General features: G+C 69.7%; 55 protein-coding genes and 1 pseudogene (1 of these 56 cut by a window edge). 30 read left to right on the top strand and 26 right to left on the bottom strand.

Annotated features, from left to right (window positions below; all coding sequences use genetic code 11):
• Window positions 1–663, top strand: partial view of an immunity 49 family protein gene (locus NOO62_RS01815; RefSeq protein ID WP_268769110.1) — the final stretch only. 1128 nt of this gene lie to the left of the window's left edge; the window shows 663 of its 1791 coding nt (coding positions 1129–1791); its start codon lies beyond the left edge, outside the window; its stop codon occupies window positions 661–663.
• Between the two features lie 81 nt (window positions 664–744).
• On the top strand, window positions 745–4023 hold the full coding sequence (locus NOO62_RS01810; RefSeq protein WP_268769109.1) for an amidohydrolase family protein: 3279 nt from the start codon (window positions 745–747) through the stop codon (window positions 4021–4023).
• A 52-nt stretch (window positions 4024–4075) separates the two neighbouring features.
• Here NOO62_RS01810 and NOO62_RS01805 read toward each other — a convergent pair whose 3' ends face one another.
• Window positions 4076–4696: an L-threonylcarbamoyladenylate synthase gene (locus NOO62_RS01805; protein WP_268769108.1), complete on the bottom strand. Its 621-nt coding sequence runs from the start codon at window positions 4694–4696 to the stop codon at window positions 4076–4078.
• 153 nt (window positions 4697–4849) lie between these two features.
• Here NOO62_RS01805 and NOO62_RS01800 point away from each other — a divergent pair, with 153 nt between their 5' ends.
• The gene (locus tag NOO62_RS01800) at window positions 4850–5677 is read left to right on the top strand and encodes a DJ-1/PfpI family protein (protein WP_268769107.1); all 828 of its coding nucleotides are present in this window, start codon (window positions 4850–4852) and stop codon (window positions 5675–5677) included.
• Between the two features lie 58 nt (window positions 5678–5735).
• Here NOO62_RS01800 and NOO62_RS01795 read toward each other — a convergent pair whose 3' ends face one another.
• From NOO62_RS01795 to NOO62_RS01780, 4 genes are all read right to left on the bottom strand, one after another.
• Window positions 5736–6932 (bottom strand): alanine--tRNA ligase-related protein, encoded by a 1197-nt coding sequence (locus NOO62_RS01795; protein ID WP_268769106.1) that lies wholly within the window; start codon window positions 6930–6932, stop codon window positions 5736–5738.
• A gap of 285 nt (window positions 6933–7217) precedes the next feature.
• Window positions 7218–7778, bottom strand: coding sequence for an HPP family protein (locus tag NOO62_RS01790; RefSeq protein ID WP_268769105.1), 561 nt, complete (start codon window positions 7776–7778; stop codon window positions 7218–7220).
• A gap of 175 nt (window positions 7779–7953) precedes the next feature.
• Window positions 7954–8448: an HIT family protein gene (locus NOO62_RS01785; protein WP_268769104.1), complete on the bottom strand. Its 495-nt coding sequence runs from the start codon at window positions 8446–8448 to the stop codon at window positions 7954–7956.
• Between the two features lie 9 nt (window positions 8449–8457).
• A complete protein-coding gene (locus tag NOO62_RS01780; RefSeq protein ID WP_268769103.1) occupies window positions 8458–9513 on the bottom strand; it encodes an alpha/beta hydrolase family protein in 1056 nt (351 codons plus the stop codon).
• Between the two features lie 177 nt (window positions 9514–9690).
• On the opposite strand from NOO62_RS01780, the gene NOO62_RS01775 reads away from it, so the two are divergent.
• A complete protein-coding gene (locus NOO62_RS01775; protein WP_268775432.1) occupies window positions 9691–10311 on the top strand; it encodes a GNAT family N-acetyltransferase in 621 nt (206 codons plus the stop codon).
• A 44-nt stretch (window positions 10312–10355) separates the two neighbouring features.
• Window positions 10356–11201, top strand: a complete 846-nt coding sequence (locus tag NOO62_RS01770) for a PaaX family transcriptional regulator C-terminal domain-containing protein (protein ID WP_268775431.1) — start codon at window positions 10356–10358, stop codon at window positions 11199–11201.
• A gap of 266 nt (window positions 11202–11467) precedes the next feature.
• Here the strand turns inward: NOO62_RS01770 and NOO62_RS01765 are convergent, their stop codons facing one another.
• Together NOO62_RS01765 and NOO62_RS01760 are read right to left on the bottom strand one after the other, a co-directional pair.
• The gene (locus NOO62_RS01765; RefSeq protein WP_268769102.1) at window positions 11468–12574 is read right to left on the bottom strand and encodes a hypothetical protein; all 1107 of its coding nucleotides are present in this window, start codon (window positions 12572–12574) and stop codon (window positions 11468–11470) included.
• Window positions 12575–12694: 120 nt separating this feature from the next.
• A complete protein-coding gene (locus NOO62_RS01760) occupies window positions 12695–13204 on the bottom strand; it encodes a hypothetical protein (RefSeq protein ID WP_268769101.1) in 510 nt (169 codons plus the stop codon).
• Between the two features lie 205 nt (window positions 13205–13409).
• Here NOO62_RS01760 and NOO62_RS01755 point away from each other — a divergent pair, with 205 nt between their 5' ends.
• Window positions 13410–13820: a hypothetical protein gene (locus NOO62_RS01755; protein ID WP_268769100.1), complete on the top strand. Its 411-nt coding sequence runs from the start codon at window positions 13410–13412 to the stop codon at window positions 13818–13820.
• Window positions 13821–13834: 14 nt separating this feature from the next.
• Here NOO62_RS01755 and NOO62_RS01750 read toward each other — a convergent pair whose 3' ends face one another.
• Complete coding sequence (locus tag NOO62_RS01750; protein WP_268769099.1) at window positions 13835–14065, bottom strand: DUF6207 family protein; 231 nt, start codon at window positions 14063–14065, stop codon at window positions 13835–13837.
• A gap of 500 nt (window positions 14066–14565) precedes the next feature.
• Between NOO62_RS01750 and NOO62_RS01745 the strand changes: the two genes are divergently transcribed.
• Entirely contained in the window at window positions 14566–15381 is an 816-nt protein-coding gene (locus tag NOO62_RS01745; protein ID WP_268769098.1) for an acyl carrier protein, read from the top strand.
• A 131-nt stretch (window positions 15382–15512) separates the two neighbouring features.
• Window positions 15513–16244, top strand: coding sequence for a hypothetical protein (locus NOO62_RS01740; RefSeq protein ID WP_268769097.1), 732 nt, complete (start codon window positions 15513–15515; stop codon window positions 16242–16244).
• Window positions 16245–16269: 25 nt separating this feature from the next.
• Here NOO62_RS01740 and NOO62_RS01735 read toward each other — a convergent pair whose 3' ends face one another.
• Window positions 16270–17250, bottom strand: coding sequence for a threonine/serine dehydratase (locus tag NOO62_RS01735; RefSeq protein ID WP_268769096.1), 981 nt, complete (start codon window positions 17248–17250; stop codon window positions 16270–16272).
• 130 nt (window positions 17251–17380) lie between these two features.
• Between NOO62_RS01735 and NOO62_RS01730 the strand changes: the two genes are divergently transcribed.
• The 5 genes from NOO62_RS01730 to NOO62_RS01710 all read left to right on the top strand — a co-directional run bounded on the left by NOO62_RS01730 (window position 17381) and on the right by NOO62_RS01710 (window position 21370).
• On the top strand, window positions 17381–17938 hold the full coding sequence (locus NOO62_RS01730; RefSeq protein WP_268775430.1) for a hypothetical protein: 558 nt from the start codon (window positions 17381–17383) through the stop codon (window positions 17936–17938).
• Between the two features lie 326 nt (window positions 17939–18264).
• On the top strand, window positions 18265–19224 hold the full coding sequence (locus tag NOO62_RS01725; protein ID WP_268769095.1) for a fatty acid desaturase: 960 nt from the start codon (window positions 18265–18267) through the stop codon (window positions 19222–19224).
• Between the two features lie 16 nt (window positions 19225–19240).
• Window positions 19241–19858: a LysE/ArgO family amino acid transporter gene (locus NOO62_RS01720; protein ID WP_268769094.1), complete on the top strand. Its 618-nt coding sequence runs from the start codon at window positions 19241–19243 to the stop codon at window positions 19856–19858.
• A gap of 439 nt (window positions 19859–20297) precedes the next feature.
• Entirely contained in the window at window positions 20298–20621 is a 324-nt protein-coding gene (locus tag NOO62_RS01715; protein WP_268769093.1) for a hypothetical protein, read from the top strand.
• A 182-nt stretch (window positions 20622–20803) separates the two neighbouring features.
• Entirely contained in the window at window positions 20804–21370 is a 567-nt protein-coding gene (locus tag NOO62_RS01710) for a GNAT family N-acetyltransferase (protein ID WP_268769092.1), read from the top strand.
• A 292-nt stretch (window positions 21371–21662) separates the two neighbouring features.
• On the opposite strand, the gene NOO62_RS01705 is transcribed toward NOO62_RS01710, so the two are convergent.
• Both NOO62_RS01705 and NOO62_RS39210 read right to left on the bottom strand, forming a co-directional pair.
• Entirely contained in the window at window positions 21663–22637 is a 975-nt protein-coding gene (locus NOO62_RS01705) for a TIGR01777 family oxidoreductase (RefSeq protein WP_268769091.1), read from the bottom strand.
• Window positions 22638–22686: 49 nt separating this feature from the next.
• The gene (locus tag NOO62_RS39210) at window positions 22687–23001 is read right to left on the bottom strand and encodes a DUF6233 domain-containing protein (protein WP_414930752.1); all 315 of its coding nucleotides are present in this window, start codon (window positions 22999–23001) and stop codon (window positions 22687–22689) included.
• 60 nt (window positions 23002–23061) lie between these two features.
• Between NOO62_RS39210 and NOO62_RS39085 the strand changes: the two genes are divergently transcribed.
• Window positions 23062–23301, top strand: a complete 240-nt coding sequence (locus tag NOO62_RS39085) for a hypothetical protein (RefSeq protein ID WP_321170547.1) — start codon at window positions 23062–23064, stop codon at window positions 23299–23301.
• A gap of 529 nt (window positions 23302–23830) precedes the next feature.
• On the opposite strand, the gene NOO62_RS01695 is transcribed toward NOO62_RS39085, so the two are convergent.
• Entirely contained in the window at window positions 23831–24952 is a 1122-nt protein-coding gene (locus NOO62_RS01695; protein ID WP_268769090.1) for a Gfo/Idh/MocA family protein, read from the bottom strand.
• 62 nt (window positions 24953–25014) lie between these two features.
• On the opposite strand from NOO62_RS01695, the gene NOO62_RS01690 reads away from it, so the two are divergent.
• Entirely contained in the window at window positions 25015–25401 is a 387-nt protein-coding gene (locus tag NOO62_RS01690; RefSeq protein WP_268769089.1) for a winged helix-turn-helix transcriptional regulator, read from the top strand.
• A gap of 69 nt (window positions 25402–25470) precedes the next feature.
• Here the strand turns inward: NOO62_RS01690 and NOO62_RS01685 are convergent, their stop codons facing one another.
• The 6 genes from NOO62_RS01685 to NOO62_RS01660 all read right to left on the bottom strand — a co-directional run bounded on the left by NOO62_RS01685 (window position 25471) and on the right by NOO62_RS01660 (window position 32028).
• A complete protein-coding gene (locus NOO62_RS01685) occupies window positions 25471–26271 on the bottom strand; it encodes a GNAT family N-acetyltransferase (protein ID WP_268769088.1) in 801 nt (266 codons plus the stop codon).
• A gap of 64 nt (window positions 26272–26335) precedes the next feature.
• On the bottom strand, window positions 26336–27847 hold the full coding sequence (locus NOO62_RS01680) for an amino acid permease (RefSeq protein ID WP_268775429.1): 1512 nt from the start codon (window positions 27845–27847) through the stop codon (window positions 26336–26338).
• A gap of 195 nt (window positions 27848–28042) precedes the next feature.
• Complete coding sequence (locus tag NOO62_RS01675; protein ID WP_268769087.1) at window positions 28043–29104, bottom strand: hypothetical protein; 1062 nt, start codon at window positions 29102–29104, stop codon at window positions 28043–28045.
• Window positions 29105–30047: 943 nt separating this feature from the next.
• Complete coding sequence (locus NOO62_RS01670) at window positions 30048–31094, bottom strand: LLM class flavin-dependent oxidoreductase (RefSeq protein ID WP_268769086.1); 1047 nt, start codon at window positions 31092–31094, stop codon at window positions 30048–30050.
• A gap of 119 nt (window positions 31095–31213) precedes the next feature.
• The gene (locus NOO62_RS01665) at window positions 31214–31339 is read right to left on the bottom strand and encodes a hypothetical protein (RefSeq protein WP_268769085.1); all 126 of its coding nucleotides are present in this window, start codon (window positions 31337–31339) and stop codon (window positions 31214–31216) included.
• Window positions 31340–31356: 17 nt separating this feature from the next.
• Entirely contained in the window at window positions 31357–32028 is a 672-nt protein-coding gene (locus tag NOO62_RS01660; RefSeq protein ID WP_268769084.1) for a helix-turn-helix domain-containing protein, read from the bottom strand.
• Window positions 32029–32112: 84 nt separating this feature from the next.
• Here NOO62_RS01660 and NOO62_RS01655 point away from each other — a divergent pair, with 84 nt between their 5' ends.
• Together NOO62_RS01655 and NOO62_RS01650 are read left to right on the top strand one after the other, a co-directional pair.
• Entirely contained in the window at window positions 32113–32484 is a 372-nt protein-coding gene (locus NOO62_RS01655) for a MauE/DoxX family redox-associated membrane protein (protein WP_268769083.1), read from the top strand.
• A gap of 120 nt (window positions 32485–32604) precedes the next feature.
• Window positions 32605–33129, top strand: coding sequence for a hypothetical protein (locus NOO62_RS01650; RefSeq protein WP_268769082.1), 525 nt, complete (start codon window positions 32605–32607; stop codon window positions 33127–33129).
• 64 nt (window positions 33130–33193) lie between these two features.
• On the opposite strand, the gene NOO62_RS01645 is transcribed toward NOO62_RS01650, so the two are convergent.
• Window positions 33194–33895 (bottom strand): 2-phosphosulfolactate phosphatase, encoded by a 702-nt coding sequence (locus NOO62_RS01645; protein ID WP_268769081.1) that lies wholly within the window; start codon window positions 33893–33895, stop codon window positions 33194–33196.
• A gap of 76 nt (window positions 33896–33971) precedes the next feature.
• Complete coding sequence (locus NOO62_RS01640; RefSeq protein ID WP_268769080.1) at window positions 33972–34973, bottom strand: GlxA family transcriptional regulator; 1002 nt, start codon at window positions 34971–34973, stop codon at window positions 33972–33974.
• A 180-nt stretch (window positions 34974–35153) separates the two neighbouring features.
• On the opposite strand from NOO62_RS01640, the gene NOO62_RS01635 reads away from it, so the two are divergent.
• The 6 genes from NOO62_RS01635 to xdhC all read left to right on the top strand — a co-directional run bounded on the left by NOO62_RS01635 (window position 35154) and on the right by xdhC (window position 42261).
• On the top strand, window positions 35154–35738 hold the full coding sequence (locus NOO62_RS01635; protein ID WP_268769079.1) for a cysteine hydrolase family protein: 585 nt from the start codon (window positions 35154–35156) through the stop codon (window positions 35736–35738).
• Window positions 35738–36484, top strand: a complete 747-nt coding sequence (locus NOO62_RS01630; RefSeq protein ID WP_321170546.1) for an isochorismatase family protein — start codon at window positions 35738–35740, stop codon at window positions 36482–36484. The genes NOO62_RS01635 and NOO62_RS01630 overlap by 1 nt, the downstream gene beginning before the upstream one ends.
• Window positions 36485–36614: 130 nt before the next feature.
• Entirely contained in the window at window positions 36615–36860 is a 246-nt protein-coding gene (locus NOO62_RS01625) for a DUF5133 domain-containing protein (protein ID WP_268769078.1), read from the top strand.
• A 523-nt stretch (window positions 36861–37383) separates the two neighbouring features.
• Window positions 37384–38961, top strand: coding sequence for a xanthine dehydrogenase small subunit (locus NOO62_RS01620; protein ID WP_268769077.1), 1578 nt, complete (start codon window positions 37384–37386; stop codon window positions 38959–38961).
• Window positions 38958–41420: a xanthine dehydrogenase molybdopterin binding subunit gene (gene xdhB / locus NOO62_RS01615; protein WP_268769076.1), complete on the top strand. Its 2463-nt coding sequence runs from the start codon at window positions 38958–38960 to the stop codon at window positions 41418–41420. The genes NOO62_RS01620 and xdhB overlap by 4 nt, the downstream gene beginning before the upstream one ends.
• 1 nt (window position 41421) lies before the next feature.
• Entirely contained in the window at window positions 41422–42261 is an 840-nt protein-coding gene (xdhC, locus tag NOO62_RS01610; RefSeq protein ID WP_268769075.1) for a xanthine dehydrogenase accessory protein XdhC, read from the top strand.
• Window positions 42262–42304: 43 nt separating this feature from the next.
• On the opposite strand, the gene NOO62_RS01605 is transcribed toward xdhC, so the two are convergent.
• Window positions 42305–43081 carry a formylglycine-generating enzyme family protein gene (locus tag NOO62_RS01605; RefSeq protein ID WP_268775427.1) on the bottom strand — a complete coding sequence of 259 codons (777 nt, stop codon included), beginning with the start codon at window positions 43079–43081 and terminating at the stop codon, window positions 42305–42307.
• Window positions 43082–43230: 149 nt separating this feature from the next.
• Between NOO62_RS01605 and NOO62_RS01600 the strand changes: the two genes are divergently transcribed.
• Window positions 43231–43734, top strand: a complete 504-nt coding sequence (locus tag NOO62_RS01600; protein WP_268769074.1) for a metallophosphoesterase family protein — start codon at window positions 43231–43233, stop codon at window positions 43732–43734.
• 36 nt (window positions 43735–43770) lie between these two features.
• Here NOO62_RS01600 and NOO62_RS01595 read toward each other — a convergent pair whose 3' ends face one another.
• Window positions 43771–44337 (bottom strand): O-methyltransferase, encoded by a 567-nt coding sequence (locus tag NOO62_RS01595; RefSeq protein ID WP_414930751.1) that lies wholly within the window; start codon window positions 44335–44337, stop codon window positions 43771–43773.
• A 339-nt stretch (window positions 44338–44676) separates the two neighbouring features.
• Between NOO62_RS01595 and NOO62_RS01590 the strand changes: the two genes are divergently transcribed.
• A complete protein-coding gene (locus tag NOO62_RS01590) occupies window positions 44677–45597 on the top strand; it encodes an endo-beta-N-acetylglucosaminidase H (protein WP_414930750.1) in 921 nt (306 codons plus the stop codon).
• Window positions 45598–45717: 120 nt separating this feature from the next.
• Here the strand turns inward: NOO62_RS01590 and NOO62_RS01585 are convergent, their stop codons facing one another.
• Window positions 45718–47736, bottom strand: a complete 2019-nt coding sequence (locus NOO62_RS01585) for an acyl-CoA dehydrogenase (RefSeq protein ID WP_268769071.1) — start codon at window positions 47734–47736, stop codon at window positions 45718–45720.
• 287 nt (window positions 47737–48023) lie between these two features.
• On the opposite strand from NOO62_RS01585, the gene NOO62_RS01580 reads away from it, so the two are divergent.
• Entirely contained in the window at window positions 48024–48704 is a 681-nt protein-coding gene (locus NOO62_RS01580; RefSeq protein ID WP_268769070.1) for a hypothetical protein, read from the top strand.
• A 227-nt stretch (window positions 48705–48931) separates the two neighbouring features.
• Entirely contained in the window at window positions 48932–50299 is a 1368-nt protein-coding gene (locus NOO62_RS01575; RefSeq protein ID WP_268769069.1) for an FG-GAP and VCBS repeat-containing protein, read from the top strand.
• 412 nt (window positions 50300–50711) lie between these two features.
• On the opposite strand, the pseudogene NOO62_RS01570 reads toward NOO62_RS01575, so the two are convergent.
• Window positions 50712–50918: pseudogene (locus NOO62_RS01570) on the bottom strand (NAD-dependent dehydratase); the annotation flags it as partial.
• Between the two features lie 39 nt (window positions 50919–50957).
• The gene (locus tag NOO62_RS01565; RefSeq protein ID WP_268775426.1) at window positions 50958–52238 is read right to left on the bottom strand and encodes a PAS domain-containing protein; all 1281 of its coding nucleotides are present in this window, start codon (window positions 52236–52238) and stop codon (window positions 50958–50960) included.
• Between the two features lie 261 nt (window positions 52239–52499).
• Between NOO62_RS01565 and NOO62_RS01560 the strand changes: the two genes are divergently transcribed.
• From NOO62_RS01560 to NOO62_RS01550, 3 genes are read left to right on the top strand one after another with little or no spacing between them, the layout of a single operon-like run.
• Entirely contained in the window at window positions 52500–53474 is a 975-nt protein-coding gene (locus tag NOO62_RS01560; protein WP_268769068.1) for an ABC transporter ATP-binding protein, read from the top strand.
• On the top strand, window positions 53471–54265 hold the full coding sequence (locus tag NOO62_RS01555; protein ID WP_268769067.1) for an ABC transporter permease: 795 nt from the start codon (window positions 53471–53473) through the stop codon (window positions 54263–54265). The genes NOO62_RS01560 and NOO62_RS01555 overlap by 4 nt, the downstream gene beginning before the upstream one ends.
• Before the next feature lie 12 nt (window positions 54266–54277).
• Window positions 54278–55156, top strand: coding sequence for a MerR family transcriptional regulator (locus tag NOO62_RS01550; protein ID WP_268769066.1), 879 nt, complete (start codon window positions 54278–54280; stop codon window positions 55154–55156).
• On the opposite strand, the gene NOO62_RS01545 is transcribed toward NOO62_RS01550, so the two are convergent.
• Window positions 55146–55475, bottom strand: a complete 330-nt coding sequence (locus NOO62_RS01545) for a hypothetical protein (protein WP_268769065.1) — start codon at window positions 55473–55475, stop codon at window positions 55146–55148. The two genes, NOO62_RS01550 and NOO62_RS01545, sit on opposite strands and share 11 nt — an antisense overlap.
• Window positions 55476–55587: the final 112 nt, after the last annotated feature.

The raw sequence follows: 55587 nt of genomic DNA, 5'->3' as shown, positions 1-55587 counted from the left end.
GCGTGGGTGTGGGCGATGCAGACCGGCTCGGCCCTGTTCCGCACGACCGCCTCCACCGGAGGCACGGTCGAGTGCCGCATCGCCGACCGCACCCTGCACCTGCCCGCCACCGGACCCGTACCGGGCGCGGACGCCCGCGCCTGGCTCGACGCCTTCTACCTGGCAGCCGTCTGCAGGGAACAGGACAGGCTGACCCTCCTCTGCAACGTGCCGCTGGACGACCTGCGCCGGGCGGCCCCCGTCGACGAGTACGTCTTCCACTGGATCGAGACACTGCGGGCGTTCTGGCTCAGGCAGCCCATGGACGACGTCGTCCAGCACCTCATCGCCACCATGGAGACCTCCCACCCCCACATCGCGACCCGCACCGCCGGTGACTTCCTCAACCTGATCGACTACCAGCCGGCCGCCCTCATGCACCGCCTGATCGCGGGCGACCGTGCCGCCTTCGCCGAGGCCCTCACCGAAGCGCTCGCCCACCACGAGCGGTACTGGAAGGACCGGGCAGGGGTCGGGGCCACCGCGCTGTACAGCCGCATCGCCCTCGGCCCGCTCGCGCTGGCATGCCTGGCGTACGACTCGGACTTCCCCGTCGACGACACGTCGCCGTACCTGCCGAAGCACCTCCTCAAGCGCGACTGGCTCGGCGAGTTCGACACGTAGGCGACAGCGAGCCGACGCATCGGCGTGTTGGCGTCGATGGGTGGTGTACACGACGGTGCCGATGCGCGAGTGTTCTGTGTCATGGACCGTGACCGGCACAACACCGTGTTGCCTCTCTCCCGACGTCAACTGTTCCTCGTCACGGGCGCGTCCGGGGCCGTCGCCGCCCTCGGCACCGCGACCCCGGCGCCGGCCAGGCCGCGCACCGCGGTCCCCCTCTCGTTCACCCGCGTGACGAACGGCGCGGCGACGCTCGCACCGGCCGCCGACCGGCTGATCGTCGAGGCGCAGGCCACCCTGTGGTCCCTGCCCCGCACCGGCGGCGACGCGGTGCCGCTGACACCGGCGGGCCTGGAACCGAACCGTCCCGTGTACGCGCCGGACGGGACGTCGGTCGCGTTCTGCGCGTACCAGGACGGCGGCTTCCACATCTGGACGATGCGCGCCGACGGGTCGGGCCTGCGGCAGCGCACCGAGGGGCCCTGGGACGACCGGGGCCCCGCCTGGTCGCCCGACGGCTCGCGCATCGCCTTCGCGTCGGAGCGGGGCGGCGATCCGGTGCGCGGCGGCTCGTACCGCATCCACGTCCTGGACCTCGCGAGCGGCGACATCGTCCGCGTGACCGGCCGCCCCGGCCAGGACGGCCCCTGGCAGGACGGGCCGTGGGAGGACTTCGACCCCACGTGGTCACCGGACGGCGGACGGCTCCTCTTCGTCCGCGGCAGACCCGTCGCGACGCAGACGGGCAGCACGCTCGAGGCCCGCACCATCGCGTCCGTCCCCGCGAGCGGGGCGGGCCAGGTCACGGTCACCCACACCGAGACCGCGACGGCCCAGGTCATGACGCCCGCCCTGTCCCCGGACGGAGAACGCCTCGCCTACCTGCGGACCACGGCCGCGCCGCACGGGTCCTGCACGCTGGTCGTCGACGGCAGGCCCGTAGCCCTCGCCGGTGTCGGCGATCTGGCGCCCGTGCCGCCGCGCTGGACGGAGGAGGGGAGGCTGCTGCTCACGGTGGACGGCCGCTTCACGCTCGTACGTCCCGAGAGCCCCCGCGGCTCCGAGAAGTCTGGTCGGCGTCTGTCTGCGGGCGACCCCGAAGTGATCCCCTTCGAGGCCACCCTGCCGGTGGAACGCCCGCACTACCGGGTCAAGGAGTACGACCTGGGCCTCGGGCGAGCCCGCCCCACGCGCGGCATCCACCTGCCCGCGCTCTCGCCGGACGGCCGCCGGATCGCCTTCGCCGCGCTCAACTCGCTCTGGCTTGCGCACACGTCGGGCGGTAAACCACCCCGGCGCCTGCACCGCGCCCCGGCCACCGGCTACCTGCTCGGCCCGACCTGGGCGCCGGACGGCAAGTCCCTGGTCTACGCCGACGACCGCGACGGACTGCTCGGCGCCTACCGCCACGACCTCGCCACCGGAACCGAGACCGCACTGGCGCCCGGAGGCCGGGTCCACCCCGTCCTCTCGCCCGACGGCGAACGCCTCGCCTGCCTCGACCTGACCGGCCGCCTCGTCGTACGCGACCTCGCCTCCGGCGCCGAACGCACACTGGTCACGCCGCTCGGCGGAGGAGGCCTCCCGGGGCGGCCCAGCTGGTCGCCCGACGGCCGGTACGTCGCGCTCTGCGACCGCAACCGCATCAACCACCGCTTCCGCGAGGGCTACAACCTGATCCGCGTCGTCGACGCGAGCACCGGCGCGGACCGTCTGCACGCGGTGGCCCCGCACGCCTCGCTCTCCGACCGGTACGACTCGGGACCCGTCTGGTCACCGGACGGCCGCTGGCTCGCCGTGATCGTGGAATCGGCACTGTGCCTGCTGCCCGTGCGGCCCGACGGCACACCGCGCGGCGCACTACGGGTCCTCACCGACGAACCGGCCGACCACCCGTCGTGGGCGGGGGACTCCAAGTCACTCCTCTACCTGTCGAGCGGCAAACTGCGACTCATCGACATCGGCGCCGGTATCGGTGTCGGCGCGAACGGCGAGCGCCCGCGCACGGTGAGGGTACCCATGGACCAGCGCAGGCCCACGCCCGCAGACGTCGTCGTGCACGCGGGCCGCCTGTGGGACGGCACCGGGGACGAGGTGCGGGACGACGTCGACATCGTGGTCCGCGCAGGCCGCATCGCCTCCGTACGCCCCCACCGCCCCGCAGGCCCCGCCCGCCCCGCGGACCGCCGCGTCGACGCCTCGCGCCACACGGTCGTCCCCGGCCTGTGGGACACGCACACGCACCCCTGGCAGACGACCTACGGCGGACGTCAGACAGCGGGCCAGCTGACGTACGGCATCACCACGGCCGTCTCACTCGGCGGCTTCGCCTACGAACAGGCCCGCATCCGCGAGGCGGTGTACGCGGGCGAACTGGCGGGCCCCCGTCTGCTCACGTCCGGCGAACTGCTGGACGGCGCCCGCGTCGCGTACAGCATGGGACGCGCCCACCGCAGCCGCGCGGCGCTGCGGCGCTCGCTGCGACGCGGGGCGGCACTCGACTGGGACTTCGTCAAAACCTATGTGCGGGCGCCGGGGTGGGTGATGGAGGAGGCGGCGCACTTCGCGCACGAGAGGCTCGGAGTGCGCACGGGCGGCCACCTCCTCTCGCCCGGCATCCAACTCGGCCAGGACCTGACGTCCCATCTGCAGGCCACGCAGCGCGCGGAGTTCGGGCACGCCATCACGGCGACGGGCCGCGCGTGGGACGACGTCATCGAGATCTACAGCGCGCGGGGCGCGGCCTTCTCCCTCATCGCCACACCGTTCACCTCGGGGCCCCTGCTCGGCGCGGACCCGGCGCTCGCGGACGACCCACGCGTGACCGCGGTGATGCCGCCGTGGGACGCGGCGGCGGTGCGGGCGGGGGCGGGCGTACCGCCGAGCGAGGCCCAGCTGGCCACGCTTCGCAGGGAGACCGACATCTACCGCCGCATTCTGTCCGCGGGAGGCGAGGTGGCCCTCGGCACGGACCAGCCCATCGTCCCGGTGGGCCTCGCCCTCCACCTGGGCCTGCGCGCCCTCCACCTGGGCGGCCTGACCCCGGCGGAGGCACTGCGCACCGCGACCGTACGACCGGCCAGGGTGTTCGGCCTCGACCGTGAACTGGGCACGGTCGAAGAGGACAAACTAGCCGACCTGACCGTGGTGGACGGCGACCCGTTCACGGATTTCGACACGATGGTGCGGACGGTGTCGGTGCTCCGGGGCGGCACCCTCTACAGGACCGCGGACCTGACCGCGGCGTTCGAGCGGCGGCGGGACGAGGGGCTGGACGAGGGGCTGGACAAGGGGGAGGCGTACTGGTTGGAGGTGGGTCACGCGATGCGGAAGGACGGGTGCTGCACGCCGACGGGCTGAGCGCAGCCCCCCCCCCCCGAAGTCCCGCGCCCCTGGGCGGGCTCCGCCGGGGTTACTCGAAGCGGGAGGTGTCGCCCGCGCCGCGCCGCACGATCTCCGCCTCGCCGTCGGAGAAGTCGATGACGGTGGTCGGCTCGGTACCGCAGTCGCCGGAGTCGATGACCGAGTCCACGAGGTGGTCGAGGCGCTCCTTGATGTCCCAGCCCTGGGTCAGCGGCTCCTCCTGGTCGGGCAGGAGCAGCGTGCTGGACAGCAGCGGCTCGCCGAGCTCGGCGAGGAGGGCCTGGGTGACCGTGTGGTCGGGGATGCGCACGCCGACCGTCTTCTTCTTCGGGTGCATCATCTGGCGCGGCACCTCTTTGGTGGCGGGCAGGATGAAGGTGTAGCTGCCGGGCGTGGCGGCCTTGATGGCGCGGAACACGTCGTTGTCGAGATGAACGAACTGCCCCATCTGCGCGAAGCTCTCGCACATCAGGGTGAAGTGGTGCCGGTCGTCGAGCTGCCGGATCGACCGGATGCGGTCCATGCCGTCACGGCTGCCGAGCTGACACCCCAGCGCGTAACAGGAATCCGTCGGATACGCGACGAGCGCGCCGGAGCGGATCCCGTCGACCACGCTGCTGATGCTGCGCCGCTGGGGGTTGTCGGGGTGCACGTCGAAGTACTTGGCCATTGGTCGAGTCTAAGTGACCGGGAGTGACCGGAGTGTGCAGGGCGGGCATGCCGTGTCCGGCCAAGGAGTACTCAGTGAGAGGAACTCGGCGACCGCGGCGTACGACTACTGGGGTGTACGAGGTATCAACTTCCCCGATTGAGGCGGTCATTGGTGATCACGGGCAGCGGTGGCGTAGATGACGGACTCGGCGCGGACGCCAGGAACGGTGACCGGCGGGTGCGGCCGAGCAGGCGAGGAGTGCTGAAGGGCGCGGTGTCAGGGGCGGTGGGAGCGGGAGCCGCGGCAGCGGTCGGAGTGAGCGGCGGCCCGGCCCGGGCGGCGTCCCGGGGCGGCCGGCTGGAGGTCGCGGTGCTCCTCTACGACGGCTTCACGGCGCTGGACGCGGTGGGGCCGTACGAGGTGCTCTGCCGGGTGCCGGGCGTGCGGGTGACGATGGTCGCCCGCGAGGTGGGCCCGGTCCGCACGGACACGGGTGAGCTGAGCCTGGTGGCGGAGCGTGCCATGCGGGACGTGCACGGCGCCGATGTCCTGGTGGTCCCCGGGGGAGGGGACCGAGGGGTGACGGCGATGATGGACGACGCGAAGGCCCACGAGTGGATCCGCCGCGTCCACCGCCGCTCGGTGTGGACGACGTCCGTGTGTACGGGTTCGCTGATCCTGGGGTCGGCGGGCCTGCTCCGCGGCCTCCCCGCGACGACGTACTGGGCGTCACGGTTCTACCTGGAGAAGGTCGGCGCGACGTACAAGCCCGGACGCTTCGTCGAAGCGGGGAAGATCATCACGGCGGCGGGCGTCTCCGCGGGCATCGACATGGGCCTCTACCTCGCCGCCCGCCTCTCGAGCACCAAGGTGGCGCAGGCGATGCAGCTCGCCGTCGAGTACGACCCGGACCCGCCGTACGACACCGGGAGCCCGGAGAAGGCGGACGCCGAAACGGAGGCCCTGGCGCTCAAGCTGATCGCGGACGCGGCAGTCTGAGATCACGCCTGCCCGCGCGCGCCGTGTAGATCGCGCCTGCCCGCGCGCGCCGTGTCGATCACTCGGGCCGCAGGCTGAGCACGAGGTCGCGCGGCAGACCGTGCGTGTCATGGAGGTACCGCAAGCGCTCCTCGTCCAGCGGTCCTCGGAACCGCGGCTGGGCCAGGACCCGCTGTCCTCGCTCCAGCAGCCGACGGAACCGCTGCTCCTCGTCTAGCAGGATCACGCGTACGTCGACGGGGTCCATGTCCTGACGGAAGTGGTCCAAGGTGTGCCGCAGCAGAATCTCCGGCAGATCTCCGAGACTGGGACCGTGCGTTCCGGGCTGCTCACGCCAGAGGACGGTGAGCAGCCGCCGCACCAGCCGACGCAGCACGTACCCGCGACCGGTGTTGCCCGGCCGCACCCCGTCGCCGATGACCACGACAGCGGACCGCAGATGGTCGCAGACGAGCCGCAGCGACGTCTCGTCCAGCGGCCACAGTCCCGGCACGAGCAGCCGCCAGGGCTCGAAGACGTCGCTCTCGAACACCGACGACTTGCCCTGCAGAGTGGAGACCAGCCGCTCCAGGCCGAGTCCGGTGTCGACGTTGCGCTGGGGGAGCGGAACGAGCGAGCCGTCGTCGAGTTTCCGGTAGCGCATGGTGACGTGGTTCCACATCTCCACCCACCGGTCGTCCTGGCTCGGCGTCGACGACCGCGGCGGAACGCCCTCGCCCCCGGTCCCGCCGCCGGTCCAAAGAAAGATCTCCGAGTCGGGACCGCACGGCCCGGTCGGTCCGTTGGACCACCAGTTGTCCTCCACGGTCAACTCCACGGGAACGCCGAGCTCGTCCCACACCTCCAGGGAAGCGGTGTCGGGGCCGGTACGGTCGTCGCCGCCGAAGACGGTGGCATGCATCATGCGCGGATCTACCCCGAATCCCTCGGTGAGGAGCTCGTACCCCCACCGCAGACTCTGCGGCCCTTCGTAGTCACCCAGCGACCAGGTGCCGAGCATCTCGAAGACGGTGAGGTGCGTGGGGTCACCCACTTCGTCGAGGTCGGTCGTCCGCAGACAGCGCTGCGCGTTGACGAGCCGGTCGCCGAGCGGGTGCGGGCGCCCCTCCAGATACGGGGTGAGGGGGTGCATGCCGGAGGTGGTGAACAGTACGGGGTCGCCGGGCGGGGGCAACAGCGTCGACCCGGTGATCCGGCGGTGCCCGCGCTCCCGGAAGTAGTCGACGAACGTGCGGACGACGTGGTCGGTGTTCATGAGGTGGCTCCTTCGCGTACGAAGCGGGGAGGCACCGGACAACGGGTCCGCACGGTGATGGATCAACGAAGGATCCAGCGACGGTCATCGGTGGTTCGGGTACGAGCCACGGGGTCGCCATCGGCGGGCCGTTTCCGGTCGCCGATGGAGAGAGGGAAAGACGTCAGGCGGCGGCAACCGGCGAGCTGGTCGCTCGCGCGGTCGCGTTGGTGTGTGGGCCGGTGACGTTCATGCGTCCGAGGATAACGAGCCCGATGACCGAGGGCACGTGAATATCCGCCGGGCTCACCACCAGTAGGCGGGGTAGCGCGGTGCCCTGGGACGGGCGTACGAGGCGGCCCAGCCCGCGAGGACGAGCAGCCCGGCGGAGCCCACGAGCAGAGGTACGAAGGTGGCGGGGCCCGGTGCGTTCAGGACGATGACGACGGCGGTCGCGCACGCGGGGGAGTGCGGGGTACGGGCCATGGTCATCACGGCGAGACCGACCCCGGCGGCGAGGGCCGCCGCCCACGGCGAACTGCCCGCCGCGGCGACGACCGCGTAACCGATGGCGGCGCACAGCAGATGCCCGACGATCACACTGCGGGGCTGGGCGAGCGGCAGCCCCGGCGCACAGTGAATGATCGCCGCGGACGCGGCGAGCGGGGGTATCAGCACGGGCTCGTGGATGACGGAACCTATGGCCACCAGAACCAGCAGCACGGCGGTCGCGGCGCTGATGTTGTGCAGCGCCGCGCCGGGCGAGGGAGGGGCGGGCGCACGACCGGCGAGACGGGCGCGGAAACGGGAGCGCCCGGAGACGGGCTGCGAGACGGGCTGGGCGTCAACGATTTCGTCGGTGCTCAAGACAGTGCGGTTCCGGGGCAGGGCCGACGGGAAACCCGGACGGCGATGGCAGAAGGGCAGGAGTCGGCCCGTCTTCCCTCACGGTCGGCAGGGACGGGGGCACCGGCGGCGGTCCGGGTTGGGATATCCGCGTACTCACCGGAGATTCTACGCGGCCCACTCACGTAGCCGCAGGTCAGGGTCCTGAGCCACGCATCCGGTCGAGCTCGGCGCCGATACTTGCCCGTATCGCGTCGTGCTGCGGCCCGAGCGCGAACCGGTCGTCACTCCACCGTTCGCGGGGATAGAGCCAGACCGGCACGCCTACGACGTCCGAGGGCTCCCACTCGTAGCGCGGCCATACGTGGGCGTGCAGGAAGGCATCCGTATTGCCGAGGATCTCCAGATTCACGCGCCGAAAAGCCGGATCCACCCGCCGACAGGCCCGCTCGACCGCTTCCCCCAGCTGGTCCATGTCGGACAGAAACTGAAGCCGCCGCTCCTTGGACAGGTCCGACAGGCGCTGCACACCGGGATCGTCGACGAGGAGCACGCAGTACCCCGGCAGAAACTGCACGTCCCCGATGACCGCGAACCCCGTCGTCATCCTCCGCAGCACGGAGGGGTTCTCCCCGCGCAACGCGCTCCCGATCCGGTCGGACTTCCAGGCCATGCTGGTGTCGGAACTCATGCGACGAACCTACGTGGCTTCCTCGACGAACTGGCGTTGGTCGTCCAGGAATCCGGCCGCGAAGAGCGAGCGGGGGGAGAAGAGGGCCGTGAAGGTGAGCCTGAGGTCCGACTGCTCGATGGACTGCTTGAGAAGTGAATGGGTCGCGTCCGGGTAACGCCCGACCGTCAGGACGCCGCCCGCGTCCAACACCCTGCGGTAGACGCGCTCCGTGTCCGCGATGTCCACGTTGATGTCATGGTCCGCGAGGGTCAGCAGCACCGGTATGCCGCGCAGGGCGCGGAGGTCCCGCGTGGCGTCCGCGGTGTAGTTCTTGGAGATGAAGCCCCACCGCTCGGCGGTCATGCCGTCCGCATCGCCGCCCATCGCCCCGACGTACTCCTCGAAAGTCGCGTGGCGCCGCAGCAGCCGACGGATGGTGTCGCTCCTGGCGATCTCCGCCTCGGTGCGCTCCGCCGATGCGCCGTCGGCGCGCAGCTCGGCCAGGAGGTTGTAGCGGCCCTGCTGGAGCCAGTTGATCGCGGGCGAGACGGCGATGACGAAGCTCACGGGCGTCTTCGCGGCGACCTTCGGCATGACCCAGCCCGCCTGGCTCGCGCCCCAGAGCCCGATCCGCTCCCCGTCGATGTCCCGACGGGCGCGTGCCCAGGCGATCGCGGCGGCCGCCTCGTCGGCCCGGTCGTCCATCGACTGGTCGAGCCAGTCGCCGGGCGCACCTGCGACCCCCGGCTTGTCCCAGGACAGAGAGGCGTACCCGGCCTGGGCGTTCGCCTCCCACATGGGCTTGTAGCCGTCGTCGTGGGTGGCGTCGACGGGGCCGTCGCCGTGGACGTACACGACCAGCCCGTGTTGCTTGCGGCCGTCCCTGGGGGTGGTGAGTACGCCGTTGAGGGTGTGGCCACCGTGGCGGATCGAGACCCGCTGCTCGTCCATGTCGTAGGAGTTCTGCCACAGCACCACGCCGGTGAGGCCGGCGGCCACGACCAGGGCGGTGACGAGTGACCAGACGGCGATGCGGACTCCGCGCCGTCGGAGTCGGAGTCGGAGAGGGGGCGTCGGACACATGGGAGGGCTGCCTCCGGTCGGGTTCGGTTCGAGTGACTGCTTCGAGCGATTGGTGAAACTATCGTTGTACAAACGATCGTGCCGAACCTGATAGATTTGTATCTGAGCCTGCGGGCCCACGAAATTCATCGAACGAAGCCGGGGAGAAGGAGGGGGCGCATCATGACGGGGCGCATCATGAGAGGGCACAGCGGACCGGTGACAGTGCAGCGAGGCCTTCCGGCCGGAGCCGCGCGACGGGCGGCCGAGCTGTACTGGGAGGCCTTCGGCCGCAAGCTCGGCCCTGCCCTGAACCCGCCGGACAAGGCGGTGTCCTTCATCGCCGCGCACCTCAACGCCGACCGCGCGGTCTGCGCACTCCTCGACGGGCAGGTCGTCGGACTCGCCGGGTACCAGCATGGCGGGCGGGCCCTCACCGGGGGATCGGCTCGCGCGGTGCTGCGCGCGTACGGACACCTGCGGGGCCTGCACAGGCTCCTGCTTCTCGCCCTCTTCGAACGTCGTCCGGGCCCCGGACAGCTCGTCATGGACGGCATCGCCGTGGACCCGGACATGCGCGGCCGGGGCGTCGGAAGCCTGCTCATCGCGGAAGTGGCCGCCATCGCGGCGGAGCAGGGCTGCCAGGAGATCAGACTGGACGTGATCGACACCAACCCGCGCGCGAGGGCTCTGTACGAGAGGCTCGGTTTCACGGCCGTACGGATCGAGCGCACGCCCTACCTGCGCCGTCTGCTCGGATTCGGCGCGGTGACCACCATGCACCGCCCGGTCGCGACAGGAGAAGTGAGAGAACCGTGAGCACCGAGACCGACCACACCGACCACGTCGAGGTCCCCACCCGTATGCTCGTCCACGCGCTGATCCGCGAGAACGGCACCGTCGCCGCGGATGAGCTGTACACCGTCGCCAACACCCTGGGCATGAGCGACCAACAGGTACGGCTGTGCGTCAAACGCCTGGTGGCCGAAGGCCGCTTCACCCACGAGGGCCGAGGTCGCAAGGCGGAACTGCACGCCACCACGGACACCACACGCGACCTCGCCCCCAACGCGGAGTTCCTGCGGCACGCATTCCAGCAGGACGCCGGGGCCGCGCCCTGGGACGGCGTCTGGCACCTGGTGGCCTTCGCGGTGCCCGAATCGGCGCGCACGGTCCGGGACACGCTGCGCGAGACGCTCGTCCACCTCGGCGGTGCACCGCTCCAGGGCGGCTTGTACGTCTGCGCCAACGCATGGGAACCCTACGTCGAAGACGCGGCCCACCGCCTGAGCGCCCACGGCGCGCTCACGCTTCTCACGACGACGGACCTGCGCAGGGGCGAGACCGAGGAGCCTGCCGAACTCGCCCGACGCCTGTGGCCCCTACAGGAGATCGCCGACCGCTACCACCGACTGAGCCGCATCGCCGAGCCTCGCCTGGCCCGTCTCACCGGCTCCGCCGAACTCTCGTCGTCCGCACTCCTCACCATCGCCGTCGAACTGGCCGCCGAACTCTCCCGCGCCATGGCTCCCGACCCGCTGCTGCCGCCCCAACTCCTGCCCCAGCCCTGGCCCGGCACCCAGGCCCGGGAGCTCATCGCCCAGTGCTGGGCGGCTCTGTACGCACGCGACCAGGGCGAAACCCGCCCGGCCCTCTTCCGCCACTACGCCGACATCACGCGCGAAGCGGCAGACCGGGCCACGCACTGAAGACGGGTTAGGTCCACGCGCCCCCGAAGAGATACTCCCGGCACAGGCCCCAAGGGCCTGTGTCGGCAGTCCCGCCTGCCCCGCGACGTCCGGCACGCGCCCTCGCGGCGTTGTCGGGACACCCCGATACAACCAGTATCGGGGCGACCCTCCGCCTTGCGATCGCACGCTCCCCCAAGCTCTCGGCTCCGCTCGAGCAGGGAGGTGCCCCCATGACGCCGCGGGGCCCGCCCTCCGGGCGGACGACGGGACTGCCGACACAGGCCCTAGGAGCGAGTAGCGGTGGCGCAGCTCTTGCCGCCGGCTCGCGTGGCGTCGCTGTCGACGGACTTGCTGCGGTCGTACGGATCGAGCCGGTGTTCGGCGTCGGCGTGCTGCTTGTCGGCGGTGTCGAACGGCGGTGTGAAGTAGCCGGTCGGGGCGGAGCAGCCGCCGTTGGTCAGGTCGAGCGTGTAGGAGACGAGGGACATCGTGCCCGGTTCGGTGCTGACCTTGTCCGGGTCGTCCCAGCTCATCACCACCTCGCGCCGCACGATCGTACGGACGATGTCGGCATCCCGCCCCCGGTCGCCCGCGGGGGCCACCGGGTACACGAAGGTGACGTCCGCCGTCACCTCCAGCGCCCCACGCTTCCCCTCACGGTAGGAAAGCCGACCGCGTGTCTTGACCACGTCGCCGACCAGTTGAGCCTGCTGCGGCCGGAAGCGGCTGAACAGCAGCAGCGGGTCGTTGGTGGACGTGGGCGTCTTCGACGACAGGCTGGTACGCAGATAGTCCTGGACGTCGTCCTGGTGCGGATTCAGCAGCCCGATCGCCTTCGTCGGCCGCTCGCCGCGCAGCACGCCACGATCGAGCCCGGCGTCCACCAGGAAACGCCGACTCTGCTCCAATGCCCGCTCGACCTGCGCGGCGTCCATCCAGCCGGTCGCCTTGGCGGCCGGCACGGTGATCCCCGATGCCCCCTCGGCCCAGCGGGCGGCGGGAGAACCCCGGAAGGGTTCGTCCCAAGTGGGGCGCTGCGCGGGCTCGCCACCGGGCGCGTCACGCGGTCTCTCCGACTCGGCGGCAAGGGGCGCCTCGCTCTGACCGTCGCCGTCGTCGCCGTCGAAGAGGCCGAACACCTGCTGCGGGAAGAGGCTGACGCCGAGCAGGGCGACGGCTGCCACCACCCCGGTCACGTACCAGCCAGTCCTGCGCCGGGGCCGGGCCGGCGAGTACGTACGCCAGCCCTCCGCCTGCCCAGCCTCCTGCCCGGCCGCCCCCTCCTTGAGTCGACGCTGCACCTCACGGGCGCGCGCCGACGGCTCCACCGGAGCCCCGGCCGCTCCCGTCACCGACTCCCGCAGGAACCGCTCCCACTCCTCATCGGACACCGAGGACCCGTCCTGCCCCCCAACCCCACCCACCGCATGCTCCCGTTCTCGCCCGGATGACCCGCTGACTCCGCCGGAAGGCGAGAGCCGACCGCATAATCGCATGAGGTGATCGCAGGTCTACGATCCGGAGCGCAACCCCAGAGCACTGTGCTCGACCACACCCGGAACGACGTCGCTCTTCCCCGACGCCGCGGCGGTCAACGCGACCAGTCCGGCGCGGAGTTCGGTGGAGGGCTCACCGAGGATGATCGTGCTGATGATCAGCTCCAGCATCAGACAGTCGTACTCGTCGCCCTTGCTGCGACAGCGCTCCCCGTCGCCCTCCGCCACAGCGGAGGTGATCCGCCACCCGCGAGCAGTCGCGGGGGCAGGGCCGGAGGCGGGGGTCGGGGTGAAAGTCGCCTCGTAGACGCCGTAACCGGTCCAACCCCGGTGCATGAAAACGACGTCGTCCTCGACGAAAATGTTCCACTTCTCGTCCATGTCCCGAGCTCGGTATCCGCGCCGAATCCGGTCCCAGTCCTCGACGGTCCAGACGCGATCCGGCAACTGGGACATCGGCCGGGGCACGCTGATCGGGTGCAGGCGCCTGAACGACTCGCGGGCGAGCGGAGTATCAGCAGTCATGGCGTGATCTTAAGGAAGCGCCGATCCAACGGGACCAAGGGTGGCTGTAGACGTGCGCCGCCGTGTGCCTCAACTCCCCTTCGCGGGCGGCGGAGCTTCCCTCTGCGCGTGCAGTGCGCCCCCGCGGAGAGGTTCGCGCCCCGCCGAGCCCGGTGATAACGCTGGAGGCACGCAGTCGGTGAACGAGGTGATGAAAGGACTCGGCATGGCATCTCAAGCAATGCTGGAGGCGGGTCGGCTGTCCGCCATCGTGAAGATCCTCGACCGGGCCGGCGGCCATCTGAGTGCCGCGGTACGCGACCGCACCCGGACGCCCGCCCTCCCCGGTGACCTGGAGGTCTCTGCCCTCCAGGCACTCCTCGACCTCTCGCGCAGCGCCGCGCACGACCTGACCTGCGCGGTCCAGCACGCGGGCAGCGGCGATCTGACCCTGGCCCGGGCCCACCTGGAGGCGGCGCGGACCGCCCCCGAGAAGCACGTCGTGCCGACGGCAGGCATGCCCTCCCCGCTCCCCGTCGGCGTACGCACCGCGCTCCAACTCCTGCGCGGCATAACGGGTTTCTTCAGCAAGGAGACCGAGGACGCCCTCGTCCGCGCGCTGACCATCACGCGGTGACGTCACCGTGACCGTCATCTCTGTCCGAACCAGGCCGCGGACGGTCCGCCGGTGGCACGCGTCGAGGCGTACAGGGTGACCGCGATCCCGCCCTCCCCCGGAACCGTGTGCGGCTCGGAGGGGCCGGTCGCGTTGAGATGCGCGGCGATCGCGTAGGCGAGCACGGTCACGGTGTGCTCGTCACCGGCGTGGATGGTGATCCGGGCCGTGCCCGGTTCCGTCAGATGAAGATCACGGCTGTTCATGTCGGGGTCGACGCAGCTCAGGGCGGCGGCAGTTCGGTGCGGGGTGCAGGTTCACCCGTCCGACTTCTATGTGCGTCCGACGAGAGTAAGAGGTTCAAGAAGGGGTCATAGGGGCGATCGCGACGCATCAGCCCTGAGCGGCCTCCGGGTGGCGTGGAAGGGCGGCACTGCCGGGGGCGAGGTGTGGATCCGGCGGACCGACATCGGCACGAGCCGCACCCACTGCACCCGGCCGACGATGAACACGCGGTGTTCTGCGGTCAAGGACGAGTTGAAGCAGTAAACGGGATAAATCGCCCCTTCGCCACAGCCCTGTAACGGCGGCCGCAGGGCGGACAACTCCCTTAGGGGTCGACCTGTCGAACCCGGTGCATCACGCAGCTGCTCGACGGCTCAACTGCCCCGCGGCGAGCGAACCCGGCGTCGCCAAGGCAACAGCTGCACCAGGTGCACCAGTTGCACCCCTCCCGCAGACCTGACCCGCCAATGGAGTTGTCCACATGATGTCCAGAAACCTCCTGCCGACGCGGCTGGCCGCCACCGCCGCGCTGCTCCTCGTCGCAGGCGCCCTGTCCATCCCCACCGCGACCGCCGAGTCCAGGTCCCCAGCACCCGGCGACGCCTATGTGCTGACGGTGAGCACCGACCCGGCCAAAACCGCTTACGACGACCGCAAGGTCGACGTGACCGGCACCGTCACCAAGGCCGACGGCACGCCCGCGCCCGGCATTCCGGTCACGCTCCAGGAGGTCGTCCGCTTCACGACCTGGAACCCGTGGGGCGACCCGATCGACCCCAACTACTACGAGCCCCGGGACCTTGGCACGCCGGTGAGCGACGCCAACGGGAAGTTCACCCTGCCCGACGTCGAGATCGACCACGTCAGCGGCAGCAGCCTGCTCAACGTCGAGCAGGACGTACAGATCACGGCCCAGTACGACGAGGACGGCGACCCCAACACCCCGCAGGACGGCTACTTCGCGGACACCACCGTGTACGCCGACGCCAAGCCGAGCTCGCTCAGCTACAAGGTCAACAAGACGAAGGTTAAGGCGGGGGACATCCTCACCGTCCAGGGCAGAGTCGACCTCCCCAAGGGCGTCGACCCGGGCGGCACGGAGGTCTTCCTGCAGACGTACTGGGAGAGCCAGTACCACGTGAAGACGACGGCCGAGGACGACGGCTTCTTCGTACTGTCCGTGCGGGTTTCGCGCGACGACGACGCGTTCCGTCTCCGTACGGCCCCCCGAGACCTCTACGTGCAGGGCAAGGAACAGAACCTGCCGATCACCAACACCTCGCTGCCCCGCCCCTGACTGCCCGTCGAGCAGCCGCTGGATCCGCCGCAGGTCGGCAGGGCACCCCCTGCCGTCCTCGCGGCCAGCAGCTTCTCCCTCATACGCTTCCCTCCGCCGGCGCCTCGCGACCGTCGACAAGATCCACGGACATGCCTAGCCTGACCCTCATGCCCAGCCCCGAGCCGACCCCCATGTCCGCCCCCACATCCATGTCCGTCCCCGTGCACGCCCTGGCTCACTGCCCCTTGACCCCGGCCGCCGTGGCAGAGTTCCTGGCCCTGCCGGAACAACCGGCGCCCGCGGACGACTTCGACGCGCTCGACACCGTTCTGCGCGCACGCGGGTGGGGTTGGGAACACGACTGCCTGACAGACTCCTACCGCACGGGCTTCGGGCACCCGTTGTGCACCGAGGGCGACACCCCTTTCGGAGACCCGGAAGCGCGGAGTTTCCTGGTGTTCGGGGAGCTGTATCCCCTCGACCCGGACGACGAGGATCTCGTCAACATGCCTTGGCTGGGCAAACGTGTGGACGACTGGGGCTCGGCCGCGGGCTGGACCGTCCGACGCGCGTCCACACTGGAGGAGTGCGTCGAGGTGCTCGACCGGGCCGCGGACGCCGTGTCCACTCACCTGGGGGCCACTCCGGAGCGGACGGTCACCAGCGACGCCGCCGTAGTGACAGGCCCACCGATGCCGCACCGGATATGGCGTACCGCCACACAGGCCGTGATCGTGGGCCCCCACGCGGACAATGGCCCGTACGGCTACCTCACCCATCTGCAACTCGCCGCTTCGCCCCTCAACATGGCCCCCGAGTTGCCGCTCGCGGACGACACGGAGGGGCTGGACCGCTGGATCGAGGCACACATCGACTGGTGATGCCCCGCCGACGAGGTAACTGAGCTCACCCTCCTGGGAACGGCGACAGCGAGAGCGGCGGCTGGCCCCCGTACGCCATCACGTCCTCCACCGAGGCATTGCCGCCGCAGATGACCAGGCCGAGCCGCGTCTCGTCCCCGGTCTTGGCGAGGACGCGCCGGGCGGCAGGGAGGAGGCAGCCGGCCGCGGGTTCGGCCCAGACCTTCGCGTGTTCGGCCAGCTCCCGGACACCGGCGAAGGCGTCCGCTTCCGGTACGACCAGTACCTCGTCGACCAGGTCGCGCACCATGGTGTAGGTCAGCGGTGACACCGTGGGCGCACCGAGCGTGGTGATCCGCGTGTCCACATCCACCTGCACCGGACCGCCGTGGGTCAGCGCCTGCGACATCGCGTCGGCGCCGACGGTCTCCACACCCCACACCCGCACTCCGGGCCGCCGCGCCCGCAGTGCCGCCGCCACACCGGCGATCAGTCCGCCACCGCCGATGGAGACGAGCACATCCGTCAAGTCGTCCGCGTCCTCGTGGAGTTCGAGCCCCACGGTGCCCTGCCCCGCGATCACCACCGGGTCGGCGAACGGATGCAGGAGCGTCAGGCCCTCGGCCTCGAGCCGCTCCATGAGGGCGAACGCCTCGGCCATGGTGGGGGTCAGCCGGACGTCGGCCCCGGCAGCACGGGCCTTGGCCACGGAACGTGCGGGGGCGGCCTGCGGCATGACCACCGTGGCTCGCACGCCCAGCGCGGCCGACATCTCCGCCACGGCGACACCGTGATTGCCGCCGGACACCGCCACCACGCCGGCCGCGCGCTGTTCGCCGGTCAGCGTGAGCAGCTTCGCGACGGCACCCCGCGCCTTGAACGAGCCACTGCGCTGCAGCAGTTCGAGCTTTACGGTAACCGGCACTCCGAGCAGTGCGCTCAGCCCCGGACTGGGCAGCGTGGGTGTACGCACCACGTGCCCGGCGATCCTGGCCGCCGCGGCCTCCAGCTCCTCGACACCGATCATGGCGCCCCCTCCACGTTACGTCGTACGCCGTCTTCGTCTGCACAATACGTGGGTCGAGATGGGGCCGGGATCAGGCGGCTGGACCGATATCGGATCGCGTGAGGTGATCGCCCGCTGGCACGCTGGCCTCATGGATCATGCGGAAGTACTGCTCATGGGGGGACGTGCCGGTGTCGGCAAGACGACGGTCGGATGGGAGGTTTCGGCGCTGTTGCGCTCCGCGGCGGTCGCTCACGCGATCATCGACGGTGACTTCATGGGACAGGTGCATCCAGCACCGGAGGGAGATCCGCACCGCGCTGAGATCACCGAGAGCAACCTCACAGCGGTGTGGGCGAACTTCGCTCAACGCGGCTACCGACGCCTGATCTACACGAACACCATGAGCGTGCTTCCAGAGACGACGGGCATGTTCGAGCGTGCGATGGGGCGTGGAGCCGGGATCGTACGAGTCCTGCTCACCGCCTCCGACACCACCGCCCGCGAGCGGCTGGTGGGCCGAGAACTCGGCTCGGAGCTGGAGCAGGAACTCGAAGGAAGTGCCCGCAAGGCGCGGATTCTGGACCAGCGGGCTGCCGCGGACACGGTGCGCGTGGTGACGGACGGGAGGGCGGTCGTCGATATCGCGCGGGAGGTGCTGGCCGCCACCGGTTGGGCTCCCGGGCCGCATTTCGTCCGTAGCTCTTGATGGGCCTCCGCAAGGCTCGCCCACAACTCCGCCCCGGGTGTCAAAGGACGATGACGCTGAACTGCGGCAGGGAGAGGGCGCGATGTCCCATATCGGCGTCGCCCCACCCCGCACCCTGGCCATGTCGTAGGCGGCCCACGCCACAAGGTGCCTCTCAAGAGACTGCATATGGGCGACGACAGACTAGGGGCCATAGCCGCATACTGGCCCGATATCATCCTCCCTCCATAACCGGAATGTGACCACTCCTGTGTCGAAAATCCGGTGATGACGATGGTGATGGTGATGGAAGAGTCACGAGAAATTCGCAACGGGGGCCGCAAGACATGGCAAATCACTCATTGGTGAGTAGCTCGTCCCAACGTGCTGCTCGCCTCGAAATACCGACGGAAGTAAAGAAATTCACGTTACGGGACTCTCGGATATTCGCGAGTAAGGTAGCTCTGGCAGGCGCGCTGGCAGCGATTTCCTGCTTCTGGATCCTCACCCACGGTTGGCCGGCGGCTGTCCCGGCACAATTGCTGCTCGGCCTCGTCTACGCCCACGCGGTGGAGTTGCAGCACCAAGCACTGCACGGCACGGGGTTCCGCTCCGCACGGAAGAACCGGGTGGTCGGCACCGCACTGGGCGCGCCCCTGCTGGTGTCCTACTCGCGCTACCGAGCGCTGCACCTGCTGCACCACAGGTACTTGGGCACGGACAAGGACACTGAGTTCTTCGACTACGCGGCGGTCGAGAGGCTGACGCTGTGGACCCTCGCCAGCTCGGCGTTCAACGTGCGCCGCTGGTTCGAGACCGGTGTGGACGTCGCACGCTCGCTGTCACCGCGTACCACGTACGACGAGGTCATCACCAACCCGGCGGTGCACGGCCGCATCCGCACGGAGTACCGCACGACGCTGGCAGCGACAGCGGCACTCGGGCTGCTCTCATGGTGGACCGGATCGCCGCTCATCCTGACCCTCTGGCTCATCCCGCTGCTTTTCGCAGAGCCCATCCACTTCCTGATCGAGCTGCCGGAGCACATCTTCTGCGACCGTTCGACCCAGGACGTCTTCAAGAACACCCGCTCCATTCGCGGCGGCTGGTTCTCCTTCTGGCTCACCAACGGGAACAATTTCCATGTCGAGCACCACGTGCGCATGGGAACCCCCATCAACAAACTGCCGCAGATGCACCCGCACATGGTCGACCACATCGAGAACTACTGCGGTTCCTATGGCGAGTTCTACCGCGACGTGCTGCGCCGCGCGCTGCGCCCGTCCTCCCCGATACCGGCAGCATGACCTCGGGCGACTCCGTATGACTCCTGTGCTGGAAGGCTTCGCCCTGGGCTTCGCCTACGCGGCGCCCATCGGCGCACAGAACGTCTACGTGATCCAGTCCGCCTCGGGCGGCCCGCTACGGATGTCCGTGCGGGTCGCCCTCGCCGTCACGGCGATGGACATCACCCTGGCGCTGGCCTGCCTGTACGGCCTTGGAGCCGTCCTCGAATGGTTCCCCTGGCTCAGCACCGCCATGACCGTGGTGGGGTGCGCCTATCTGCTCTGGATCGGCGTCAACCTGGCGCGGAGCCGTGCCGAGCAGGACGCGGACGGAAAAACCGGGCAGGGCGTCACCCACTCGTACGCCTGGAGCAGGGTGGCGGTCGCCGCGTTCACCCTCACCTGGTTCAACCCACAGGCCATCCTTGACGGCACGCTTCTCCTCGGCGGTTTTCGCGCCCAGTTGGGAGACGGGGAGGTGCCCCTCTTCATCATCGGCATGGCCGCGGCGTCGGCGGTGTGGTTCCACGCGCTGACCGCGCTGGTGGGCTCCTGCCGAAACCGCTTCGGGCCCCGGGCGATGATGTGGATCAACCGAGTGTGCGGGGTGGCGTTGTGCGCTCTGGGCCTGCGGTTGGGACTTGGCTTGCTGTAGCGGTTGTTGTAGCGGTTGCTGGAGTAGGGCAAAGGGCACCGCCATCCTCAGCGGGCGTTTAACGTAGCTCCGGTCGGCTCAGCCTCAGTGATGAGCCCCACTCGGGATCGCTGTCAGCCCCTCGGGCAGCGTGCGGTGCCGATAGATTCGGCTTCGGGGACAAGCTGAGCAACTGGCCGCGACGCGCCTGGAGGCCGACATGGAAACGCCGCACCCGGACCCCGAGGCGAGCCGACCGCGTCCCGACTACCCGCCGAAGACGCCTCCGCCCCCGAAGAAACCGCCGTCCCCGCCTCCGCCACAGACTCGTCTGACAGCCCCCTCGCTGCCCGTGCCGCAGCGCTGCGGGCGGGGCGGGCGACCCGTGATGAAGAACCGGCAGGGAGGAAACTGGACGCTGGAAGCGCAGCCTTGGGCCGCAGGAAAGGCGTTCACGGAGGTGAGCGGACGGCTGACGAAGTGGGGCCTCAAGCCGCCGCCCAGCCTCGAGGCCCTGGTCCGCCATCTCGTCACGACCGTCGTGGCCGACGGCGGACGACAGGTCAGTCTCCATCTCGCGGAACAGGACGGACAGGCCCTCATCCTTGTCCTGGGCCACCGACCCCGCCTGCCAGGAGGCGACACCGAGGCTGCTCCTCCGCCGTTGGAGCTCGACAGACAGATCATGCGGGAACTGCAGGAGTTGGGTGGCGTGGCGAGCTGCGGTACGGAGATGACCGAGGAGGGCCGTCAGGTCTGGGCTCTCCTTGACCTGGCGTACTGAACGTGGCTACGGGGGTGTTACCGGAAGTACCGGCAGGCGGTGCGGGCGGGAAACGAAGCCTGCGTCACCACATCACCATATGGCAAGGCCGAGACGGCTGAGGCGGGTCTGCCCGGCGACGGACACGACTGCTCCGCACGAGAACCGACGAGGCCCCGAGAGCGTGCGATAGGTTGCCCGCCATGGCTGAACTCGGAACCGTCGCCTGGCCACCCGCTCCGATAAGGACCGAGCGACTCGTACTCCGTGAGTCCCGGGCCCAAGATCGTGCGGCGTTCATCGAGCTGTTCGCATCGTCGGAGGTGCGCACGTATCTCGGTGGTCCTCGACCGCGTGACGAGCTCGAACGTGCCGTGCCGGAGATACCCGCACGTCGCCCGGGCGCTTTCGTGATCGAGCTCGACGGGGCGCCGATCGGCACGGTCATGCTCGATCGGCGCGACGCGGAACGTCCGGGACACCTGCGCACAGATGCGGAAGAGGCCGAGAAGACGGAAGAGGCCGAGCTCGGTTACATGCTCCTGCCGAGTGCGTGGGGGCGCGGGTATGCCGCGGAGGCGTGCGCGGCGGCGCTCGACTGGTTCGCCGACGTGTGTCCCGGCGAGCCGGTGGTGCTGTGCACCCAGACGGCCAACGACCGCTCGATGCGGCTCGCGGCGAAGCTGGGGTTCGTCGAGGTGGAGCGGTTCCAGGAGTTCGGTGACGAGCAGTGGTTCGGCGTGTGGTCTTCGGTCGCACCGTCCGGTTGAGCTCGGACCGAATCGACCAGCAGTCCACATGCTCCCTGACGTGTTGTCAGTGGCAGCAGCGATGATCTGTCGGTGACGACTTCACCACTGGATGATGTGCGCAGGAGTGCGGAGTGGATCGCTTCCGCACTCAGTGGACAGCCTTGTCGCGTATGCGGTCCTCCTGGGGCTGGACTTGGAGCCCGGCCTCGCTTCGGCGTCGGCGTCGGTGAGGATCTGGTCGAACGCCCTCACGGGTCCGGTGTCACGGCGATGCTCGGCTTGAGCGGGCCGATCTCCAACCCAGGGGCGGTCAGGCACGTGCCGCCGTTCGTCGTGGGCGGGACCGTTCACGACGCGTCCGCCGTACGAGGTCGGCCGCCGCCTGCCGCCAGGCACCGTGGTCGAAGGTGAACCCGGCGTCCTCAAGGCGCCCGGGCACCACCCGGCGGCTCTTCAGGAGCAGTTCGGTGTCGGAGCGGAGAGCGAAGGCGCCGATCTCGGCCATCCACCGCGTCGCGGGCAGCCCGACCGGCATGCCCCAGGCGCCGCGCAGCGCACGCATGAACTCCCGCTGCGGCAACGGGCCGGGAGCCGCGAGATTGACCGGCCCCGTGATGTCGTCCCGGTCGATCAGGAACTCCACGGCTCGGACGAAATCACGGTCGTGGATCCAGGACACGTACTGGGCGCCACCCGCGACCGGCCCGCCGAGGCCGAGCCGCGCCAGCCACGACAGGTAGTCGAAAATGCCGCCGCGGTCGGGGCTCATCACCATCGCCGCCCGCAGGGCCACCTTGCGCGTGTCCGGCGTCGCGGCCCGCTCCTGCTCCCGCTCCCAGTTCCGTGCGATCTCGACGCTGTAGGACCAGTAGCCGGGGAGGCCGGGTTCGTCTCCGCCGATCGCGCCGGTCGCCTCGTCGTTCGGTGCGTCGAAACGGTGGGCGTAGATGGTGGCGGTGCTCATCTGGAGCCAGACCCGGGGAGGTTTGCGGGCGGCGGCGATCGCCTCACCCACGATGCGGGCCGAGTCGACGCGCGAGTCCATCATGGCGCGGAGGTTCTCGTCGGTGTAGCGGCAACTGACGCTACGTCCCGCGAGATTGACCACGACGTCACTGCCGTCGATCGCCTCCGCCCAAGGGCCGAGCGTACGACCGTCCCATGGGACTTCGCCGTCCCGCCCCGGACGTCTGGTCAGGACCACGACCTCGTGGCCCGCGGCGGTCAACGAGCGACGCAGCACGCCGCCCACCTGACCTGTCCCTCCTGGCAGCACGATCTTCACTGGGGCCTCCCGTGACGCGACGCCTGATGTCATACGACGTCGTGGGACGTCATACAACGTGGACAGCGAGCGTACGACTTGTCCGTACGGGGCGTGGCACGCGGCATGCGGCTTGTCGGAGCATCAACTGTCTGCGCCGCGCCCACCCGCCCACGCGGTATGGCGCTCCCCATGCTGGATCGATAGCCGCCGGGCAGATGCGGAGGAGGGACGCGTACTCCAGTACGCCGAGCTCGCTGTCGGGCCGACAGTGCGTACACACCCGCGTGCCCCGGGTCAGCTCCCACTCCGCCTCCTCCCGCGTCACGGGCGTGCGTCGCTTCCCTGCCGCGTAGCGGTCGCCGCGCTCCTCCTCCGTTTCCACCGGTCGGTGCGTGCCAGGTCCGTGCCTGTACGCGCCTCAGGAACCGAAGCAGGACGAGGCGTGAGTCGGCGCGGGAACATCGAGAGCGCGGGCAACGGCGGCCGTGACAGCAGTGCCGTGATCTGGCAGGTGCTCGGCGGACCACCCGGCTGCCAGCGCGAGGAAGCCGGTCAGGTCCCGCTCGACACCGGCGAGCAGGGGGCGCAGCTCGGATACGCGCAGCTCGATCACCGGACTGTCGCTCTGCTCGATGTTCACGGTGAGCCGGACGGTGTCGCCGAAGCGCTCCGCCGTCGGTGAGACGGGGTCATGCCCGAAACCGAGCAGATGGCCGTCGTCGACGAGTGGGTGCCAGTCGCGCCAGTCCTCCAGCCCGTCGCAGCAACCAGGCAGGAAGGTGACGCCTGTGGCGTCGGCCGGACGAGGCGGGTGGTTTACGTCGTCCGCCGAGAGGCAGGTAGGCGAACGGCTCGACCTTGGCGACGGGCCAGAGGTTGAAGCCGTCAGGTGCGTATATCTCCAGCACAGGCTGCATGACGGTCACCAGGCCAAGTCTCGCGCATACCGTGCTCGACTGCCTTCCCATTACGCACAGGCCCATACGCACCGGGCATCCTGCAGCGGGCGTTCCGCGCTGGGCACTACGGAGCATGCCGACGTCCGTGCCGTCGGCCGTGATGATCCGCCATCGGGCCGGGACGTGATGTACGCGCCCATGGCCGCCTTGTGCAGCTGGAAGCAGTACTCGCTGTTCGCGGCCCTGGTGGGCCGGAGGCCGACGACGGTCATGCATCTCTGCCAGGCAGCGGCCTCAGAGCCCTCAGAGCCCTCAGAGAGCAATCCGCGTACCCGCATCCCCCGACCGCTCGATCGCGTCGAGCAGCCGCTGCCGCCGCGCCGCGTGCGTGAAGTCCGGGGCGAGCGCCGTGCCCTGGGTCAGGTCCGAGTGGATCTGCGCGTACTGGGCGCCCACGTTGTAGGCGGGGCGCCCCCACAGACCCGCAAGTTCCGGTACGTCCAAGTAGCGGGCGGGCAGCGGGATCTCGGTGGTGGTGGCGGCCGCGCCCCGGGCGCCGTGAACGGTGAGCGCGGCCTGCTGAAGGTGGCCGTGGTCACCCGTGATGACGAGGTCGCCCTCGGTGCCGTTGATCTCCCAGTGGAAGTTCGTGCCACGGGAGAGACCGGCGCGGAAGTGCAGCGAGGCGACCGCGCCCGACGTGAGGCGCCCGCTCACCGCGACCTGGTCGTGGACGGTCATCGCGGCCGCGCGGCCCGTGCCCTCCTCGTGCACCACGGGGCGCCGGGTCGCGAGTGTCGAGGAGACCTCGGTGTACTCGCCGAGCACTTGGGCCACGGCGTCGACGGTGTGCCCGAAGGGGATCGTCAGCATGGTGCCGCCGTTCGCCCGGTCCAGGAGGTATGCGCCGCTCGGCTCGTAGGTGGCGCCCCACCGGCGCCCCGACGCCACCAGGCTGGTGGAGAGGACCTCGCCCACGTACCCCTCGGCGACCAGGTCCCGCACCTGTCGCACCGCGGGTGCCGAGCGGGCCTGAAGCCCGGCGAAGGTCCGCACTCCCGCCTTCGCCGCGGCCGCCGCGAGCTCCTCCGCCTCCGCGAGCCCGTTGCCCAGCGGCCACTCGGACAGCACCGCCTTGCCTGCGCCGAGCGCCGCGAGGATCACCTCCCGGTGCAGCGGCACCCGGACGCTGACCACCACCAGGTCGACCTCGTCGCTCGCCACCAGCTCCGCGGTGCTGCCGAAGGCGAGCGGGACCCCGTACTTCTCGCCCGCGAGTCGGGCGGACTCGCCGCTCGAGGCCGACAGGGCGCGGACTTCGTAGCCGCTGACGAGGGAAAGGGCGGGCAAGTGCGACTGGGCGGCCCAGCCGCCGCGGGCGGAGAGGCCGACCAGGCCGACGCGGACAGGGGCGGAAGCGGCGATCGAGTTCATGCCGCGAACGTATGATCAACCCCGTGGTCACCCGCAAGGGCGCCAAGTATATTTTGGAAACCATGACAGCTCAGGGCCGGTTTTCCGACGTGACCGGGCGCGCGTACCAGCACGACATCTACGGGCTGCTCTGCCCGGGCCGGGCGATCTTCGAACTGCTCGCCAACAAATGGACGGGACTGGCCATCACCGCCCTGTCGGACGGTCCCCGCCGCTTCGGCGAGCTGCGGCGCAAACTGGAGGGCGTCAGCCCCAAGGTGCTCACCCAGACGCTGCGGCGCCTGGAGGACAACGGCCTGGTCGTACGCACCGTCTACCCGGAGGTCCCGTCGCGTGTCGAGTACGAGCTGACCGAACTCGGCCGCGGTGCCCTGGAGCCGCTGGCTCATCTGCGCACCTGGATCCGCGTCAACAGCGACCGGTTCGCGCCCGAGGGGCTGGAGCGCTGAGCGACTGAGCTGATGCCGCGCCATCACCTCGCCGGCCCAGATCGTCAGAATGATGGTCCGGATGCGGGCTCACTCCGTCAGGCTGTAGAAGTGGATGGGCGTGTTCGGCTCGAAGCCGATACGCGGGTACACGGGTGCCCCCGCGACGGTCGCGTGCAACGTGGCGCGGGACAGGCCGGTGGCCGCGGCGCCCTCGTACAGGGCCTTGCGCGTGACCGCCTCGCCGTAGCCCTTGCGCTGCCACTGCGGGTCCGTGGCGACGAAGGCGACGAAGAGGCGGCCGTCCGCTTCGACCGTCGCCGCGCACGCCACCGGAACGTCGCCCCGCATGGCCAGGTACGCGTACATCTCGTCCTTCCAGTGCGCGGAGCCGACCAGGCCGTCGCGGCCTTCCTCCAGGGGGAAGTCGTACGCGCGTGACTGGAGGTCCGCGTAGGCCCGCAAGTGCTCGTCGGTGCGTACCCGCACGAACGTCAGGTCGGGGTGGACCGGGTCGGGGATGGGCAGCAGGTCTCCGGCCATGCCCGTGCCCGGGAACGCGTACCGCAGACCGGCCCGCTCCGCCGCCGCGGTCAGCGAGGCGCGGGCCTCGTCTTCGAGGAGGTCCTCGAAGAGCCACAGGAAGCCCGGATGCTCCTTCGCGCGCATGATGTCCGCCGCCTGGGTGAGGCGCTGTGCGACGAGATCCGCTCCCGCCCCCGATTCGGTCAGGGTGATGCAGTTGTAGAAGGAGAATTGGCAGTCGGCCCAGCGGACGGCGATGCCGGGAAGGTCGCGCACATCCGCTTCCGCATCGCGGTCGAGCACCAGGCCGCGCCAGGCCACGGTGAGCTGCTGTGCCGATTCGATGGACGCCGCGAGGCCAGTCACCGTACCCCCAAGGGTTGTTGCGGTTGTTGCGGTCGTTGTGGTGCGGAGGGTGCTGTCGTCGTCATCAGATGATGCCCTCGAACTGCTTGTCCTCGGTGGGAGAGCTGGAGCGGGGCACGTGGTACGAGTCGCGGCCGAAGCGGCGCCACAGGGCGGCTATGAGGAAGGCCACCACCACGGCGACGGGCGTGTAGTTGAACGTTTTGGCGCTGACCGGGCTGCTCTGCGGCAGCAGGAACAGCACCGTGACCGCGGCCGCCCACACCACCGCGACCCAGCCGATCGGCCGGCTCCACCGGCCCAGGTTCCAGGGCCCCGGGGAGAATCGTTCCCGGTGGATCAGTCGCAACAGGACCGGGATGGCGTAGGCCGAGGTGAATCCGACGACCGAAATGGCGGTCACCGCTGAGAACGCCGTGTTCGAGTACAGGGAGGGGAGTGCCAGTACGAAAGCGACGACTACCGCCAGCCAGACCGCGTTGGCGGGGATGGCGGTGCGGCGGCTGACCTTCTTCCAGCGCGACGATCCGGGCAGGGCACCGTCCCGGGCGAAGGCGTAGATCATGCGGCTGGCACTGGCGGTCACGGTGTAGCCGCACAGGAACTGGGCCACGATGATCACCAGCAGCAGCGCCTTGGCCGCCGCCATGCCCAGCGCGTCCAGAAGGATCTGCGCCACGGGCACGCCGGTCTGGCTCTCCAGGGTCCCGGTGTAGTCCTGGACGGCGAACAGCAGCGTGGTCAGCAGGATGCCACCGGCGATCCAGGACACCGCCACCGAGCGGAAGACCCCGCGGGCCGCGGCGACGGAGGCATGGTTGGTCTCCTCGCTCAGGTGCGCCGAGGTGTCGTACCCGGCCAGCGCGAAGACCGGCAGCAGCATGCCCAGCAGAATGACGTAGGCCGGGGTACTCCAGCCGGTGTTGTTGGTGAACTCCGAGAAGACGAAACCGGCCGACTGGTGGTGGGAGGGTACGAGCGCCAGTGAGCCGATGATGACGACGGCTCCCGCCAAGTGCCACCACGCGCTCAGCGACGTCAGGATGTTCATCAGGCGGGTGCCGAAGAGGTTCATCACCGCGTGCAGGGCGAGGATGACCGCGTACAGGGCCAGCAGGGAGCCGGGGCTCGGCGTGTAGTCGAACTGCAGGTTCATCCACGCGGCGGTGAACGTCGCGATGCCGTAGTCCTGGGCGGCGATACCGCCGAGCAGGCCCAGGAGGTTGAGCCAGCCGGTGTACCAGCTCCACCGCTCGCCTCCGAGCTGGCGGGCCATGTAGTACAGGCCGCCACTGGTGGGGTAGCGGGAGGTGATCTCCGCCAGCGCCGCGGCCAGGCACAACACCAGCGGTCCGACGGCGAGCCAGCCCCACGTGATCACCGCGGGGCCACCCGTGTTCAGGCCGTAGCCGAACAGCAGCAGGGTCCCCGACATGATCGAGATGACCGAGAGGGAGGCCGAGAAGTTGCCGAAGGCCCCCATGCGGCGGTGCAGTTGCTGGGTGTAGCCCAGTGACTGGAGGAGGCGCGCGTCCTCCCCGTCGTGGTCGACGCCGGATTCGACGTCGGTGTCCATGCCGTGGTCCCTGCCATGGTCGGCCGGGTTCCGCTGCTGGCGCGGTGTTCTCATCGAAGGCATCGGTTCTCCGCACGGGGAAGCTGCAATGGGGGTGCAGGCGGGGGTGGAACGGGGGATGTGGGGCTGGGGTGGTTGCCAGGCCCTAGCGGGCGTACGGGAACCCGGTGGCTGCCCGGCCAGGTCGGGTGGCGGTCAGGGGTTGCCTCCCGTATGCCGCGGGCGGGATCTCAGGCAGGCGACACGGTCCTCCTCGAATGCCTTCCGCCACTGGTCGTCCGGGTACCGGGCGTCGTAGTGCCACGGGGCGGGAGTGGCGAAGTCGCCGATGGCGGCGAACACTTCGGCGGCCCACTGGGCGAAGCCGCCCCTCGCCAGGGCGTAGGCGAGGTAGTTCAGGTCCAGTTGGGAACTGGTGGCGGGCTCGCGCCTCCGGAACCAGCCCTCGAAGGCCTGGGTGATGGCCCGGGTGGTGTCCTCCCTGGTCCACAGGAGGTTCAGCATGGCCGCGCCGTTGTCCCGCCGCTCCCGGTGCTCCTGCACGCGGGCGTAGAGGGGCAGCAGAAGGAGGGGTGAGTCGGGCGGCGCGAAGGAGACCGTCCAGCGGGCGAAATCCGTCGCGACCGCCTGGCGGCCCGCCGGACCCGGGCGGGCCTGGAGCGCCTGGGACATGCGGTGCCATGCCTCGCGGTTGAACGGATCCCGGCGGTGTACTTCCGACAGCAGACCCCATGGACCGCCGGGCAGCAGATACTCGTGGGGCGGCGGGGTCAGGTGATGCTCCGGGTAACGTCCTGCCACGTCCGTTTCGGCCAGGGCGAGGCGGCAGATCCAGGGCACGGCGTCGTCGGGATTCCCCTCGCTCGCCTGGTCGCACGCGTCCCGGGCCCGGACCACCAGCTTCTCCAGGTCCTGCGCTTTGCGGTAGTCGCGCGCCCAGTCCCGCCGGTGGGCCTGCAGCACGCGTTCGGTGGCGACTCTGGCGTACATCACGCGGGCCGCGAGGCTCTCCGGCTCCTCCTTGAGCCACAACTCCACGACGTTCGCCTGAGCCGCGACGACGCCCAGCACTTGGGTGCGGGACGTCCACTGCGGCCAGGTGCCGGTACGGGCCAGTACCTGCCGCATCTGCATCCAGTAACCGGCCCGGATGTCCTGCACTGCCGTGGAGAGGTCCGTGTCGCGGCCGGCCGGGGTTACGCCACCGGCCGGGTTCGAGCCCTCCATCAGCGTCCCTTGGGGCGGGACGGACCGCACGGGGCGGATTGAGCGCTGTGGCCCGCCGGATGGTGTGAGTACGACACCGAACGGTGTGCACTGGCGGCCATAGGTAGAGGGATCCTCGGTGCAGTGGGGGTGGGTGGCTCGGTCAAACGGTCGAACGGGCGTTCGGGAGTGCCTGAGTGCGTAGGACAGCGATGTCGGCCGACGAGCGGAGCGGAGCCGACCGCTGGCGCGAAACAGGGCCGGTGGCTTTCGCCCGTGGCCGGTAGCGAGTGCCCGACAGGTACTTAAGTGCCTGGAGAGGCGCATGACCAGGGATTCCAGGATTGTTTGATCGATCAGGTGCGAGTTTCGGCCACGCGGTGGATGAACGTCGCCATCCGTAACCGACGGGGCACTCGCAGCACTCGAACGGCACGTCGCTGAGGCTCGTACAGAGGGATGGATCCCTGTTGCGCGGGTGGCAGAGCGGCAACAACATGTCGTCGGCGTATGCGAGTTGCCTGCCGTGCGAGAGTGCGGGGCTGATGGTGTACATGTGCCGTGAGGGGCGCTGCGTTAGGCGTCATAGGTGCACCAACGGCGACTTTCCGGACACGCGATCATTCGGCCAGTTCAATACGGTGATCACTGACTGTGAGCGGCTGTCGACGTGGGCGGATATGCGCCGAGATCCGCGCTTCGGGCAGGTCGGGTCGGGGGTTCGGTGAGTGGGTCCTGGTGCTGGCCCGAAAAATTTGAAGCGACCCTATGGATGTGTGATGTGGATGACTGGAAAGAGACTGCTGGCTTTCTCAGTGATCGGGGTCGGCATCTGCGTCTTCGCGGTCTTCAAAGGATTCGTATTGAGTGATCCCACGGATTGGTGGAGCGTGACCGCGGGCGCGGTCGGAATAGCCGGTGGAGGCCTGCTGCTCTCTGCTTACCTGCGTCGGTCACGTTCCTGAAGGTCTCAAGTCTCCGTGGCTGTGCCGTATCAGGGCAGGAGCCGGGCGAGCGCGGTCATTTCCGCTTCCGGGTCCGCCACGGGCTGGATCACGAGCTCGTCGACCCCTGACTTCTCCAGCGCGTTGATCTGCTGCCTGATCTCGTCCCTGGTGCCGACCAGGCCGAACTTGTCCACCAGGGAGGGCACGACGAGATCGCGCTCCTCGGTGGACAGTCGGCCGAGGTAGTTGCGGTAGAGCGTGTGGTGGCGGTGGGGATCGGTGGCGGTGGTGCCGCGCAGGTGGAGCAGGCGGTCGACGGCCGCGGACTCCTCATCGGGCAGAGACGCGCGGAAGGCGGGGTTCTCCACCGCGAGGAGCAACGCGCTCACCGCGATGTGCCCCATCGCGTCCTTGACGGCCTCGCCGTACCTGTCCTCGCCGTCGGCCAGGACGTACAGGGAGGAGAGGAGGTACGAATGCGTCCTGCCGCTGTTGCCCGCTGCCTGCGCCGCCGCTCGGCGGGCGTCGCCGAGCGTGGACCAGGCCGACGGGGCGTGGAGCGCGAACGAGATCATTCCCGTGTTCAGGCGGCCCGCGATGGCGGCGACCTTCGGGCCGAACGCGGCCACGACGAACTCCACCGGCGCGTCGGTGTCGACGTAGCCGCCGATGTGCAGGAAGCGCACCCTGCTGGTCCGGGTTCCCTCGCGGTAGTCCGTCTCGCGACCGGTGGTGAGAGCCTGCAAGGCGGCCGTGAACGACTCCAGTTCCGCCGACTTCGTGGGGCGCATGCCCAGCGTGCGGCGTGCTGTGTTGCCGGTGCCGACTCCGCAGATGACGCGGCCGGGAGCGAGGGCGTTGAGGCTGCTGAGCGCTGCCGCCGCGGCGGGCGCGGAGCGGAGCGCGGGTGAGGTGACCCCGATGCCGAGTTTGAGCCGGCTGGTGGACCGGGCGCAGAGTGCGAGGCTGATGAACGGATCGCCATGGATCATCGGCGTGTCGTAGACCCAGAAACTGCTGAAGCCGAGTTCCTCCGCGCGTGCGGCCAGGTGTTCCAGACCTGGTCGCGCAGCCATGACGATGCCGGTCCGCATGCTGATCCCTCTCACCGTCGGCCGTCGGGTTCCGTGGGTCGGGTTCTGTGGCCGCGCTCAACGACTTACGTCGCGGTCTTCCCGGTGGTGGCTGTGATAGTGCCCCCGCGGAGCGGTGGCTACACGCCGGTGAAGGCGAGTGCGGCCCGGCGGTCAGTGTGGCCGTCGGGAGCCAGCAGCCGCTCGGCGTGCGTGCGGATGCGGTCGGCTATGCGCTGGCTCAGCTCTCGCATCGTGAAGGTCATCACTTCCGACGCAGGGCCTAAGCCTCCGGGTGTCGCAGGGAAGCGGGCGTACGGCCGAGGAAGTCCCGTGCGGTGCGCGTGAGGTGGGCCTGGTCGGCGAAGCCCGCGGTGGCTGCGGCCACGGCGACCGTCGCGTCCGGCAGGTCGGCGATCGCGGTGCGGAGGCGGCTCCATCGGCGCAAGCGAGCAAGTGGAATGCCTACGTCCCGCTGGACCAGGGCGCGCAGCCGCGGAGGTGAGAGGCCGACTTCGCTGCCGATGGAGGCGATCGGCGCGTCCGGTTCGGCCCGTGTGCACAGGTGGATGGCCCGGGCCACCCTCGGGTCGACCGCGGAAGGCGCCCCGGTGAGCGTGCGCAACTCGACGTAGGTGGCGGTCAGGTCCGCACTGGTGTCGGGGCCGTAGGAGTCGCGGGCGCCGAGCGCGGCGACCAGGCGGCGGACCTCCCCGGCGTCCAGCTGTACCGGCTCCGGGTACGGGGGCAGCTGCCAGGCGTCGATGAACAGGGCGACGTAGGGCGAGGTAGCCGCACAGCTGTGGGCCAGCTGGGGCGGCACGATCAGCCCGGGTGCGGCCACCACGGGCCGCCCGGCGCGGCGGAGTTGCACGTGGCCGCCGATCGAGAGCACGGCCTTCCACGCGGGCAGCCGGTGGGCGGCGACCTGGTTCGGACGGGATTCGGCGAACATCGTCGTCTCGGGACCGGAGGCGAAGACGATGCGGCGATCACTTTGTTCAAGAGCCCAGGCTCGCGGTGAGTGGATCATCGTGCCATGCACGCTATCGCTGCCGTCACGTTGGCGGTGTTCCTTGTGGTCACGGGAGTCATGCATTTCCTGCTTCCCGACTACTTCCGCACGTTGGTGCCCGCGTGGCTCCGCCGGGAGAGGTTCCTCGTGGCCGCCTCGGGGGTGGTCGAAGTCGTGGTGGGAGCGCTGGTGCTCATTCCCCGCACCAGGCCGGCCGGGGGCTGGGCCGCCGCTCTCCTGATCACCTGTTACCTCGTGTCCCACGTGGACGCGCTGCGCTGCGCGCGCCCGGACCGGCCCCGCCTGCTGGAGCGGCCGGTCGGCGCGGTGGCCCGCCTGGTGGTGAACGTTCTGTACGTCGTCTGGGCGGTTGCCGTGGCTGGATCAGCGGTCTGATGCGGGCGACTGGTGCGGTTGGTCGTCGGGCGCGTGACCTCGATACCTCTACCGACATCAGCTTCGGCCGACGTGATGGCGTCGTCCGGTTCACTACAAAGAACCTGTGGAGGGGTCGGTATGCAGTGGTCAACGATCATCGAGTTCGGCGTCGGGTACGGGTTGGTGCTGAGCGTCCTCTTCACCGTGGCGGTGTTCGCGGGGGCGGCAGCCAGCCGGGACTTCCTTCTGAACGACTATCCACCGGCGGTCCAGGCGCGGTACGGCAAACCCAGGAGTGCGCGCGGTCGGCGGGTCGCGGCATGTGTCGGCGTGTTCGTGTGGGGCGTGTGCGGCATCCCTTTGATGACGTCGGCGATGGTGGGGCTGGGCGGAGCACTGGACGGAGGCTTGACCTTCCTGTCGGCGGCCGTCTGCGCAGGTCTCATATTCGCCACGTTGAGCGTCTACGATCTGGTCGTCCTCGATTGGATCATCCTCGTGGGCCTACGTCCCCGCCTGCTGGTCCTGCCCGGCACGGAAGGCATGGCTGAGTACGGGGACATGGGCTTCCACCTCAGCGCAGCGCTTAAGGGCAGTCCCTTGATCGTTGTCGTCGGTCTGGTCACCGGAGGCATCGCCACGCTCTTCGTGCAGGTGCTCTGACAGCGACAGCGACAGCGACAGCGACAGCGACAGCGAGGGGGAGAGTGACGGACCTCATCGGCGCTCAGATCGACGTCTCATCGTTCGGCGAAGGCGCAACGCACGGACGCAGGACCATGAGCGAGCCTTCCAACGTCGCCACCACGGCAAAGGGAAACCGGTCGAGTTCGAGGCAGAGTGCGACGTCGTCAGGGTGGACTCCCTGACGCACACCCTGCGTCAACTCGGCCGCAGCGGTCGACCCGGCGGCGCGGCGGAGGAACTCGGCAGCGTCCGTCCCGGCCTCGGTGGCTCTCCGCGCGATGTACTGGGCGCACGCCAGATCCTCGTCGGCCCGCCCACCCTCGCCGGTGACCACGAACGTCACGTCGTCGCACTCACGTGTCCGCAACAACCGCGCCGTCGCCTCGGCGACCACGAAGCTCGCGCACAGCACCAGCGACGCCTCCTTGACCGCGAGGGCGCCGACCGTCCCTGCCGTGGTCTTCTGCACGACGGTACGTCCGCCCAGGTCGACGGAGCGCAGCAGACCCGGCGAGTTGACGACGTCGAAGCCGGGTGCGGGCGGCCCGTCCTTGAGCGCCACCCAAGCCGGATGCGCGGCCTTGAGCGCCAGGGCTTCGTCCAGCGATTCGGCGAGCACGATCTTCTCCGCGCCCTGCGCGAACGCCCAGGCGGCCACGGTGAACGCACGCATGACGTCGACGACGACCGCCACGGGCGGGGTTTCGACCAGCTCGGCTATGCCAACGAAATGAGAGTTCATTGTGGTGATGATCGCTCACACCCGGCCCTGAGGCCACGGCTTAAAGCTCTGGCTACCGCCTGGACTGCGGGGTGTCTCAGGGCAACTGAGGCACCCGGAACCCGCGCCGGTAGTCACTCGGCGTCGTGTTCAGACGGCGCCGGAACGCCCGCACCAGCGTGTCCACCGTGCCGAAACCGCAGTCGGACGCGATCCGTTCGAGCGTGGCGTCCGAGGACTCCAGGCTGTGGCGTGCCTTCTCCACGCGTACCGACTCGATGTACGCGTGCGGGGTCACGCCCAGTTCGGTCTTGAACAGGCGTGTCAGATGCCGGTCGCTGACGTGCGCGTACTCGGCGAGAGCGGTCACGGTCAGTGGTCTGCCGATGTGGCGCAGGATGTGGTGGCGCAGGTCCTCGATGCGTCGGGTCGTGGACACCTGGGTCAGCGGCACGCTGAACTGGCTCTGCCCGCTGGGACGTTTGAGGTACATCACCAGCTGGCGGGCCACCCGCAACGCGACCGCCTCGCCGAGATCGTCGGCGATCAGCGCAAGCGAGAGGTCGAGGCAGGCACTGATGCCTGCTCCGGTCCACACGTTGTCCTCGCGGATGAAGATCGGGTCGGCGTCGACCCGCACCGCCGGGTGATCGTCGGCCAACCGCTGCGCGGTCGACCAGTGCGTGGTCGCCCGCTTGCCGTCCAGCAGGCCCGCCGCGGCGAGCAGATGCGCGCCCACGCACACGGACGTGATCCGGTGCGAGCGGGCGGCGAGGACCTTCACCCACTCGACGAGCTCGGGATCCACGAGCGGGTGCACGCGGCGTTCGGCGTCCACCTCCACGGCGCCGGGCACCAGCAGCGTGTCGATGCTGCGGCGCGCGGCCTCCTCGAAGGTGACGTCGGGCAGGATGCGTACGCCCGCACCCGTGGTGACCGGATCCATGGCCGCGGCGGCGAGTACGACCTCGTAGCCCGCCGCCTCGTCGGTCTCGCGCAGCGCGAGCGAGAACACCTCGGGGGGCCCGGTGACGTCGAGCAGGTCGACGCCGTCGAACAGCACGATGACGATGAGCCGTCCGGCGGCGGTGTCCTGCATGGATCTCGGATCCCCCGATCGGCGTCTTCGCGTCTGCCATGTCTGAATCTGCAGGTTACACGTCATTGCCGACCTGCCCACCCCGCCATAGCGTGATCAACGCAGCTCGACGAAGCACCGCGAACTGCGTATTGCAGGCATTCCACTGCACTTCCGCGTATCCATGAAGGTGGTCTCCCCATGTCCAGAACGACGCTGCGCGAGCTCAACGGCTTCGACCAGGCGCCCGCGAAGCTCGCTGACGCGACGCTGATCCTGATCGACTTCCAGAACACCTACACCCAGGGCGTCATGGAGCTCGATGGCTGGGAGAAGTCCCTCGACGCCGCCGAGCAGCTCCTCGCACGGGCCCGCGAGGCAGGTACCCGCGTCGTGCACGTCATCAATGACGGCGGGGAGGGCACCCCGTACGACATCCGCGCCGAGATCGGCAGCATCCACCCCAAGGTCGCGCCCCTCGACGGCGAGCCGGTCGTCGTCAAGCAGGTCCCGAACGCGTTCGTCGGCACCGACCTCGACACGCACCTCAAGGAGGGACAGGACGTCGTCATCGTCGGCTGGATGACGCACATGTGCGTGGCGTTCACCGCACAGGGCGCCTTCCTGAACGGCAACCGTCCCACCGTCGTCGCCGAAGCCACCGCGACCCGTTCGCTCCCGGTCACCGGCACCGACCTCGACGCCCACCAGGTGCACTACGGCGCCTTGGCCACCATCGCCGACCTGTACGGGGTCGTGGTCGCCACGCAGAAGGAGATCGTCTGATGCGGACCGAGCTGCTCCGTCCGGCCGCCATCCTGGGCGCCGCCGCCGTGCTGGGCGCCACGCTCACCGCGTGCGGCGGTAGCTCCGAGGCCGCCACGCGCACCGACAGCCGCGACCAGCGCCACGAGAAGAGCCATGAGAAGAAGCGCGAGAGGAACCACGCCAGGGACACCACCACGCTGCGTCAGCTGATGAAGCTGGACGAGACGCCCGCGAACCTGTCCGACGCGACGCTGATCCTCGTCGACTACCAGAACGTCTACACCCACGGCACGATGGAGCTCACCGGCTGGCGCGACGCGGTCAAGAACACCAAGGCCCTCCTGGAGCGTGCCCGCAAGGCGCACACGCCTGTCATCCACATCGTGGAGAAGGGCTACGACCTGAAGTCGAAGGCGGGACAGATCATCCCGGCCCTCGAGCCGGTCAAGGGGGAGACCGTCGTCGAGAAGGCCGTCCCCAACGGCTTCCACGACACCGACCTCGCCGCCGAGCTCAAGAAGACCGGCCGCAAGAACGTCATCATCTCCGGCTTCATGACACACATGTGCACCCTCTTCACCGCGGAGGGCGCCGTCTACAACGGCTATGACCCGACCGTGATCGGCGACGCCTCGGCGACCCGCCCGCTCCCGGTGAACGGGAACCCGCGGGGCATCCCGGCCCGGCAGGTCCATGAGAGCGCCCTCGCGACGATCCAGGACCGCTTCGGCGTCGTGGTGCCCGAGCAGCGCGACCTCAAGTAGCGCATCGGGGATGCCATTCAGCTCCGGCCGCTGGGGTCCTCGGCATCCGCAGCACGCCCCGGGCGTGCTTCCCGTGGAACGGGGCAACCGGGCCCTGCAGACACGGCACTGCCCACATCGAGGAGAAGCAATGGTTGTCCCGGCGGAGAATACGCTGCGCACGGTGCTGGCACGCTTCGCACAGGCACGTATCGATCACGACATCCGCCCCACCGGCGCGACCTCCCGCGCGTTGGAAGACGTCAGCTACACGCTGTGCGTGATGACCGACTGCCAGGACGTCGGCCAGGCCCTCGAGGCAGCGGACTCGCTGCTGGCGGCGGGCAACAGCCGGCGTCCGAGTGCCGGACAGGGTGACAAGGCTCTCGCCGCGTAACTGCGGCCGAACGCCCGGCCCACACCGCATTCGCACCCTCGCACCGAGACGCGCACCCTTGCACCGAGACCCGCACCCTTGACCTGCGTGAAGCAAGTCACTAGTTTGCGATGACGCTGACCCGCGCCGCGGCACTGACCCACGGCACGGGTCCACGTCGTTGACCCCTGGGACTACCCCTCGGGACCAACACCCGGCACTGACCCACGGCACCGGCACCGGCACCAAAAGGAGGCGACCAGCAGATGTACACCAGCTCTGATCTCGGTCGCCTCGCCCAGTGCACCGCCTGGGTTCCGGGTCGGATCGCGCACGGCTGCTGAGTACGCCGCCGTCCTGATGTGCCCCTCCGCGGCACGTCCCGCTGTCTTCTCCTTCTCGTTCTCCGCACTCTCCTCTCCGCGATGCGGCACTTCGCTGTCCCGTGCCGACCCGCGCCCGCTTCTCCTGCTCCCGCTTCTCCCGCGCCCGCTTCCTTCGTGAGGCGCGTCTGAACACAGAAAGCTGCCTCAAATTGGCGAACATGACATCGACCGATCACGCTCCGGAACGGCTGCCCGGCGGCGTCACCGAGGCACGCATCACGGTCAACGGGGAAGAGACGCCGCTCGCGCCGGCCACGCCCCACACCACAGCGCTGGACTTCCTGCGCGAGCGCGGTCTCACCGGCACGAAGGAGGGTTGTGCCGAGGGCGAGTGCGGTGCCTGCTCGGTCATGGTGGCCCGGCCCGGCGTGCACAAACCCACCGACTGGGTCGCTGTCAACGCCTGCCTGGTCCCGGCCGCCGCACTCGACGGGCAGGAGATCGTCACCTCCGAGGGGCTGGCCACGGGCGGCGAACCCGGCACGATGCCCTCCCTGCACCCCGTACAGGAGGAGATGGCGGTCCGCGGCGGCTCCCAGTGCGGCTACTGCACACCGGGATTCGTCTGCAGCATGGCGGCGGAGTACTACCGCCCGGGCCGCTGCGAGCACGCCGCTCAGAGCTTCGCGGCCGACCTCGACGCGGAGACCGGCACGCAGGCAGCCGCGGACACGAGCGCCAACCCTGAGCACGGGGACCCCGAGCACGGCCCGAACGGCTTCGACCTGCACGCGCTCAGCGGAAACCTGTGCCGCTGCACGGGCTACCGCCCCATCCGCGACGCCGCGTTCGCCGTCGGCGCGCCCGCCGACAGCGACCCGCTGGCCCGGCGCCGTGAACAGGCCGCGCCCGCGCCGGTCGCCACCGAGTACACCCAGGACGGCGCTACCTTCCTGCGCAAGCGCACCCTGAAAGAGACGTTGCAGCTGCTGCGCGAGCGGCCCGACGCCGTCGTGGTCGCGGGCTCCACCGACTGGGGTGTCGAGGTCAACATCCGCTCACGCAGGGCCGATTGCGTGGTTGCCGTCGACCGGCTGCCCGAACTGCGGGAGCTGCGCGTCGAGTCCGGACACATCGAGATCGGAGCGGCGCTGACGCTCACAGAGATCGAGCGCCGCCTGGGCGCAGACGTACCGCACGTTCCGCTGCTCGCCGACCTCTTCCCGCAGTTCGCCTCCCGGCTCATCCGCAACGGCGCCACCCTCGGCGGCAACCTGGGCACCGGCTCGCCCATCGGTGACAGCCCGCCCGTGCTGCTCGCGCTCGACGCGTCGCTGGTGCTGGCCGACGTCGACGGCGAGCGCGTGGTCCCGCTCGCGGACTACTTCACCGGATACCGGCAGAGTGTCCGCCGTCCGGGTGAGCTGATCCGTGCGGTCCGCATCCCGCTGCCGCTGTCGCCGGTCACGGCCTTCCACAAGATCGCCAAGCGGCGTTTCGACGACATCTCCAGCGTCGCGGTCGCTTTCGCGCTCGACATCGAGGACGGGATCGTACGCAAGGCACGCATCGGTCTGGGCGGCGTGGCCGCGACGCCCATCCGCTCCCTCGCCACCGAGGCGGCCCTCGTAGGCAAGCCGTGGTCGACGGAGACCGTCGAGGCGGCGGCGCGGGTGCTGCGCGGGGAGGGCACCCCGATGAGCGACCATCGCGCCAGCGCCCTCTACCGTTCCGCGATGCTCGGCCAGAGCCTGCTCAAGCTGCACGCACAAACCACCGAGGCGGTCTCCTCATGAGTCACCTGTCCGAGCGTCCCGAAAAGCCCGTGGTCGGCGTCTCCATGCCGCACGAGAGCGCCGTCCAGCACGTCACCGGCTCCGCCCTCTACACCGACGACCTGGTCCAGCGCACCAAGGACGTACTGCACGCCTACCCCGTGCAGGTCATGAAGGCCCGCGGCAGGATCACCGCGCTGCGCACCGCGCCCGCGCTCGCCGTGCCCGGCGTGATCCGCGTGCTGACCGGCGCCGACGTGCCCGGCGTCAACGACGCGGGCATGAAGCACGACGAACCGCTCTTCCCCGACGAGGTCATGTTCCACGGCCACGCGGTCGCCTGGGTGCTCGGCGAGACCCTGGAAGCCGCCCGACTCGGCGCGGCGGCCGTCGAGGTGGAGCTGGAGGAGCTGCCTTCCCTGGTCACGCTCCAGGAAGCGATCGAGGCGGGCAGCTACCACGGTGCCCGGCCGCTGATGGAGACCGGCGACACCGACGCGGGCTTCGCCGACTCCGCACACGTACTCAGCGGAGAGTTCCAGTTCGCCGGACAGGAGCACTTCTACCTGGAGACCCATGCGGCGCTGGCGCAGATCGACGAGAACGGGCAGGTGTTCATCCAGAGCAGCACCCAGCACCCGTCGGAGACGCAGGAGATCGTCTCGCACGTGCTCGGCGTTCCCGCCCACGAGGTGACCGTGCAGTGCCTGCGCATGGGCGGCGGCTTCGGCGGCAAGGAGATGCAGCCGCACGGGTTCGCGGCCGTCGCCGCGCTCGGCGCCAAGCTCACCGGCCGCCCGGTCCGCTTCCGGCTCAACCGGACCCAGGACCTGACCATGTCCGGCAAACGGCACGGATTCCACGCCACCTGGAAGATCGGCTTCGACGCGGAGGGACGTATCCAGGCCCTGGACGCCACCCTCGTCGCCGACGGCGGCTGGAGCCTCGACCTCTCCGAACCCGTCCTCGCCCGCGCACTGTGCCACATCGACAACACCTACTGGATCCCCAACGCGCGCGTGGCGGGCCGGATCGCCAGGACCAACACCGTCTCCAACACCGCCTTCCGCGGCTTCGGCGGCCCCCAGGGCATGCTCGTGATCGAGGACATCCTGGGCCGCTGCGCGCCGGTGCTCGGCCTGGACCCCATGGAGCTGCGGGAACGCAACTTCTACCGGCCCGGCCAGGGCCAGACCACGCCCTACGGCCAGCCCGTCACGCAGGCCGAGCGGATCTCGACCGTCTGGCAGCGGGTGCGGAAGGACGCCGGCATCGCCGACCGCCGGCGCGAGATCGCCGCGTTCAACGCCGCGCACCCGCACACCAAGCGCGCGGTCGCGATCACCGGCATCAAGTTCGGCATCTCCTTCAACCTCACCGCCTTCAACCAGGGCGGCGCGCTGGTACTGATCTACAAGGACGGCTCCGTCCTGATCAACCACGGCGGCACCGAGATGGGCCAGGGCCTGCACACCAAGATGATGCAGGTGGCAGCGACGACGCTCGGCATCCCGCTGCGGAAGGTACGCGTCGCCCCGACGCGCACCGACAAGGTGCCCAACACCTCCGCCACCGCCGCGAGTGCGGGCGCCGACCTCAACGGCGGTGCGATCAAGAACGCCTGCGAGCAGCTGCGCGAGCGCCTGCTCCAGGTGGCAGGGACCCAGTTGGGCGCGAACGCGTCGGACGTACGCATCGTCGAGGGCGTCGCACGTGCCCTGGGCAGCGACAAGGAGGTGGCCTGGGACGACCTCGTGCGCACCGCGTACTTCCAGCGGGTCCAGCTGTCGGCGGCGGGCTTCTACCGCACCGAGGGCCTGCACTGGGACGCGAAGACGTTCCGGGGCTCGCCGTTCAAGTACTTCGCCCACGGCGCCGCGGCGACCGAGGTGGAGGTCGACGGCTTCACCGGCGCGTACCGCATCCGGCGCGTGGACATCGTGCACGACGTCGGCGACAGCCTCTCCCCGATGATCGACATCGGTCAGGTCGAGGGCGGCTTCGTCCAGGGCGCGGGCTGGCTGACGCTGGAGGACCTGCGCTGGGATACGAGTGACGGCCCCCACCGCGGCCGACTCCAGACCCAGGCAGCCAGCACGTACAAGCTCCCGAGCTTCTCCGAGATGCCGGAGGAGCTGAACGTCACGCTGCTCGAACGCGCCACGGAGGAAGGCGCGGTCTACGGCTCCAAGGCGGTGGGCGAACCTCCGCTGATGCTCGCGTTCTCGGTACGTGAGGCACTGCGGCAGGCCGCCGCGGCGTTCGGACCGAGCGGCATCAGCGTGGAACTGGCGTCGCCGGCGACACCGGAGGCGGTGTTCTGGGCGATCGAGGAGGTACGCCGGGCCGCCGCTTCCCGCAACGGCCAAGCTTCCGGCACGCCGTCGGCCGACACGCTCACTGAGCCCGCCCAGGCGGTTGCGACGCCGACGCGGGCACACACGGTGCGGGCGGACACGGCAGCGGTCAACGGTGCCTGACATGACGTGGATCGCCGCGGTCGCGCGGTTGCGGGCACGCCGGGAGTCCGGCGTACTGGTGACCGTCGCGACCGTGCGCGGTCATGCCCCGCGGGAGGCCGGTGCCAAGCTCGTCGTCGGGCACAGTGAGACGTGGGGCTCGATCGGCGGCGGCAACGTGGAGGCCGTCGCGATCGACCGCGCACGGGAGATGCTCGCCGCGGGCGAGGCGGTCACGGCCAAGGCGGCCACGGCCAAGGTGGAGCCGGAACTGATGGACTTCGCCCTGAACGACAAGGTGACCAACCAGCACGGTGTGCAGTGCTGCGGCGGAACGGTCTCGATCCTGCTCGAACCGCTGCCGGTGGTACGGGCGGTGGCGGTCTTCGGCGTGGGGCACGTCGGGCTGGAACTGGCGCGGATCCTGGCCCGCCAGGACCTCGACCTGCATCTGATCGACAGCCGCGCGGACATGCTCACCGACACCCGGCTCGACGCGCTGTCGGACGCGGTGGCACAGCTGCACGTGCACCACACGCCACTCCTGCCGGAGGAGATCCTGGACGACCTCCCGCACGGCACCCACATCCTGATCATGACCCACGACCACGCGGAGGACGCGGCCCTGTGCGACGCGGCCTTGCGCACCACGCACCTCGGCTCCGTGGGCCTGATCGGGTCGGCGGCCAAGTGGGCACGCTTCCGCAAGCGCCTCGCGACGGAGGGCGGGCACGACGACGCCGCGATCGACCGGATCAAGACGCCGATCGGCCTGTCCGACATCACAGGCAAGGAGCCGGCGACGATCGCGGTGAGTGTGGCGGCGGATCTGCTGCGGACGTTCGAGAACGAGGGAGAGTAGCCCCCGGGATGAGCTGCATCGGCGGATCGCACGGTGGTCGGCGCTACCCGGCGCGCGCCGCCAGGCGGAACCCCACGCCGATCGCTTCGAGGTCCGGTGCGTAGGCGCCGTGCCGACGGGCGCACCGAGCCAGGTCCCGGTCATGACGGAACGCCCCGCCTCGGGTGACGTGCCGGTCGAAGGCCCAGTCCTCGGTGCGGGGCACGTCGGCGGGCGCGCCGGGGTAGGGGGCGTAGAGGGTGGAGGTCCACTCGTCGGCGTTGCCCGCCATGTCCAGCACGCCGAAGGGGCCGGCGCCCTGGGGGTACGAACCGACGGGCGTCGTGGTGCCGATGCCGAGGTCCACGAGATTGGCCAGGCCGGTGCGGTACTCGTCGCCCCACGGGAACTCCCGGCCGTCGTCGCCCCGCGCGGCGCGCTCCCACTCGTCCTCCCTGGGCAGCCGCACGTCCAGGCCGCCGAGCCGTTGCCCGAGCCACGCGCAGTAGGCCGTTGCCGACTCCCAGTCCACGCCGGTGACCGGGTGCTCCGCAGGCGCCTTTGGGGCCGGTCGGCCGGTGGCCGCTGCGAAGAGACTCCACTGGCGCACGGTCACCGGAGTGCGGGCGATCCGGAACGCCGGGACGTGGACGTCCGTCTGCGGGGCTTCCTTCATGTACCACTCCACCGGCACGCCGGTGTCCGCGTAGCGTCGGGCCACTGCGTCCATCTCGTCGGCGGGCGTTCCTCGACGCAGCACCCCGGCCGGTATCTCGACCCAGTCCACCTGCTCCACCCGCACGAACTTCTCCTCGGCTCGGCTCGACTCGACAACCTTCATGATCACCGCGGTGGCGGGGCCGGACATCGACCGATGGAACCATCCGCACGGCGACCTTGGACCCAGGCCGAGGGCGCTGGTCGACCTCTTCGAGGCAGGCACGGCCCTGGTCAAGGGAGTCCTGGAACTCATCGGCCTACGCTGCGTCCATGCAACTGTTGCTCACCTCCGACACGCACGTACCGGCCCGCGCCAAGCGTCTGCCGGACGACCTGATGGCGGACATGGAAGCGGCGGACGTGGTGATGCACGCCGGGGACTGGATCGACGAGGCCACCCTCGATGTGTTCGAGTCCCGGTCGCGGCGCCTCGTGGCCGTATACGGCAACAACGACGGTCCCGGGCTGCGCCGTCGGCTCCCCGAAGTGGCCCGCGTGGAACTGGGGGGCCTGCGGTTCGGTGTCGTACACGAGACGGGTGCGGCGACCGGCCGTGAACGCCGCTGCGCCGAACGCTTCCCCGACCTGGACGTGCTCGTCTTCGGGCACAGCCACATCCCCTGGGACACGACAGCCCCCGGTGGCCTGCGCCTCCTCAACCCCGGCTCGCCCACCGACCGCCGACGCCAGCCCCACTGCACGTACCTCACCCTGACGGTTTCGGACGGCACGCTGCACGACGTGAACCTGCATCGGCTGCCTCCGAGGCGCTGAGCCGAAGGGGCAGGCAGGCCTTCACTCGTCCCCCGTCTAGTGGCGGCGTGTCGCAACAACCACTGAGCTGGAGGGGGTTGTGAGTACTTCGGTGGCGTTCAGGGTTGGATGAGTGAGGTAGAAGAGGCGCAGCTCGTCCACTTCGCCCTCGAAACGCGGCGGCCAATGGGACGAGGGGGTGAAGTCGTCCAGGATGAGGAGGCCACCGGGGGCAAGCAGCTTGAGGACCCCCTCGGGGTCGTCGCGCTTGCCTCCTCCGTCGCAGAAGAAGACGTCGAAGGGGGCGTGCTGCTCGAGCAGCCGCCAGTCACCGGTGAGAACGCCGACACGGTCGTCGTCCGCGAAGACACCGGCCGCCCGGCGGGCCAGCTCCTCGTCCCGCTCCACGGTGACCAGGCGGGCACCGGCACCGAGGCCGCTGTGCAGCCAGGCAGTGCCCACTCCCGAACCGGTGCCGCTCTCCCCGATGACCCCGTGCGGCTTCGCGGCGGCGGCCAGGCTGAGCAGCCTGCCGACTTCCGGGATGCAGCTCTTCTTGAATCCCGCCTCGACAGCGATACGTTCCGCGGCTTCCACCCGGGACGGAACCGCTCGTTGAGCCATGACCACGCATCCCCCTTCGTCGTGAGCATGACGGTATCCGCCGACGCCGGGGTGCGCACGGAGTTCTCCCAGGCCGGTCCCTGCGTCCCGCTCGAGACGCAAGGGGCACGGGAGTGCGGAGGAGTCGTGAAGAAATCGCGCACGAAACTCCGGATTCGGTCACAGGAGAGGAAAACTCGGAGGGCTCACTCGGCGCTTCGAACAGGTCGGGCGCCGAATCGCGTGATGGGAGACCGATCAACGATGTTCACTCTTGCACGGAGCAAGGCGGGCAGTAGCGCAGGCAGTAGGGCAGGGAGCGGGGCACGCGGCGGAGTGCGGAGCGAGGTACGGAGCAGAATGCGGACCGCCGCGCTCGCGCTCTCGGCCGTCGCGGCCCTCACCCTCGGTACGACCGCCATGACTGCCACGACCGATGCGGCGGCGGCCCCGGCTCCCGCCCCTGCCCCGGCGCCCAAGAAACAGGGGCCGACCTCGGTGGCGTACGTCGAGGTGAACAACAACAGCATGCTGAACGTCGGCAAGTACCGCCTCGCCAACGGCGGCGGCAACGCCTTCGACGTCGCCGTGGTATTCGCGGCGAACATCAACTACGACACGAGCAAGAAGGCGGCGTACCTGCACTTCAACGAGAACGTGCAGCGTGTTCTCGACAATGCCGCCACCGAGATACGACCCCTCCAGGAGAAGGGCATCAAGGTCGTCCTCTCGGTGCTCGGCAACCACCAGGGCGCCGGGTTCGCCAACTTCCCGTCCCAGCAGGCGGCTTCGACGTTCGCGAAGCAGCTGTCGGACACCGTGAGCAAGTACCGTCTCGACGGCATCGACTTCGACGACGAGTACTCCGAGTACGGCAAGAACGGCACCGGCCAGCCCAACGCGAGCTCGTTCGTGCACCTGGTGACGGCGCTGCGCGCGAACATGCCTGACAAGATCATCAGCCTCTACAACATCGGTCCGGCCGCGTCCCGCCTGTCCTACGGCGGCGTCAACATCTCGTCCAAGTTCAACTACGCCTGGAACCCGTACTACGGCACGTGGCAGGTCCCCGGCATCTCCCTGCCCAAGTCGAAGCTGTCGCCGGCGGCCATAGAGATCGGCGGGACCTCGCGGAGCACGGTCGCCAGTCTTGCGCGCCGTACCGTGAGCGAGGGGTACGGCGTCTACCTGACGTACAACCTCGACGGCACCGATCGCAGCGCGGACGTCTCCGCGTTCACGAGGGAGCTGTACGGCAGTGACGCCGTCTACACGCGGTAGGGCGACGGAACGGCGGGACGTGACGGTGCGCCGCATCCCGTAGTGCGGTGAACCCGCGTACAGGCCGCGCCTCCGACAACGATGTCGGAGGCGCGGCCGTACGACGGGCGCGGGGTACGGTCACCCCACGAGGTCGGGGGAGCGGAGCATCTGGGCCGGGATGTTCCAGGCGTCGACGAGGTCGTCCGCGATCGGCCGGACCTTCCGGCACAGGTCGTTCACCTCGCGGTGGATCGCCTTGGAACGCTGGACCGTCAGCCTGCCGTGCTCCATGAACCAGGCGCGGTCCGCCTCGATGGTGGAGAGCGCGAAGAGGTCGCACAGGAGGGCGAGTGCGGCCTTGGTCCCGCCATGGTTCGCCCCGTTATGGCCCGCCCCGTTCTGCCCTTCAGGGCCGACGTCGCCGCTCCCGTCGGGCATGTGCCGCACCTTCTCGACGAACGCTTCGAGCACCAGCCGCTCGATGTGTGCGTGGGCCACCGCGATGACGTGGTCCTGCACCTGCGAGAAGACGACGCCCGGATGCTTGTCCTGGTCCATTCCGCGCTTGAGCCGACGCGCCAGCCCGGCGAGCATGTGCTCCTCACGGAAACGGAGCATGGCGAGCTGGTACTCCGAGTCGAAGAGGCCCGCTTCCTGGTCCCACTCGTCGCCACCGGGCAGCAGGTCGCGTACCCGTTCGAGGAGCTTGTGGGCGGAGGTCTTCTCGATGACCGTGTCGACGGCGAGACCGGTGACGTACCGGACCATGCCGAGCTGGTCCATGTTCTCGAACTCGCTCGCGTGGTGCGTCAGCAGCCCCTTCGCCACCATCTGCAACAGCACGTGGTTGTCGCCCTCGAACGTCGCGAAGACGTCGCTGTCGGCCTTCAGGGCAGCGAACCGGTTCACGGCGAGATAGCCGGCGCCGCCGCACGCCTCGCGGCACTCCTGGATCGTGCGGGTGGCGTGCCAGGTGCCGAGGGCCTTGGTGCCGGCGGCCCGTGCCTCCAGTTCGCGCCGTGCGCGCTCGTCGTCGGCGATGCCCGAGAACACGTCGTGCAGCTGCGTGCGCACGACGTCCTGGGCGAAGTGCAGCGCGTACGTGCGTGCGATGAGCGGCAGCAGGCGGCGCTGGTGCATGCCGTAGTCGAGGAGCACCTGTTCCTCGCCGGGCGTGGCCGCCTCGAACTGACGGCGACGGTTGGCGTACTTGGTGGCGATCGCCAGCGCGACCTTGCTCGCGTTGATGGCGCCGCCCGCGACGCTGACCCGCCCCTGGACCAGGGTGCCGAGCATGGTGAAGAAGCGGCGGTCGGGGTTGTCGATCGGGCTCTCGTAGACGCCCTCCGGGGTCACTTCGGCGAACCGGTTGAGCAGTGCCTCGCGGGGCACGCGCACGCCGTCGAACCAGATACGGCCGTTGTCGACGCCGTTGAGACCCATCTTGCGGCCGTCGTCCTCGATCCGGACGCCGGGGGCCGCCGCGCCGTCCACGCGGACCGGTACGACGAAAGCGTGCACGCCCTTGTGTTCCCCGCCCACCTCCAGCTGGGCGAAGACGACCGCCAGTTCGGCGTGGCGGGCCGCGTTGCCGATGTAGTCTTTGCGCGCCGCGTCGCCGTCGGTGGTGATGACGAACTGCCCGCTGTCGGCGTCGTACCGGGCCATGGTGCCGAGGGCCTGGACGTTGGAGCCGTGTCCTGTCTCGGTCATCGCGAAGCAGCCCATCAGCTCCCCGATGATCAGACGGGGGAGGTAGGCCTCGTGGTGGCGTTCCGTGCCGAGCTGCAGGATCGCGCCGCCGAAGAGACCGAACTGCACGCCGACCTTCACCAGTACGGAGAGATCGCCGTAGGCGAGCGTCTCGAACGCGGCGATCGACGCCCCGATGTCGCCGCCCCCGCCGTACTTCTTCGGGAAGCCCATGCCGGTCTGCCCCGTCGCCGCCATCTCGACGACGACGTCGCGCACGCGCTCCCGGAATGCGTCGAAACCGAGCTCTTCCGCTTCGTCCAGCACGCCCGCGTACGTCGCCAGATTGGCCCGCACGAGGGTGCGGACCTCTGAGTACTCGCCGTCCAGCAGCTCCGCGAGAGCTCGGACGTCGACGGTGGGCGGCACGTAGCCCCCCGGGGATACGGCGCTGTCGGTGACCATGACGCCCTGCTACCCGACCTTGGGGTGATCAAATCGGTCGGCTGGTCCGTTTGGGGCGGCAGGGGGGAGGGGGCGGAGGGAGGGGTGGGGAGGGTTGGAGGGGTGGGGGAGAGCTGGAGGGTGAGGGAGGGGTGGGGGAGAAGGGGGTGCTGATGAGACGCCGAGTTCGATGAGGGGACCGCTGAGTACAGTGATCGAACAGTCGTCGGCCCCAGATGCGGCCGACGCCGCCCCCATCACAGCCGATGCCGTGGACGACCCGGCACCGCCACACCTCTGGAGAACCCGTGACACCGCACCAGCCCCTCGATCTCGCCGCGCCCGACGCCGCCACGACGACAGGGCGGCGGGCGGGTACGGGCACGCGCACGCGCACGGGCAAGGGCAAGGGCGCTGCGGTGTGTGCCGTGGTCCTGCCGACGGCGCTACTGGCCCTGCAACTCGGCCTCGGCGCCGTGGCCCAGGCCCAGGCCCAGGCCCCCGAGCCCGTCGGGGTGGGGCCGCGTGTGGCGAGCCCGCGTGTGGCGAGCCCGCTTGTGGTGCCCGACCGGGCGACGATCACGGAAGGCCAGGTCAAGGAAGTGGCGCGGGGCGGTGCGATCACGTATCCGAGCGTCACCAGTTGCCTCACGGTGACCGTGCGCCTGAAGGACGGCGGCCTTGTCGGGGCGCACGCCAGCCTGTTCCAAGTACCGGGCGAACTGCGTTCGGACCGGATCCTGGCGGCGCTCAAGGACCACGTCGGTGGCCGTCCCGTGACCGCGGTCGAGGTCAGAGGGGCAGTGGGCGCCTGGCACCCCGGCTACTTCGTGAAGGCGATCGAGAGCTACGGCGACGGTGAGCAGCCGCCGGTCCCGAACGGCCAGGACCTGGAAGGAATCGCCCGGGCGGTATCGCAGGGACTGGGCCAGCCCCGCAGCATGGTCACGGTCGAGGACGTACCGGACGGCGACCAGACCGTCACCTGACACTGCGGGTGGGTTGTTGGACGCGCAACGCGCGCCGCAGGCGACCCACGACCCACATCATGCGGGCCGCTCCGCGCGGGGGCCGCCGGTCAGCACCATCGCGCCCGCCTAAGACGCGACGTTCTCCCGCGCCCCGTACAACCCTTAAGCCCCACGGTCAGTCTCCTGACCGCTGCTCCCACACATCACCCCCACCACCTCTCGACCAACAAGGACCCCCAACACCCATGCGCATACGCACAACAGCAACGATCACCACCCTCCTGGTAGCGGGCCTCACCCCCGTCACCCTGCCCGCCGCGGCGGCGAGCGCCGCGCCCGCGAAGCACGGCGACGACTTCAACGGCGACGGCTACCGCGACTACGCGTACTCGAGCTTCAGCGCCAGAGGGGGCGGCGGCGTCAGCGTGGTCTTCGGGACCGCCACGGGGCCCGGCTCCAGACAGCAGCGCATCACCCAGGCGAGCCCGGGCGTGCCCGGCGCCGACGAGGCCGACGACATGTTCGGCGAGGTACGGGCAGCCGCGGACTTCGACGGGGACGGATACGGCGACCTCGCGGTGGCGGCGACCGGCGAGAACGGTACCCAGGGCGCCGACCAGGGAGCCGTGACGATCCTGTGGGGCTCCGCCTCCGGCCTGTCCAAGGGCACGAACCTCCCGAACAAGAACCCGGACAGCCACAACTACATGGGCAAGGACCTGGCGACCGGCGACTTCAACGGGGACGGCAAGCAGGACCTGGCCGTCATCAACGGGTCCAAGACCTACGTCTACCGCGGCCCGCTCAAGCGCTCCGGCACCACCGGCGCCGTGACCAAGCTCGACAAGACGACGTCCTTCTACGCCACGGCCCTGATCTCCGGAAAGGTCAACGGCGACAAGAAGACCGACCTCGCGATCATCGGCGACGTGGTCAGCCCCGAGAAGATCGCGTCCGACGCCTGGTTCATCAAGGGCGGCACCAGCTCGCTCACCTCGGGCAAGACGCTGCGCCTGGAGTCCGAGTCCGGCAACGGCGGCAGCTCCGAGCGTGGCGGCGACGGTGTCATCGCCGACTTCAACAAGGACGGTTACGGCGACATCGCGATCGGCACGGCCCTCTACTCGAAGCACAAGGGCCGCGTCAGCGTCTGGTACGGCGCCTCCGCCGGCCCGTCCCGCAGCGCCCGCCTCACCCAGGCGACGAGTGGGGTCGCCGGATCCCCGGAAAGCGGCGACGAGTTCGGCTCCTCCGTCTCGGCGGGCGACGTCAACGGTGACGGCTACGCGGATCTCGCGGTCGGCGTGGGCGGCGAGAAGATCGACGACAAGGACGACGCGGGCGGCGTCCACGTCTTCAAGGGCCGGTCGAGCGGCCTGACCGGCGCCGGTTCGCAGTGGTTCGCCCGCAACACCCCCGGCGTGCCGGGACCCTTGACGGACTACGACGGCTTCGGTGGACTTGTACGGCTGCGCGACACGGACGGCGACAAATCGGCCGACCTGTATGTGAGCGCCGTCGGCTCCCTGCGACTGCCCGGCTCACCCAGCGGCATCACCACGACGGGCGCGACGGAATACGACGCGACGCCCATCGACGGCTTCTTGCAGTAACTCCCCCAGAGGGCATAACGATGCAGGACCACAAGGCCCACCAGGCCGATGGCTCACCAGGGGCTCATCGCGTATAGAGACGATCGCTGAGGACGGTGCTACCTGCCTCTGCGTGGCTTGCGTGGTGCCTCCCCAGGGGCCGACGGGGCGGCGCGTAAGAAGGCGAGGTTCGTGTATGGGTCCTGTTGGCGCCAGGACCCGGCTATCCAGGCGAGATCTTCCAGCGGGTCGCGCCCGCACGCTTCGACCGTGCCCGCGCCTGAATCCGTGTCCGTGCCCGTGACGTTCAGCCCGCCGCTGCGCAACCGTCCGCCCCACTCCAAATCGATCCGCTCCAGCGCGTCGGCCGTCTCCTTCCCCGCAGCCCAGACATGAACGCGAGCTCGCCCCCCCCACCCTCATCCCGCCCCTTCTACTCCGCCGCGGCGAACTCCGCCATGCCCTCCCGGAATCCGGCTTCGGGCTTGCAGCCCAGGTCGGAGTGGAGCCGCGCCGAGTCCGCCGTGATGTGGCGGACGTAGTCGAGTCGGAACTCCCCGGTGATGACGGGGTCCGGACCGCCGTACGCGTCGGACAGCGCCCGCGCCATCGCGCCGACGGTGTGCGGCTCCCCGCTGCCCGCGAATTCTGGAACGCACCTGAGCGGGAGGCGGCCTGCTCAGAAGGAAGCCTCGGGTGGGCGGCGAGCGAGGACTTCGCGGGCGAAGTCGGCGAGGGGCATCGCCCTGGCCCGGGCCGTGCTGCGCAGCCAGGCGAGAGCGTCGTTCGTGCTGATGTGCTGGGTGGCGGCGAGGACACCGATAGCGGCGTTGATGTCGCCGTGATCGGCGGTGGCCCTGACGCGCTCGCCGATGTCGCCCTTCAAGTCGGCCAGCAGCATGGCGGCGGCGATCTGGGCGAATACCTCTGCGTCGGCGGGTGGCTTCGAGAGCCCCTCGCCGCGGTGGTAGAGGGTGAGGGTACCCACGGTCGTGGTGGCGGTGGACAGAGGATAGGCGAACGCGGCACCGACGCCGATACGGCACGCGGCGTCCGTGAACAGCGGCCAGTTGGAGCTGGGCTGGTCAAGCAGAGGCACCAAGACAGGCTCACCGGTGGCGAACGCGGTCAGCGACGGACCGCTGCTGGTGATCCACTGCAGTTCCTCGGCCTGCTGCCCCCAGAGGGACGTGACAGCGAGCTGGACGTCCTGTGCTCCGTTGCCGTGCAGGGTGATCACGGCGGCGTCGGCACCGGGCAACTCCCGTACCGCACAGTCGCACACCGCGGCGAGGCATCCGCTGCCGGGCGGGCTCTGCCGGGCGGCATGGGTGATCCCGTGCCACAGCGCGTCCCGCCGGACCAGAGCGGCCCCCGACACGCCACCGGCACCCCCACCCACCCCCGCACCTGTACCCGTACCCGTACCCGGCAGGTCAACCGACGCCGCCAGTCCGGCCGCTCGGGCGGCGCGCTGATGGAAGGCGAGGGCTCGCAACGCGCCACGCAGCAGCGCGGTCGGCTGCCCCGCAGCGTCCAGGGCACCGTTCCCAGCGTCCAGGGCGCCGCTCCCACTGGCATGGCGCAGCGACTCGTACACCGTGGTGATGTCCTCGACGTGGTGCAGGACGCCCACGAGACGGCCGTGGGCGTCGGTCAGCGGGGAGTTGACAGGACTCCAGGCCTTGATGCGGAAGCCACCGGGGGATTGCGGTTCGGGGATGTCGTAACGCTGGATCCCCATGTCGTGCGGGTCACCGTGGCGCATCACCCGCTCCAGCGACGCGGTGAGGTTGCGGACGCCGGTCGAACCCGTGTCCTCGGGATTGTCCGGGAACGCGTCGAACATGAAGGCGCCGATCAGTTCCTCGCGCGAGCGTCCGGTGGCACGCAGGTAGGCGGGGTTGACGCCGCGGATGTAGAAGTCCGTATCCAGCAGCAGATACGGCGCCGTGGTCACCTTGAACAAGGGACTGTCATACGTGGTTCGCAGCGCGTCATGCACCTGTGCACACCTCCCGGCAACGGCTGAGGACGGCTGCTTGCAAAGCGTAGCCACTCGAGCCGGACGGCAGCAGCCGTATGCGGCATCGGGCACCTGGGAGCACCCTGTGTCCCCGTCGAACGAGTTGCGCTGGTGCCGCACGAGGATCGGCCCGGAGCGTACGCGTAGCCGCTCCGGTTGACCCTGACGCAGGGACAACCTTCCAGCATGGTCGGCATGACGACGAGAACCAATGCGATCGAGGTCACCGGGCTACGCAAGTCGTACGGTGACCACGAGGTGGTGGCCGGAGTCGACCTGACCGTCGCCACAGGCACCGTCTACGCCCTGCTCGGACCCAACGGGGCCGGCAAGACCACCACAGTCCGGATCCTGTCCACCTTGCTCCCCGCAGACGCCGGTGAGGCGCGAGTCGCCACGTACGACATACGCCGCGAGGCAGATCAGGTGCGTAAGTCGATCGGAGTGACCGGGCAGTTCTCCGCTGTGGACGAGCTGCTGACCGGGCGGGAGAATCTTCGGTTGATGGCCGACCTCGGACACCTCGACCGGCGCCGTGCGCGGAGCACAGTGGGGCAACTGCTGGAGCGCTTCCGACTGGCCGACTCCGCCGACCGGCGCGCGGTGACGTACTCCGGCGGCATGAAGCGGCGGCTCGACCTGGCCATGACCCTGGTGACAGGGCCGCGGCTGATCTTCCTCGACGAGCCGACCACAGGCCTCGATCCGCGCAGCCGCCGTGACCTGTGGGGGATCGTGCGGGAGCTGGTGGCCGACGGGGTCACCGTCTTCCTCACCACCCAGTACCTGGAGGAGGCCGACCAACTCGCCGACCGGATCGGTGTGCTCGACGGGGGCCGGCTGGTCGCCGAGGGCACCGCCGCCGAGCTGAAGCGGCTGGTCCCCGGCGGTCACCTCCAGCTTCAGGCCGCTGACAGTGAACGGCTTGCCGAGTTGGCACGCCAGTTCCCCGAGGCGAACGTGAACGCCGCGGCGCTGACCCTGAGGCTGCCGCACGACGGCAGCCTCACCACGCTTCGACGGCTGTTGGCCGACGTCGATGACGACGCGGTCACCGGGCTCGCCGTGCACACCGTGGACCTGGACGACGTGTTCCTCGCTCTCACCGACCACTCCACTGCCGTCCACCCCACCCCCGACGAGTCTTCCGCGGAGGTGCCTGCCGCATGAGTACCGCGCCTCACGCCGTCCGCGATTCGGCGACCATGCTGCGCCGCAATCTGAAGCACATGGCCCGGTACCCGTCCCAGACGCTGATGCTGATCGGACTGCCGCTGCTGTTCCTGCTGCTGTTCGTCTACGTCTTCGGCGGCACGATGGGCTCCCGCCTGCCCGGAACCCCGGCGGGGGACCGCGGCGACTACCTGACGTTCATCACTCCCGGCATCTTGGTGATGACGGTGGCAAGCGTGTCCATCAGCACCGCCGTCTCGGTCGCCACCGACATGACGGGCGGCATCATCGACCGGTTCCGGACCATGGCCATCGCCAAGGTCTCGGTGCTCACCGGCCACGTGCTGGGCGCGATGGTCCAGACCGCGCTGGCACTCGCCACGGTATCGGGCGTCGCGTTCCTGCTCGGTCTGGAGAGCGCCGCCACAGCGATGCAGTGGTTGGGCCTGATCGGTCTGCTTGCGCTTCTGTCGTTCGCGATGACCTGGTTCACCGTGGCGCTGGGGCTGGCCTGCCCGAGCCCGGAGGCCGCGAGCAACTGGCCGATGATCTTCATCATGCTGCCGTTCGTGGGCAGCGGATTCGTGCCGGTGGAGTCGATGCCGACCGGACTGCGGTGGTTCGCCGAGTACCAGCCGTTCACGCCGATCATCGACGCCCTCCGCGGTTTGCTGTCCGGATCGCCCATCGGTTCGGACGTGTTCCGGGCCATCGGCTGGTGTGTGGTGACCGGGCTGCTCGGCTACCTCTGGTCGCGGCATCTCTACCGGACCCGGGCTGCGAACTAGGAGACTGCTCTGATGCTGACCATCGGCGAGCTGGCGTCGTATGCCGGAGTGACGGTACGTGCGGTGCGGCACTACCACGCCAGGGGGCTGCTGCCGGAACCAGAGCGTGACCACTCCGGCTATCGGAGGTACGGCGCCGGCGCCGTGGTCGAGTTGCTCAGGATTCGAACCCTGGCCGAGGCCGGGGTGCCGCTGGCGCGCGTGCGCGAGCTGCTGCAGGCGGACGAGGAGGAGTTCGCCGCGGCCATCGTGGACATCGACGAGCGGCTGCGGGCTGAGATGCGGGAGCGGCAGCGACACCGCGAGCGGATCGCCCGCCTCGCCGCGGGAGACAGCCTGGCACTGCCCCGTGAGGTGGTCGCGTACCTCGACCGGCTGCGGGCGCTCGGTATCGACGAACGTATCGTTCAGGTCGAGCGCGACAACTGGATCCCGCTGGCCGCGCGCTCGCCCGAGCGCATTCCGGAGTGGATGGCACGCAAGCGGGAGCAGATCGCCGACCCGCAGATCGTCGACTTCTACGTAACTCTGAGCGAGGTCCTCGCCCGCGCACCTGCCCGCGCACCTGGCCGAGCACCCGACCGAGCAACCGACCGCGGGTCCGACCGGGCAGAGGACCGTGCACTCGACCGCGCCGAGGACGACCCACGGCTGGCCGAACTGGCGGACAAGTTGGCCGCCTGCGTCACACAGTTGGCCGACGAGCAGGGCGAGTCGCAAGTCGACGACACCGGCATCGAGCCACTGCTCGCCGAGCTCCTGGACGCACATGTGTACGAGACCCTGCCGCCGACCCGGCGGCTGATCGAGCTGCTGACGAAGCGCGGCTGGACGGGCTGGACCAAACTCGAGCGCGTGCCTGCCCTTGTTGGCCACTGCCTCAGCCAGTAGTTGGCCCGAGAGTGTCCAACCAGACGTCAAAGACGAAACGTGTGTCGTTGGGGCCACCCTCCAACCACCACGTGCTCACCGTGGCGATGTCGTCGGTGACCTCTTCGATCGTGCACTGGATACTGGTCGGACATGGATAGGGCGAGGTCGAGTCGAGATCTCCGCCGAAGTAGGCCGTCTTGCCCACCAGTTGGTGAGGGCGGTCGTAAGCGTCGGCAAACTCCACCAGGATCAGGCCTGGTTGCGGATCGTCGGTGAGCCAGTAGACAGCTGTGGCGGGCAGTTCACAACCGTCGCCCTTGCCCAGACTCGTCTCCATGTCCGAACGTTACCAATCGGGTGCCGCGTGGGGCTACGGATGCACGGGCCAGGACCCCATAACAGCCATCATCCCGTCCTCCGATGCCACCTGTGCCAGAGTGCGGGTCCGT

This window comes from Streptomyces sp. Je 1-369 (assembly GCF_026810505.1).
In the GTDB taxonomy this organism is placed as follows: domain Bacteria; phylum Actinomycetota; class Actinomycetes; order Streptomycetales; family Streptomycetaceae; genus Streptomyces.
Note: the sequence above shows the minus strand (reverse complement) of the source record. Positions and strands in the feature narration are given on the sequence as shown.

What these genes read in the sequence shown, in the direction of transcription:
- NOO62_RS01810 (WP_268769109.1), top strand. Translation starts at nt 745, where the DNA reads ATGGACCGTGACCGGCACAACACCGTGTTGCCTCTCTCCCGACGTCAA.
- NOO62_RS01805 (WP_268769108.1), bottom strand. Translation starts at nt 4,696, where the DNA reads ATGGCCAAGTACTTCGACGTGCACCCCGACAACCCCCAGCGGCGCAGC.
- NOO62_RS01795 (WP_268769106.1), bottom strand. Translation starts at nt 6,932, where the DNA reads ATGAACACCGACCACGTCGTCCGCACGTTCGTCGACTACTTCCGGGAG.
- NOO62_RS01785 (WP_268769104.1), bottom strand. Translation starts at nt 8,448, where the DNA reads ATGAGTTCCGACACCAGCATGGCCTGGAAGTCCGACCGGATCGGGAGC.
- NOO62_RS01780 (WP_268769103.1), bottom strand. Translation starts at nt 9,513, where the DNA reads ATGTGTCCGACGCCCCCTCTCCGACTCCGACTCCGACGGCGCGGAGTC.
- NOO62_RS01775 (WP_268775432.1), top strand. Translation starts at nt 9,691, where the DNA reads ATGAGAGGGCACAGCGGACCGGTGACAGTGCAGCGAGGCCTTCCGGCC.
- NOO62_RS01770 (WP_268775431.1), top strand. Translation starts at nt 10,356, where the DNA reads ATGCTCGTCCACGCGCTGATCCGCGAGAACGGCACCGTCGCCGCGGAT.
- NOO62_RS01760 (WP_268769101.1), bottom strand. Translation starts at nt 13,204, where the DNA reads ATGACTGCTGATACTCCGCTCGCCCGCGAGTCGTTCAGGCGCCTGCAC.
- NOO62_RS01755 (WP_268769100.1), top strand. Translation starts at nt 13,410, where the DNA reads ATGGCATCTCAAGCAATGCTGGAGGCGGGTCGGCTGTCCGCCATCGTG.
- NOO62_RS01750 (WP_268769099.1), bottom strand. Translation starts at nt 14,065, where the DNA reads ATGAACAGCCGTGATCTTCATCTGACGGAACCGGGCACGGCCCGGATC.
- NOO62_RS01745 (WP_268769098.1), top strand. Translation starts at nt 14,566, where the DNA reads ATGATGTCCAGAAACCTCCTGCCGACGCGGCTGGCCGCCACCGCCGCG.
- NOO62_RS01740 (WP_268769097.1), top strand. Translation starts at nt 15,513, where the DNA reads ATGCCTAGCCTGACCCTCATGCCCAGCCCCGAGCCGACCCCCATGTCC.
- NOO62_RS01735 (WP_268769096.1), bottom strand. Translation starts at nt 17,250, where the DNA reads ATGATCGGTGTCGAGGAGCTGGAGGCCGCGGCGGCCAGGATCGCCGGG.
- NOO62_RS01730 (WP_268775430.1), top strand. Translation starts at nt 17,381, where the DNA reads ATGGATCATGCGGAAGTACTGCTCATGGGGGGACGTGCCGGTGTCGGC.
- NOO62_RS01725 (WP_268769095.1), top strand. Translation starts at nt 18,265, where the DNA reads ATGGCAAATCACTCATTGGTGAGTAGCTCGTCCCAACGTGCTGCTCGC.
- NOO62_RS01720 (WP_268769094.1), top strand. Translation starts at nt 19,241, where the DNA reads ATGACTCCTGTGCTGGAAGGCTTCGCCCTGGGCTTCGCCTACGCGGCG.
- NOO62_RS01710 (WP_268769092.1), top strand. Translation starts at nt 20,804, where the DNA reads ATGGCTGAACTCGGAACCGTCGCCTGGCCACCCGCTCCGATAAGGACC.
- NOO62_RS01695 (WP_268769090.1), bottom strand. Translation starts at nt 24,952, where the DNA reads ATGAACTCGATCGCCGCTTCCGCCCCTGTCCGCGTCGGCCTGGTCGGC.
- NOO62_RS01690 (WP_268769089.1), top strand. Translation starts at nt 25,015, where the DNA reads ATGACAGCTCAGGGCCGGTTTTCCGACGTGACCGGGCGCGCGTACCAG.
- NOO62_RS01680 (WP_268775429.1), bottom strand. Translation starts at nt 27,847, where the DNA reads ATGGACACCGACGTCGAATCCGGCGTCGACCACGACGGGGAGGACGCG.
- NOO62_RS01670 (WP_268769086.1), bottom strand. Translation starts at nt 31,094, where the DNA reads ATGCGGACCGGCATCGTCATGGCTGCGCGACCAGGTCTGGAACACCTG.
- NOO62_RS01665 (WP_268769085.1), bottom strand. Translation starts at nt 31,339, where the DNA reads ATGACCTTCACGATGCGAGAGCTGAGCCAGCGCATAGCCGACCGCATC.
- NOO62_RS01660 (WP_268769084.1), bottom strand. Translation starts at nt 32,028, where the DNA reads ATGTTCGCCGAATCCCGTCCGAACCAGGTCGCCGCCCACCGGCTGCCC.
- NOO62_RS01655 (WP_268769083.1), top strand. Translation starts at nt 32,113, where the DNA reads ATGCACGCTATCGCTGCCGTCACGTTGGCGGTGTTCCTTGTGGTCACG.
- NOO62_RS01650 (WP_268769082.1), top strand. Translation starts at nt 32,605, where the DNA reads ATGCAGTGGTCAACGATCATCGAGTTCGGCGTCGGGTACGGGTTGGTG.
- NOO62_RS01645 (WP_268769081.1), bottom strand. Translation starts at nt 33,895, where the DNA reads ATGAACTCTCATTTCGTTGGCATAGCCGAGCTGGTCGAAACCCCGCCC.
- NOO62_RS01640 (WP_268769080.1), bottom strand. Translation starts at nt 34,973, where the DNA reads ATGCAGGACACCGCCGCCGGACGGCTCATCGTCATCGTGCTGTTCGAC.
- NOO62_RS01635 (WP_268769079.1), top strand. Translation starts at nt 35,154, where the DNA reads ATGTCCAGAACGACGCTGCGCGAGCTCAACGGCTTCGACCAGGCGCCC.
- NOO62_RS01630 (WP_321170546.1), top strand. Translation starts at nt 35,738, where the DNA reads ATGCGGACCGAGCTGCTCCGTCCGGCCGCCATCCTGGGCGCCGCCGCC.
- NOO62_RS01625 (WP_268769078.1), top strand. Translation starts at nt 36,615, where the DNA reads ATGGTTGTCCCGGCGGAGAATACGCTGCGCACGGTGCTGGCACGCTTC.
- NOO62_RS01620 (WP_268769077.1), top strand. Translation starts at nt 37,384, where the DNA reads ATGACATCGACCGATCACGCTCCGGAACGGCTGCCCGGCGGCGTCACC.
- xdhB (WP_268769076.1), top strand. Translation starts at nt 38,958, where the DNA reads ATGAGTCACCTGTCCGAGCGTCCCGAAAAGCCCGTGGTCGGCGTCTCC.
- xdhC (WP_268769075.1), top strand. Translation starts at nt 41,422, where the DNA reads ATGACGTGGATCGCCGCGGTCGCGCGGTTGCGGGCACGCCGGGAGTCC.
- NOO62_RS01605 (WP_268775427.1), bottom strand. Translation starts at nt 43,081, where the DNA reads ATGAAGGTTGTCGAGTCGAGCCGAGCCGAGGAGAAGTTCGTGCGGGTG.
- NOO62_RS01600 (WP_268769074.1), top strand. Translation starts at nt 43,231, where the DNA reads ATGCAACTGTTGCTCACCTCCGACACGCACGTACCGGCCCGCGCCAAG.
- NOO62_RS01595 (WP_414930751.1), bottom strand. Translation starts at nt 44,337, where the DNA reads ATGGCTCAACGAGCGGTTCCGTCCCGGGTGGAAGCCGCGGAACGTATC.
- NOO62_RS01590 (WP_414930750.1), top strand. Translation starts at nt 44,677, where the DNA reads ATGCGGACCGCCGCGCTCGCGCTCTCGGCCGTCGCGGCCCTCACCCTC.
- NOO62_RS01585 (WP_268769071.1), bottom strand. Translation starts at nt 47,736, where the DNA reads ATGGTCACCGACAGCGCCGTATCCCCGGGGGGCTACGTGCCGCCCACC.
- NOO62_RS01575 (WP_268769069.1), top strand. Translation starts at nt 48,932, where the DNA reads ATGCGCATACGCACAACAGCAACGATCACCACCCTCCTGGTAGCGGGC.
- NOO62_RS01560 (WP_268769068.1), top strand. Translation starts at nt 52,500, where the DNA reads ATGACGACGAGAACCAATGCGATCGAGGTCACCGGGCTACGCAAGTCG.
- NOO62_RS01555 (WP_268769067.1), top strand. Translation starts at nt 53,471, where the DNA reads ATGAGTACCGCGCCTCACGCCGTCCGCGATTCGGCGACCATGCTGCGC.
- NOO62_RS01550 (WP_268769066.1), top strand. Translation starts at nt 54,278, where the DNA reads ATGCTGACCATCGGCGAGCTGGCGTCGTATGCCGGAGTGACGGTACGT.
- NOO62_RS01545 (WP_268769065.1), bottom strand. Translation starts at nt 55,475, where the DNA reads ATGGAGACGAGTCTGGGCAAGGGCGACGGTTGTGAACTGCCCGCCACA.